We start from the raw sequence: 57,671 nt of genomic DNA on the forward strand, positions 1-57,671 counted from the left end.
CAGCCATTCGATCAGCGTCGGGTTCGACTTGGATACCAGCCGCATTGCCTTGCGCAAATCCCAGCCGCTGACGTCCAGCTCGTCGTCGATCGGCAGTTCGATCACATCGCGCTGCGCCTCGCCCGGCCCGGTGCTCTCGTTGACACTCAGGTACCAGGGCTGGCGGTGCACGTAGATGAAGCGTGCATCGTAGTCGCTGTCCGGCGACGAGAAACCCCAGCCGCGGCTGCCCGATTCGCAGGCCAGCAGCACGCGCACGTCGTGCGTGCGTTCGATGTCGGCCAGGGTGGCCAGGATGGCGGCGCGCTTGTCCGCCGCGATCGGATGGATGTCGTCCATGCAAGGAAGCTCCTGCTGTTGTTGCGTCGAGCCCATCGACTCTACAGGCAGCAGGCGGATACGTGTAGCGCCAGGCCATGCCCGGCGCACGCGATCATTGGGGCTATGCCACGCGTCCGCGCCGTGCGCGCTCCAGGTGCACCAGCAGCAGCGAGATCGCCGCCGGGGTCATGCCCGGAATGCGCTGGGCCTGGCCGATGGTCTGCGGACGCACGCGCTCGAGCTTCTGCAGCGCTTCGGCCGACAGCCCGCGCACGATGGCGTAGTCGAAATCGCCGGCAATCGGCGTTGCTTCATGGCGCTGCTGGCGCTCGATCTCCTCGCGCTGGCGATCCAGGTAACCGGCGTACTTCACCCCGATCTCCACCTGTTCGGCCACCTTGCCATCGGCCACGGCCGGGCCGAGCGAGGGCACCCGCATCAGCTGTGCGTAATCCAGTTCCGGGCGCTTGATCAGGTCCAGCACGTTGGTTTCGCGGCTGACCGCCACGCCCAGCGTTTCCTGCACTTCGCGGCCCAGCGCATTGGCCGGCGTGGCCCACAGCGCGCCCAGGCGCGTGCGCTCGGCGGCCACGGCAGCCTGCTTGGTTTCGAAGGCCCGCCAGCGACGATCATCGACCAGGTCCATGTCGCGGCCGGTCGGGGTCAGGCGCTGATCGGCGTTGTCTTCGCGCAGCTGCAGGCGGTACTCGGCGCGGCTGGTGAACATGCGGTACGGCTCGTTGGTGCCGTGGGTGATCAGGTCATCCACCAGCACGCCGAGGTAGGCTTCGTCGCGACGCGGGCACCAGCCCTCGAGGCCACGCACCTGGCGAGCGGCGTTGAGGCCGGCCAGCAGGCCCTGTGCGGCAGCTTCTTCATAACCGGTGGTGCCGTTGATCTGGCCGGCGAAGAACAGGCCGTTGACCAGCTTGGTTTCCAGCGAGGCCTTCAGCCCGCGTGGATCGAAGAAGTCGTACTCGATGGCATAGCCGGGGCGGGTGATGTGCGCGTTCTGGAAACCACGGATGCTGCGCACCATCTCCAGCTGCACGTCGAACGGCAGCGAGGTGGAAATGCCGTTGGGATAGATCTCGATGATGCCCAGGCCTTCGGGCTCGACGAAGATCTGGTGGCTGGCCTTCTCGGCAAAGCGCACCACCTTGTCCTCGATGGAGGGGCAGTAGCGCGGGCCGATGCCTTCGATCTGGCCGCTGTACAGCGGCGAACGGTGCAGGGCGTCGCGGATGATCTGGTGGGTCTGCTCGCTGGTGTGGGTGATCCAACAGCTGACCTGCTGCGGATGCTCATCCACCGAGCCGAGGAAGGACATCACCGGGCGCGGCGTGTCGCCGGGCTGTTCGTCCATCACGCCGTAGTCCAGCGAACGGCCGTCGATGCGCGGTGGCGTGCCGGTCTTCAGGCGGTCCACCTGGAACGGCCGCTCGCGCAGGCGTGCGGCCAGCGTGGTGGCGGGCGGATCGCCCATGCGGCCGGCTGCGTACTGGGTCGGGCCGACGTGGATCTTGCCGGCCAGGAAGGTGCCGGCGGTCAGCACCACGGCCTCGGCGTCGAAACGCAGGCCGGTCTGGGTGATGACCCCGCGCACGTGGTCGCCCTCGATGACCAGGTCATCCACCGCCGCCTGGAACACGGTCAGGTTGGCCTGGCCCTCGACGATGGCGCGGATCGCCATGCGGTACAGGTTGCGGTCGGCCTGGCAGCGGGTGGCGCGCACGGCCGGGCCCTTGGAGGCGTTGAGGGTGCGCCACTGGATGCCGGCGCGGTCGGCGGCATGCGCCATCGCACCGCCCAGGGCGTCGATTTCCTTGACCAGATGGCCCTTGCCGATGCCACCGATGGCCGGGTTGCAGCTCATCGCCCCCACCGTTTCGATGTTGTGGGTCAGCAACAGGGTGCGCACGCCGGTACGGGCCGCAGCCAGCGCGGCCTCGGTGCCGGCGTGGCCACCGCCGATGACGATGACGTCGTAACGATGGAAGGAATCGATCATGGGGGCTGTTCAGCAAGGGGCAGGCGCAGCCGGAGACGGCGCCGGGGTGGCGATTTTAGCGCCAATCGGGGCAGGGACGTCGGCGCCGGCGGGCCGGCGTCGAAATCAACCCTAAAGTTGGCAGGATTTTTGCAGATAACCCAATAGCACCCACCGTGGCTGGCGCCGCAGGCGCTGGTGACCGGAATTGGAACAGGGGCCGGTACAGGCGCACGGTGGGGAAGCAGAGGGGCCGGCAGTCGGGGGACTGTCCGGCCCTGTTTTTTGGGGCGGCTGGGAACGCGTCATCCACGCATGGCGTGGATCTACTGCCCGCGCGCCCTGGTGTCCCAAACAACAAACGGCCCCGCAGTGCGGGGCCGTTCGCCTTCAAAGGTGCCGACATCCGACAGGGCCGGAACAGGGGGGATCCAGATGTTCCTGTCGGATATCGACGTAGAGCTGTTTGGGACGGGCCCTTAACGCTTTTGTCACTTTGTGACGCTGGCCGTCACCACCTGCGTAGATTGAGGCTTGGACCGTGTGAAATGCAAGATGGAACAAGCGTCAACTGTGCGCTATCTCTCACGATCCATGGCACGCCAGGGGGAACTGTTCATCCTCGGCGCACGCGGAGCCGGAGCCGGACGCGCCTGCGGCGGCGGCGAGGGGCGCTCGAGCCGCTGTGCAGGCTGCGGCGGTCGACGCATCGAATCCATGTTGCGCCAGGGCGAGCCGCCATTGTTCTGGCGCGGCGGCGGTGGCGGGCGGTTTTCGCCGCCGTTGCCGGGACGCGGTGGCGGGCGGTGGTTGTGGTGCGGCGGGCGGTAGATCGGCCGCTGGTAGTACGGGCCGCCATAGCCGTAATAGCCACCGCCGCCGTAATACGGATAGCCGTAGTCGGACGGGTAGCCATAGGGGTAGCGGTACTCCACCGACGGCGCACCGTGGTAGTAACCGCCGCCGCGACCACCGACATAGTCATAGGTGGTGCAACCGGTCAGGGCCAGCAGCAGGCCACCGGCAAGCATCAGGCGCGTTTTCATGATGGGTCCCCCCAGAGGACGGGTATGCAGGCAGCTTCAGCCGCCGGCGTTGAATCAGCCCTTAATTCCGCCGGCCAGGATGAATGGCGGTGTAGGCATGCATGCTGGCATGACCGATGGCGCCCTCGCCAGCGCGGGGCCATACGTTAATCTTGCGTCATGAGCGATTCACTGTTGCCCCGCGCTGATGACGTCCTCGCCGCCGCCGCGCGGATCGCGCCCCATGCCAGCGTGACCCCGGTGCTGCGCTCGCGCACGCTGGATGCGTTGGCCGGTGCGCAACTGGCGTTCAAGGCCGAGCACCTGCAGCGCGGCGGCGCGTTCAAGTTCCGCGGTGCGTGCAATGCGGTGTGGTCGCTCGATGCCGACCACGCCGGTGCCGGTGTGGTGACCCATTCCTCCGGCAATCACGGTGCCGCCTTGGCACTGGCTGCCCGCACACGGGGCATTCCCTGCCATGTGGTGGTGCCGGAAGGGGCCGTGGCCGCCAAGCTGGCCAATATTGCCCGGCATGGCGCCACCCTCTGGCGCTGCCCGGCCACCATTGCCGACCGCGAGGCCACCTGCGCCAAGGTGCAGGCCGATACCGGCGCCACCCTGGTCCATCCGTACACCAACCCCGCGGTGATCACCGGGCAGGGCACGGCCGCGCTGGAGCTGCTGCACAGCGAGGGGCCGTTCGACGTGCTGGTGGTGCCGGTGGGCGGTGGTGGTTTGGCCAGTGGCACCGCGTTGGCCCTGCAGCACGCCAGCCCGGGCACGCGGCTGGTGCTGGCCGAGCCGGCCGGTGCCGACGACACCGCCCGTTCGCTGGCGACCGGCAAGCGCCAGGAGGCATTTACCCCGGACACGATCTGCGACGGACTGCGCACGCTGATCGGCGCACCCAACTTCGCGCTGCTGCAGGCCGCGGGCGCCGAGGTCATCGTGGTTGACGATGCCGCCACCGTGGCGGCGATGCGCCTGCTGTGGGACGTGCTCAAGCAGGTGGTCGAGCCGTCCTCGGCGATCGTGCTGGCGGCGGTGCTTGCCCAGCCCGCGCGCTTTGCCGGCCTGCGCGTTGGACTGGTGCTGTCCGGCGGCAATGTCGATCTGCCTGCCCTGCGTTGGGGAGCGCCATGAGCCGCGGCCGCCATCGCGAACGTACCGGCCTGCTCGGTTGGGTGTGGCGGTTGTTCGTACTGCTGGTGATCTGGCTGCTGGGCGTGACCGCCTGGATCGTCTGGGTCGGCGAGCGCGACCAGGCGGCCAAGGCGGACGCGATCATCGTGCTGGGTGCGGCGGCCTACGATGCCAAGCCCTCGCCGGTGTTTGAAGAGCGCATCCGCCACGGCCTGGATCTGTACGACGCCGGCTACGCGCCATTGCTGATCTTTACCGGAGGATACGGCGGCACCGGTGCGCGCTTCTCGGAATCGCAGGTGGCCCGGCGCTATGCGCTCAAGCACGGCATTCCCGATGAGGCGATCCTCATCGAGACCGCCTCGCGCAATACCGTGCAGAACCTGGTCGAGGCCAAGCGGCTTATGGACCAGCGCAAGCTGCATTCGGTGATCATCGTCAGCGACCCGCTGCACATGGCGCGCGCGCTGCGCCTGAGCAAGGCGCTGGGCATCCAGGCGTTGGGCTCGTCCACGCCCAGCACGCGCTTCCGCAGCTTCCATACCAGCTGGCGCTTCCTGGTGCAGGAGATCTACTTCTTCCACCGCGACCTGGTACGGCCGCCGTTGAGTTCACCGGCCAATACCTGAGCCGCTGCTGCTGCGCTCGCCGGGCATGGCCCGGCGCTACCCACACGCGCGCCTGGCAGCGCCGGGCCATGCCCGGCGGCGCCTTCGAATCAGGTCTGCTTGCGCCGGATCGGGATCGCCGACACCGGCACGGACGCAATGTCATGCCCACCTTCGCGGATCGGCGCGCCCGGATCCGGCGCCCAGGCATGGGCGTAGATCACTTCCCAGCTGCTGGGCAGCTTGCCATCGGCACGGCGCATCGGTTCGTACGCCGCCGCTGCCGCCGCGAACCGCCCCCGGCCGGTCAACGTATGGCGGCGATCGACCCGTGCGTTGGTCGCGCCCATCGCGCGCAGCTCGCGCATCAACGAGGGCAGGTCGTCGTAGGTCAGGGTGAACAGGTCGCGGTCCAGTACCGGATCGCGGAAGCCGGCCATCATCAGCGCATCGCCGAACTGGGCGATCTGCGCGAAGCGGCTCACGTGCGGGCGGTCGTCGGCGGCGGCGAAGGCCTCGCTGAGCTCGACCAGCGTTTCCGGCCCGAACGTCGAACACACCAGCAACCCACCGGGCTTGAGCACGCGGCGGAAACCGGCGAACACCGCCGGCAGGTCGTCCACCCACTGCAGGCACAGGTTGCTGAAGATCACATCGACGCTGTTGTCGGCCAACGGCAGCGCCGTGGCATCGGCGGCCAGGCGCTGGAACGGCTTCCACCAGCCGGCCTGGCGCTTGGCCTGGTCGAGCATCGGCAGTGCCACGTCCAGCGCGATCACCTGCGCCTTCGGCCAGCGCTTCTTCATCAGCGCACTGGCATGGCCGGTGCCGGCACCGATATCCAGCACCACCTCGGGCTTGCGTGCCTCCAGGTAGTCCAGCGATTCCAGCAGCCGCGACTGCACCTCGCGCTGCAGGGCGGCGGCAGCGTCGTAGCTGGTGGCGGCGCGGGCGAAGGCGCGGCGGACATGGCGGGCATCGAAGTGGGACGGCATTGCAGAAGTCTCTTAGAACGTACCGGGGTAGGCGCCGCCGTCGATCAGCAGGTTCTGCCCGGTGAGGTAACCGGCCTGTGCACTGCACAGGAAGGCGCAGGCGGCGCCGAATTCGTCCGGCGTGCCGAAGCGGCCGGCCGGGATCTGCTGGCGGCGGCGTTCGGCCACCGCCTGCACGTCCCCGTCCTGGCCGGCGGCGTGGGCGAAGTTGGCGCGCAGGCGGTCGGTATCGAACTGGCCGGGCAGCAGATTGTTGATCGTGACGTTGTGGACGACGGTGCGCCGCGCCAGCCCGGCGACGAAGCCGGTCAGACCGCTGCGCGCGCCGTTGGACAGCGCCAGCGCGTCGATGGGTGCCTTCACCGATGACGAGGTGATGTTGACGATGCGGCCGAAGCCGCGCTCGATCATCGCGTCCACGGTGGCGCGGATCAGCGCGATCGGTGCCAGCATGTTGGCGTCGAGCGCGGCGATCCAGTCGTCGCGCTCGAACGTGCGGAAGTCGCCCGGCGGCGGACCGCCGGCGTTGGTCACCAGGATGTCGACCTGCGGGCAGGCGGCCAGCGCCTGGGCGCGGCCCGCCTCGGTGGTGACGTCGGCGGCGATCGCATGCACTTCAGCGGCACCGCGCAGCGTACGCAGTTCTTCAGCCGCGGCCTGCAGCGCAGCGTCACCGCGGGCGACGATGACCACGTTCACGCCTTCGCGCACCAATGCGCGCGCGCAGCCCAGGCCAAGCCCCTTGCTGGCGCCGCAGACCAGTGCCCAGCGGCCGGAAATGCCCAGATCCATGCGTCAGTCCTGCACAAGCTTAGGAAGGCTCATTGTCCGCCATCGGCCGGTGACAGGCCGGCAACGAAGTGTTGCAGGGCGGCTGCAACGTGATCGGCATGGCCGAGGAAGGGGGCGTGGCCGCCCTGGCCGACGGTCAGCGACTGCCCGCCGGGCGCCAGCGCGGCAGCGGCCTGCATCGCCGCCGGCGAGACCAGACGGTCACGCTGGCCGGCAATCCACAGGCTGGGCTTGCCCAGTGCGGGCAGGGCGCCGCGCAGGTCGGTGCTCTCCAGCAGCTGCAGGCCCTCGTGCAGTGCGCGTTCGGTGGGCGCTCCGCGTTCGACCAGGCGCTGGCGCAGGGTGCGCAGTTCCTCGCGGGCATGCGCCGAACCCATCACGTCCAGTGCCAGGAAACGTTCCAGGGTTCCCCTGAAGTCCTGCGCGAGGTCACGACCGAACTGCTCGAACACCGATGGCTCCACCGCATGCGGCCAGTCATCACCGCGCACGAAGCGCGGCGTGGCGGCGATCATCGCCAGACCACGCACCTTCGGCAGCGTAGCCGCCGCGTGCAGCGCGAACAGGCCGCCCAGTGACCAGCCGCACCACACCGCCGGCGGCGTGGCCGCGGCAATGGCGTTGACCACGAACGGCAGGCGCAGCGGGGTGCTGTCGTCGCGGCTGTGGCCATGGCCGGGCAGGTCGACCAGATGCAGCGTGAATCGATCGGCCAGGCGCTGCACCAGCGGCGCAAACACGCCGCCCTGCAGGGCCCAGCCGTGGATCAGTATCAGGTCCGGCCCATGGCCGGTCACTTCAATATGCATGGGGAACTACACGATCACTCAGGCCAGCGCCGGCAACGACGGCGGCAGCACTTCGCGCGCGGCAAAGGCCACGCGGTCGCGTGCAACGGCGATGGCGTCGACCAGGCCGCGTACCTGCTCGGTGGTGTGCAGCGCGGACAAGGTGACGCGCAGGCGCGCCTTGCCTTCCGGCACGGTCGGTGGGCGGATCGCGCCGACCAGCCAGCCGGCCTGCTCCAGCGCCTGCGACATTGCCATGGCAGTGTGGTCGTCGCCACACAACAGAGGCTGGATCGGCGTTTCCGATGCCATCAGATCCAGCCCATGACGTCGCGCTTCGCTACGGAACAGGGCAATCAGATCGGCCAGCTTCGCGCGGCGCCAATGATCGCGGCGGGCCAGGCGCACCGCTTCCAGTGCGGATGCCGCCAGCGCCGGCGCCATGGCGGTGGTGTAGATGTAGGGGCGTGCGGTTTCGGCCAGGTGCTCGATCAGGTCTTCGCGGCCGAGCACCAGCGCGCCGGAACCGCCGAGCGCCTTGCCCAGGGTGACCAGCTGCAGCGGCACATCGTCCACGCCCAAGCCGGCGGTGGCGACCGCGCCACGGCCATCGCCGAGCACGCCCACGCCATGTGCATCGTCCACGTAGAACAGCGCCTGCTGCAGGCGCGCGACCAGCGACAGCGCACGCAGCGGCGCGATATCGCCATCCATGCTGAAGACACCGTCGGTAGCCAGCATCGCTGCGCCATCGGGCGCATGCTTGAGCTGGCGCATCGCACCTTCCGCGTCCAGGTGCGGGTAGCGGCGCAGGCGCGCGCCGGCCAGCCGGGTGGCATCGAGCAGACTGGCGTGGTTGAGCTTGTCCTGCACGCAGACATCGTTCTCTTCGCCCAGCAGCGCCTGCTGCACGGCCAGGTTGGCGGTGAAGCCACTGCCGAACAGCAAGGCACGCGGGTAACCGAGCCACTCGGCCACTTCGCGTTCCAATGCGTCGTGCAGCGCGTGGTGGCCGCAGACCAGGTGCGAAGCACCGGCACCGGCACCTTCGCGCGCGGCGGCGTCCTGCAGTGCATTGACCACGCTGAACTGCTGGGCCAGGCCCAGGTAATCGTTGCTGCAGAAGCCGGTCAGCCAGCGCCCATCGACTTCCAGGCGCACACCATCGCGACGGGTGACCGTGCGCCGCGGACGGCGACGGCCTTGTGCATCGCGCAACGCGCGCTGGGCTTGGAGGCGGGCGGTCAGGTCGGGGCGTGCCATGGCGGCTGGATGCGGCGACGGGGCGGCTAGGGTAGCGCGTTGCCGCGACGCCTGCTTGGCCGCCGGCTCAGGCCGCGTGGGCGCAGCCACAGCCGGGGCCATCGGTGCTGATATCGGCATGCACGGTGCCGCCATGGTCATGACCGTCGGCGTCCACCTGCACCGTCATCGGCTGCAGGCCCAGGCGTGCGAACAGGGCCATGTCGCGCTCGCTCTCCGGGTTGCCGGTGGTCAGCAGCTTGTCGCCATAAAAGATGGAGTTGGCGCCGGCGAGGAAGCACAGCGCCTGCAGCTCGTCACTCATCGACTCGCGGCCGGCCGACAGGCGCACCATCGAACGCGGCATGGCGATGCGGGCCACGGCGATCATGCGCACGAACTCGAACGGGTCCAGCTCGGCACTGCCATGCAGTGGCGTGCCGGCCACCTGCACCAGCTTGTTGATCGGCACCGAATCGGGATGCGCCGGCAAGGTGGCCAGCGCGAGCAGCAGGCCGACCCGCTGCGCGCGTGTTTCGCCCATGCCAACGATGCCGCCGCAGCAGGTCTTCAACCCCGCATCACGGACATGGCCCAGCGTATCCAGACGATCCTGGTACTGCCGGGTGTGGATGATCGACTCGTAGTAGTCCGGCGCGGTATCGAGGTTGTGGTTGTAGTAGTCCAGGCCGGCGTCCTTCAACGCGCGCGCCTGCTCGCCACTGAGCATGCCCAGCGTGGCGCAGGTTTCCAGGCCCAGCGCTTTCACCCCGGCGATCATTGCCGCCACCTTGGGGATGTCGCGGTCCTTCGGCGAACGCCACGCTGCACCCATGCAGAAACGCGAGGCACCGGCCGCCTTGGCCTGGCGTGCCTTGGCCAGCACCGCGTCGGTGTCCATCAGTTTCTGTGCGTTGACCCCGGTGCTGTAGCGCTGCGCCTGCGGGCAGTACGCGCAGTCTTCCGGGCAGCCACCAGTCTTCACCGACAACAGCGTGGATACCTGCACCTGGGCCGGATCGAAGTGCTCGCGGTGGACGGCGGCGGCGCGGAACAGCAGTTCCGGGAGGGGCAGGTCGAACAGCGCCTGCAGTTCGTCGTGGTGCCAGTCGTGGCGGATGGCGGTTGCCATGGCGGGACCTTGGAAGGGCTGGAGCGAGGGCGCAGTCTGGGTGGGGTTGGGAACACTGTCAACTATTAATATGAAATGTTGGTTTACAGGAAGTCGTCGCCCGGGTCAGTTGCAGCGGTGCTAAGTTCGCCGCTACGCATGGAACGTGAGAATCGGCATGGACACGCACAAGAACGCCGCAACCCTTCGCAACGCTGTGCTGTGCAGCCTGGCTGATCTGCCCGATGGAGGCTTGCGCGTGGTAATGGATGACCTGCGGAAATCGGACACCGCCGGTATGTGGCAGCACCGCACGTTCGTTACGTTCAAGGACTATCCACCAGGCATGCTTGCCGACCCGGTAGGCCTGTCCGAAGCGGAGTTGGCAGACTTTGGCTTCTTCGTGCTGGTCCGCCTGCTGGCTGTAAATGGCCGGCTGGCTGACACTGACGACGCGCCGGACTGCGATGCGCACCTCACCAACGAACAGCGGCACCGCATCGCAGCGCTGACCGAGGAGGACGTCGCGCGGATCGATCAGCAGCTGCTTTCCCACTGTGACGACCAGTTCCGCAAAGTCGCCTATATCGTGGGCACGGCGATGTCGTTGGATCCCGAACGTCCGCCGCGAATTCCAGATGTGTTCTACGCAGGGCGTGTGCGCAAGCTGGTCGAGCGTGGCGCGCTGCAGGCTGCCGGCGACCTGTCGCGCATGCGCTACAGCGAAGTGCGCCGGGTCAGCTCTGCTTGAAGACGGTTCTCTGCCCGATCGCGCCGGACTTTCGAACGTCGGACCGGCCCAGCCCGGGAATCAGGAAATCGGCAGGGCTGCGGCCATGCTTGGTCTTCTCGGCAAGCCAGCGCGGCATCCGGCCACGGCCCGACCACGTGTTGCGCTTGTTGTCCGGGTCGCGGTACTTGGCCGCTACCTTGCCCGCCTTGCGCCGTGTGGCGGGTTTGCGGACCGGTGCAGCGGCCTCGGCGGGCGCGGCCCCGATCAGCTCTTCAATCGTGTAGCCGCACTGCGCGGCGAAGGCGATCAGCTTGCGACGGACAACGGCCACGGGGCGGCGGCTGGCAACCAGCGCCCTCCGCTGCTCGGCAGCAGTCACAAGGGCGTTCAGTTCGCGCAGGCTCAGGTGTTCGACGTCGATTGTCATGCCGCGAAGGGTCCGGACATCCCGGCAGCCTGTCAAGCAGCGGACGGTTCACCCAACCCGCCACAACGAGGCCACTGCCGGCCGCAAATGGTCAGACGCGGAGCGCGCGCTTCACCTACTCGCATGTGCTGGCTTCGCCGATGGGCAGCATCCACCTGCGTGGCGATGCTGCGGCATGCGCCTCCCACTGCCTTCTGTCCTTGGTGAACCGTTGCAGGCTGCCTTTCGCCTGTTGCTGCCCCTGCGCTGCCTGGTCTGCAGCGAGCCCGGCCACGACACCCTCGACCTCTGCGTCGCCTGTCTCGCCGACCTGCCGTGGGCGGGTCGCGCCTGCCTTCGCTGCGCGCTGCCGCTACCGGATGCAGCCCTGCCCATCTGTGGAACCTGCCGCGACGAGCCGCCACCGCAGACCGCGACCCATGCGAGCCTGTTGTACCTGCCGCCGGTCGATCAGCTGCTGGTCCGCTACAAATTCCACCAGGACCTGGCTGCCGGACGCCTGCTTGCGCAGTTGATGCTGCGCAACCTGCCACCGTGGTCGTGCGCGCCGCTGGTACCCGTACCACTGCACCGCAAGCGACTGCGTCAGCGTGGCTATGACCAGGCCGCCGAACTGTGTCGCCTGCTGCAGTTGCCGACGTGGCGCGGGCTGTACCGCCGCCGCCACACCGCGCCGCAGTCCGAACGCAGCGCCGAGCAGCGCCGCGACAACCTGTTCGACGCCTTCGATGTGCGCGGTGCTGTACCGGCGCGGCTGACCATCGTCGACGACGTGATGACCACCGGCAGTACCGTGCTGGAAATTGCAGAGACGTTGCGGTTGGTGGGGTCTGAAGACGTGCGGGCGTGGGTCTGCGCTCGCGTTCCGTGATCGCCCCTTTCATCCGCAAGGGCTAGGATGGCCACGAACCCGGATCGAAGGAGTGGTCATGAATTCCCCCTTGTCTCCCCTGTTGTCGGCCGTTGGACGCAGCTGGTGGATCCTGCTGCTGTACGGTCTGGTCGCGCTGGGCTTCGGCATCATCGCGATCGGCTGGCCGATGTCGGCGGCCATCGCGCTGGCCTGGACGCTGGGTGTAATGGCCATCGTCGAGGGCGTCATCAGCCTGCTGGCGCTGATCACCGGTGCCAGCGGCGCCTCGCGTGGCTGGCTGCTGCTGTACGTGGTCGCCTCGCTGGGCTTCGGCATCCTGGCGGTGATCAATCCACTTGCCACCGCCAGCGTGCTGGTGCTGTTCCTGGCGGCATGGCTGCTGGTGGCAGGCATCTATCGCATCGTCTTCGCCATCCGCGTGCGCAGGCAGATCCAGGGTGAGTGGTTGCTGATTCTCAGCGGCGTGCTGGCCATCGTGCTGGGTCTGCTGTTCGCGGCCAACCCCTATGCAGGCGTGGCGGTGACCACCCTGTGGATCGGCATCGGCAGCCTGCTGTACGGCGTGCTGCAGGTGCTGGTGGCGTTCAAGCTGAGGAAGCTGCGCTGATGCGGGGCTGGAGCAGATGGGCGCTGCTCGGCGGTGGCCTGGCGGTGTTGCTGCTGGCGGGCTGCAACCGGGTGCTCCCGGCGGAGACCCGGCATCCGCCGCGGGAGGGGGTGCAGGTGCAGATGCGTGAGGTCGATCCCGATGGCCGCGCTACCCTGCAGTGGCAAGGGCGCAGCATCGCCGTGAAAGCGCCGCCGATGCTCACCAGTGCCGATATCCTCGACGTGCGAGCGGCGTTGGATGCTGCGCACCAGCCCGTACTGGAACTGACGTTCCGCAGGGAGTCCGCCGGCCGGTTGCTGCACGCGACCGAGGCCCTGGTGGGCAAGCAGGTGGCGCTTACCGTCGATGACCACGTGCTGTCCGTGGCCACCATAGCGGGCCCTTTTGGCGAGTCCATGCAGGTGGCCGGTACCAACATGAGCGTGGCCGAAGTGCACGACATGGCGCGCTACATCGTGCACGGCGGCCCTGCGCCGCCACAGCAGCGCTGAATCAGCGCTGCTTCCCCGCAAACCCGGCTTCGATCTCTTCCAGCGAGCGCCCCTTGGTCTCCGGCAGCCAGAAAGCGGCCACCAGGAAGAACACGAACGTGCAGCCCGCCCAGAACAGGAACATGCTGGCGTAGCCGTAGTGCCCCACCGTCGGCAGGAAGATGGCGGCAATGGTGGTGGATACGAACTGGTTGATCAGCAGCGCGATGCTCATGCCGTTGGAGCGGATGCGGTTGGGCATCAGTTCGGACAGCGCCAGCCACACGCACACGCCTGGGCCAACTGCGAAGAACGCCACGAATACCAGGATGCAGGCAGCGACGGCCCAGCCATGCGCGGGCGGCGGAATCGGGCCGATACGGGCTTGCTCGATGCGCAGCGGTGCCTGCGCGGCACTGGCCGGGTCGGCGAACGGATTGAGGTGCAATGTGCGGAAGAACGCGCCGATGACGCTGTCCGGTTGCACGGTGCCGGCGCGCTCGATGCGCAGCTCGCGGTCGGTCAGGTTGTCGCTGCGCAGCGCGCGCACGTTGGTGAAGTCGCCATAGGCGTAGGACACGGTCAGCTGCAGCGGCCGGCCTTCGCGGTCGATGCCACCGGCAAGCCGCTGCCACTGCGCCTCATCCAGTACCAGTTGCAGGCCATCGCCACTCACTGCGGCCTGCAGGTGCGGCTGCACGTCGGCGCGGCCCCGTTCGGCCTGGAAGAACAGCGTTGCTGCGGCCAGCAGGGCCACGCAGATGCCACCGCTGCCCAGCATCAGCAGGAACTTGCGACCCTTGCGGTCGACCAGCAGCAGCGCGGCGACGGTCATCACCGCGTTGAGCAGTTTGATCGCCACGTCGGCGCCGTTGGCCACCGAGCCGGACAGGCCTGCCTGGTTGAGGATGTTGACCGCATAGGCCAGCACCGAGTTGATGCCGGTGGCCTGGGTGCAGGCCAGCACCACGCAGGCCAACACGAACGGCACCACGTAGCGGCGGCTGAGCAGCGGGTCACGCTTGCCGCTGCTGCTGCTCGATTCCGGAGCCTGGATCTGCGCCAGGGTGGGCTCGACGTCGGCAGCGGGCAGCACGCGCTGCAGGCTGCGGCGCGCATCATCGATGCGGCCACGACGCACCAGCCAGCGCGGTGATTCGGACAGCCAGAAGATGCCGGCGCAGAACAGCAGGCCCGGTGCCAGGCAGGTCCAGAAGATGGTGCGCCAGGCGTGGTCCTTCACCGTGAACAGCGCCTGCGCCTGCTGCGCGACCGGCAGCGAGCGCACCGACTCTGTGGCGGCGTCCACGGCATGGGCGTGGTACAGGCCGATCAACGCGGCCAGCACCAGGCCGACGGTCAGCAGCAGCTGGAACATCGCCGCGCCGCGGCCGCGTCGTTCCGGGCTGAGCACTTCGGCAAGGTACAGGGGAATGACCACGCCGATCAGGCCGCCGCTGACACCCTGCAGCAGGCGCCCCAGCAGCAGCGGGGTGTAACCCGACGCCAGCGCCATGATCGGGATGCTGGCGGTGAACAGCACGCCGGCCAGCAGCATCGCGCCACGGCGGCCGATGAGGTCGGCGATCATGCCGGCGAACAGCGAGGACAGCACGCTGCCCAGCAGCACCGCAGCGACGACAAAACCGAGCTGCTGGCTGCTGAGCTGCCAGGCGTGGCTGGCGGTAGCTTCAAGATAGGGCAGGGCGCCAGCGATGATGCCGATGTCGATGCCGTACAGCAGGCCACCGAGGCCGCCGATGAAGAGCAGGTAACGTACGGGCCAGCGCGGGGCGGTGGAAGCGGGTACGGCAGGTGCAGTGGCTGCGGTCATCGGCTCGTTCCTGGACTAACGGGAGGGTGCGTGGCTGATGCAATGCGCTTGCGCGCCTTGAGTGCGGCATCCGGGCCGCATGGCGTGTGTCAGTCCAGATCGATCAATCGACCGCCCACCACGACCTGCTGCAGGCGAAGTTCCGCACCCAGCACCACCAGGTCGGCACGGGCGTCGGGCGCAATGCGGCCGCGATCGCTCAAGCCCAGGTAATCGGCCGGGAAGGTGGACACGCGCTGCGATGCGTCAGCCAGATCCAGACCCACCTGCACCAGGTTGCGCAGCGCCTGGTCCATGGTCAGCGCGCTGCCGGCCAGCGAGCCGGTGGCCAGGCGCACGCAGCCGCCGCACTTGTGCACGCGCTGCTCGCCCAGCGCGTACTCGCCATCGGGCATGCCGGTGGCGGCCGTCGCGTCGGTTACCGCATACAGGCGCGGAATCGCGCGTGCGGCCAGACGGATCACGCCGGGATGGATGTGCTGCAGGTCGGGAATGATCTCGGCGTACTGCGCATGCGCCAGGGCAGCGGCGGCGATGCCCGGCCGGTAGTGGTCGACGCCGGTCATGCCGTTGAACAGATGGGTGAAACCGGAAGCGCCGGCCTGCAATGCGGCCACGCCTTCCTCGTAGGTGCCGGCACTGTGGCCGAGCTGCACGCGGATGCCGAGTGCGGACAGCGCGGGGATCAGTGCGGTGTGCTCGCCGATCTCAGGCGCCAGCGTCATCACCCGGATCGGTGCCAGCGCGTGCAGCCGCCGCACCAGCGCCATCGTCGCCTCGATCGTACGATTGGGTTGTGCGCCCAGCCGCTGCGGGCTGATGAAGGGGCCTTCCAGGTGCACACCGGCGATGCAGGCGGCATCGGCATCGGGCGCTGCCATCGTTGCCGCAACACCCCGCAGCGCGTATTCGATCTCGTCCAGGCCGGCAGTCATGGTGGTCGCCAGCAGCGTGGTGGTACCAAAGCGCGCATGGGTGCGGGCGATGGTGCGGGCCACGTCGCCGCCCTGCATCAGGTCGACGCCGGCCGCGCCATGCACGTGCAGGTCGATGAAGCCGGGCAGGATCACCGGCAGCTGCGGGTCATCGCCGCCGCTGTGGTCATCTACCTGCAGCTGGCGCACGTGTGAATCGAACTGCACCTGGCCGCGACGCCAGCCCAACGGGGTGAGGATGCGGCCGTGCAGGGAGCGGATATCGGTCATGCGGGAGGCTCGGCGATGATCACTTCGATGCCCAGCCGCTGCAGCCCCTCGCGGGTCGCGTCGTCGATGCCGGCGTCGGTGATGATGGCGTGGATCTGATCGAGGCGGGCGATGCGGTGCAGGCTGACGCGTCCGAATTTGGAGGCGTCGGTGAGCACCACGATGCGCCGCGCGCGTTCGACCATGCGGTGGTTGAGGCGGGCTTCGGCTTCGTCGTGGGTGGTCAGGCCGAACTGCAGGTCCAGGCCATCCACGCCCAGGAACAGCGTGTCGAAACTGTAGGAGTTGAGGCTGGCTTCGGCCTGGCTGCCCTGCAGCGACAGCGATTGCTGGCGCAGCAGTCCGCCGGTCAGCAGCACGGTGATGCCGGCGGCGTTGGCCAGTTCCCAGGCGATGTTCAGGCCGTTGGTCATCACCGTCACATCGCGGTGTCCGCGCAGATGGCGGGCCAGGGTCATCGTGGTGGAGCCGGAGTCGATGATGATGTTGTCACCGGCTTGCACCAGGCGCGCGGCCGCCGTGCCGATGGAGTCCTTCAGCGGCAGGTTCAGCGCATCCTTTTCGTGGATGTCCTGTTCCTGCGGCGGTGTACGCACCAGGGTGGCACCGCCGTGGGTACGCGTGGCCAGCCCCTGCGATTCGAAGTGGGTCAGGTCGGCACGGATGGTCACCGCCGACACGCCGAAGCGCTCGACCAGATCGGCCACCTGCACCGAGCCGTGCTCGATCAGCAGCTGCAGGATCTGTTGCCGGCGGGAGCGGGTGTTGCGCATGGCCATTCTCGGTTTCGCAGGGAAAGGTAGAGATTAGCCGTTCGCAAGATCGGCGGCAGCCGGACTTGCGTTGTGCTTGCGGGTTCCAGCCTGGTTGGCGCTGCAGGCGCGGGCGTATTCGCCCAGGCACAGGCCGATGCGATGCTGCACCAGGGCGGTAGGCGTATTGGCCAGGGTGCCCTCGCGCACGGCGCGGTACTGCTCCGGCAGGTACTGGCTGAGCAGCACCAGCGGCGGCGCGTGCTGTTCCAGGTTGGCGAACAGGGTCTGCACGGCCTGCACCAGCGCCGGCTCGCCCCAGTAGTAGCGGCAGCGGTCGCTGAAGGAATAGCTGCGCAGCAGGCGCAGGGTCGCTTCGTCGCCCTGGTAGTAGGACTGCCAGGACTTCGGCTGCGCCACCATCACCTCGTCCAGCACCTGCGGCAGGCGCGAGCACTGCGCGGCCGGCAGCAGCTCGGCCTCGATGGCAGCGAGTGCGAACAGCGCTTCGCGGTAGGCGAAGGTGGCCGCGGGGCCGACCTTGAGGATGGCGAAATGGTCGCGCACCAGGGCATGCAGGCCGCTTTCGCGCTGGTAGTCGGTCGAATGCGCTTCGAACACGATGCGCGGCTGCTGTTCGAGGAAGTCGGCCAGCTTGCTGGCGGCGGCCGCGTCGTACTCGTGCACGCTGCTGTGGTCGAAGTCCACGCCCGGCTGCACCACCATGGCCAGCACACGCTGCCATGCATCGCGCAGCAGCGGGGTGTCGAAGGCCTGCCGGTGGATGGCCAGGGTCTGCGCAGCGGCAGCCGGGGTGGTCACCTGCAGGCCACCGGCCAGCGAGGCTTCGCCACCGGGAATCGGCACTTCGGTACCGATGACATAGACCGGCGGCGGCAGGCCGTGCTCGGTGGCGGTGCGCTCGGCGATCTCGGCCAGCTCGGCCGAACGTGCAGCAACGATGGCATCGGGCAGCGGCACCGGGTCATCGGCGCAGGACATGCTGCAGTCCAGGTGGATCTTGTGGAAACCCGCGGCGACGTAGGCCTCGATCAGCACGCGCGCATGGGTCATCGCTTCGGCGGCCGGGCGCTTCTGCCAGGCGTTCGGGCCAAGGTGGTCACCGCCGAGGATCAAGCGCTCGCGCGCGAAGCCTTCCTCATCGGCCAGGCTGCCGACGTAGTCGCGGTACTGCGGCGGGGTCATGCCGGTGTAGCCGCCGAACTGGTCGACCTGGTTGGAGGTGGCTTCGATCAGCAGCACGGTATCGTGTGCCAACGCCACGTGCATGGCCGCGCGCAGCACCTGTTCGTTGCTGCAGCAGACGCTGTACAGGCCGACGTTGTGGCCGGCGCGGTGGGAGGCAAGCAGGGTCTGCAACGGGGACATGGTCAAGCTCCGGACATCAGGAAAACGAGGGTTGGCAGGCCAGCAGGGCGGCACCGCGTGCACCACCGGCATCGCCGAAGCGCGGCGGCACGATGGGCGGCACCTGCACGCCGTTGAACAGATGCGCGGCGATGGCCGCCGGCAACAGCTGGTACAGCGGTGCGTACTGGGACAGGCCGCCACCGAGCACGATCACGTGCGGGTCCAGCGCCAGCACCAGGGCGGCCAGGCTGTGGCCGAGCAGGTCGCGATGGATGTCCAGCGCCTGCCGTGCACGCGCATCGCCGGCTTCGGCCAGGGTGACCACCACGCTGGCATCGGCAGCGCTGCCACCGAGGTGGCGCTCGATCATCGCCAGGCCACTGCCGGACACGTAGCGCTCCACGCAGCCTTGCAGGCCACAGGCGCAATCAATGAGCGGCAGGCCATGACGCTGCAGCAGGTGACCCGGCACGCTCCAGTGGCCCCATTCGCCGGCCAGGCCGTTGAAGCCGGACAGCAGGCGCCCCTGCAGGCAGAAGCCGCCACCGGCACCGGTGCCGAGGATGGCGCCGAACATGCTGGGGTAGCCATCGGCGGCGCCACCGTGCGCTTCAGAGAGCGCAAAACACTGCAGGTCGTTGCCGAAATGCAGCGGACGCTGCAGGCGTGCCTGCAGATCAGCCGCCACGCATTGACCGGTCAGCGCAGGCACATTGGCGCTGAGCTGGCGGCCGTTGCGACGATCACGCACGCCGGGCAGGGCGATGCCGATGGCCGCATCGCTGCGACCCAGCGCAGCATCGGCTTCAGCAACCAATGTCACCACCGCCTGCAGGAAGCCGTCGTAGTCACCCTGCGGGGTAGCCACGCGGCGGCGCCAGGTGACCTGCATCGCCGCATCGCACACCACCAGTTCGATCTTGGTGCCGCCGATGTCGATGCCGTAGCAGGCGTTGGCGATCAGCTCAGCCATGGTGGATGGTGACACCCTTGACCACGCGGTTGACGGTGCCGTCCGGGAACGGATTGTCGGGGGTGAGGCCGAGTGCGGCCGAACGCTGCAGCGCGTACAGCTGCGCAAAGCCCAGCCACACCGGCGCCAGCCACGGGTCATCCAGGGCAGGCACGGTGAGGGTGTAGTCATCGTCGGCGCCGATATCCGAATGCGGGCCGATCGACAGCACCTGGCCGGCCACGCCGTCGCGGCGCAGTTCTTCCAGCAGGTCCTGCTCATAGCGGCGTGCCAGCGGCTGCACGCTGCGCAGCACGACCACCAGGGTGCTGCCGTCCAGCGTGGACTTCGGCCCATGGCGGAAGCCGAGCGGGGTGTTGGCCAGCGCCAGCACGCGGCCGGCGGTCAGCTCCAGCACCTTCAGCGCAGCCTCGCGCGCCAGTGCTTCCAGCGGGCCGCTGCCAAGGTAGATGACCCGGTTGAACGGGCGCTGCGCCAGCGCGGCCACAGCTGCATCCCACTGCGCCTGGCCTTCGCGGGCCAGACCGGCAATCTGCTGCAGGCGCGCGATGCGCGCATCCCACGGCGAACGGTCGAACACGGTCAATGCCGCCAGCAGCATGCAGGTCAGGCTGCTGGTCATGGCGAAGGCGCGGTCGCAGCTGGCCGACGGCATCAGCAGGGTGCAGGTGTCGGCACGGCCGGCGCCACGGCGGGCCAGTTCGCCCTCGGCATTGCAGGTGATGTCCAGGAAGCGCGCATCGTCCACGTCACTGCGCACGCGGTCGACGACGGCAACGCTTTCGGGGCTGGAGCCGCTGCGGCCGAACGACACCAGCAGGGTCGGACGATCGCGCTGCAGGTACAGCGCAGGATGGGTGAGCAGGCTGGTGGTATGCACCACGCGCACCTCGGCCGGCCACTGCGCGTTGATGGCATCGGCCACCATTTCAGCGATGAAGCCGGAACTGCCGGCGCCGGTGAACAGCACGCACTGGTTCGGGTCGTTGAGGCTGTCGCCGAGGAAGGCCTGCAGGCGGTCGCGGGCACGCGACAGATCCTGTGCAAGGGCTTCCCACAGCGCCGGCTGCTGGGCGATTTCGGTAGCGGTATCGGCTCCGCCGCGGCGCTGCCAGGCGGACACATCGGAAAGCAGGGTGACGTCCATTCGGAGGTTCCAGTTGGGCCAGCGCACCATCTGCGTTTTCTTTCGAAATGTCAAATACCGAAAGTAAAAAGAAAGATATCGCAGTGATGGCTTTCCCCGCGCGGCATGACTCTGGAAACGAAAGAAACCGCCGAATGCCGTATCGCACAATGCTTAACAGACACCTGCAAGCGGTTACACAAAGTATTGCGCCGCAACAACTTTCGTTTCATCTAAATATATCTTCCTTTTTCCTTTCAATTTGTTGACATCTTTCGAATCGCTGCCCTAGAGTCGGCCCAACCGCTTTCGAAACGCCCGGTGAACGGGTTGGGAGTCCGTGTGGAAATCTGCGTTCCTCGTTCGCCACTGCTGCTGGCCCTGTTGCCGGCACTGCTGTCGGCGTCCCTGTCGGCCCAGGCCGCACCGGTCGGCAACCTGCGCTCGGTCAGCGCCAGTGCCAGCACCGACGGTGTAAATGGCTGGGACCTGCAGACCGACAACGGCACGCGCATCCGCATTGAGCTGCCGGCCACCGACATCATCCGCGTACAGGCCGGCCGCAACGGCAAGCTGACCGGTGCCGGCGACAAGGCCGCGCCGATCGTGCTGCCGCAGCCCAAGGCCAACGTGCAGGCACAGCTGGAAGAAGACGCGCAGGAGATCCGCGTGCGTACCGCTGCACTGGTGCTGCATGTGCAGCGGCAGCCGTTGCGCCTGCGCCTGGAGCGCCTGGACAACGGCCAGCCCACCGCGCTGTGGCAGGAACTGCAGCCGCTGGACCTGGATGCCGCGCAGAGCGTGCAGGTGCTGTCCTCGCAGGCCGATGAAGGCTATTACGGCGGTGGCCAGCAGAACGGCCGCTACCAGTTCAAGGGCCGCGAACTGGAGGTCTCGTACTCCGGCGGCTGGGAAGAGGGGGATCGCCCGAGCCCGGCACCGATGCTGCTGAGCAGCCGTGGCTGGGGCATGCTGCGCAATACGTGGAGCGATGGCAGCTACGACCTGCGGCAGAGCGACCAGGCCACCCTGCTGCATCGCGAAGACCGCTTCGATGCGTACTACTTCGTTGGCGCTGACCTGCCGAAGCTGATCGAGCGCTACACCCAGCTGACCGGCCGCCCGAACATGGTCGCGCGCTGGGCGCTGTCCTACGGCGATGCCGATTGCTACAACGACGGCGACAACAGCAAGAAGCCCGGCACCGTGCCCGAGGGCTGGAGCGACGGCCCGACCGGCACCACCCCCGATGTGATCAACAGCGTGGCCAAGCAGTACCGGGCCAACGACATGCCCGGCGGCTGGATCCTGCCCAACGATGGCTATGGCTGCGGCTACAAGCAGTTGCCTGAGACGGTGAAGGGCCTGGCCGGGTACGGCTTCCGCACCGGCCTGTGGACCGAGAACGGCGTCGACAAGATCGCCTGGGAAGTGGGCAAGGCCGGCAGCCGCGTGCAGAAACTGGACGTGGCCTGGACCGGCAAGGGCTACCAGTTCGCGATGGATGCCAACCGCCAGGCGTTCAACGGCATCCTCGACAATTCCGATTCCCGCCCGTTCCTGTGGACGGTGATGGGCTGGGCCGGCATCCAGCGCTATGCCGTGGCCTGGACCGGCGACCAGAGCAGCAGCTGGGACTACATCCGCTGGCATGTGCCGACCCTGGTGGGTTCGGGCCTGTCCGGCATGGCCTACGCCAGTGGCGATGTGGACGCGATCTTCGGCGGCAGCGCCGAGACCTTCACCCGCGACCTGCAGTGGAAGGCGTTCACCCCGGTGCTGATGGGCATGAGTGGCTGGTCGTCGAATGCGCGCAAGCACCCGTGGTGGTACGACGAGCCCTACCGCAGCATCAACCGCGATTACCTGAAGTTGAAGATGCGCCTGACCCCGTACATGTATGGGCTGGTGCATGAGGCTGCGCAGACCGGTGCACCGCCGGTGCGTGGCCTGATGTGGGACAACCCGCGCGATCCGCACGCGCAGGATGAAACCTACAAGTACCAGTTCCTGCTCGGCCGCGACCTGCTGGTTGCACCGGTGTACCGCAGCCAGGCCGCCAGCCGTGGTTGGCGCCGCGACATCCACCTGCCCGCCGGCGGCTGGATCGACTACTGGGATGGCCGCCGCGTGCAGGCCGCCGCCGATGGCCGCCAGCTGGACCGCCAGGTGGACCTGGCCACGCTGCCGGTGTTCGTGCGTGCCGGTGCGATCCTGCCGATGTACCCGTCGATGCTGTTCGACGGCGAGAAACCGCTCGATGAAGTGACCTTCGACCTGTACCCGCAGGGTGATTCGCAGTACACGCTGTACGAAGATGACGGCAACACCCGCCGCTACCAGCAGGGCGAATCGAGCACGCAGCGGATCAGTGTGCAGGCGCCGGCACAGGGCAGTGGCCCGGTGCAGGTGCAGATCGATGCGGTACAGGGCCAGTACAACGGCCAGCTGGCACAGCGCCGCTATGGCCTGCGCGTGCTCAGCCGGCAGGCGCCGCGTGCGGTGCAGGCCGCTGGCCGCGCGCTGCCGGCGCTGGCCGACGCGACCGCATTCAACAGCGCCAGCGAGGGTTGGTACTTCGATGCCAAGGAGCGTCGCGGCACCCTGCATGTACGCACCGCGGCGCAGGACATCCGCCAGCCGCTGCAGCTGCAGCTGGACTTCGCCGTCGCCGCCGCGGCCGCCGACGATGCCTATCCGGCTGCACCGGTGCTGGGCCGCGAACTGCCGGCCGACAGCCTGCTGGTGGTCAACCGCCCGGCCGAAGAACCCGGCCATGCGCTGGAAAATGCCTTCGATGATGATCCGGCCACCTGGTTCCGCAGCGTGCGCAACCAGGCCGTGCGCACCGGTGCCCATGAGTGGGTGATCGGTTTCGGCGAACGGAAGATGATCGATGGCATCGACATCGCGCCGCGCAACGACAAGAACTGGAAGCACGGCCAGGTGCGCGACTACGAGGTGTACCTGGGCGACAGCAATGGCGAGTGGGGTGAACCGATTGCCCGCGGCCACCTGCAGCTGAAGGAAGGCACGCAGCGCATCGACTTCCCGGCCCACGCCGGCCGCCTGCTGCGCTTCCGCGTGCTGAGCGTGCAGAACCCCGAAGGTGACGGTGCCTCCAGCACCGATCCGATGGTGACCGCTGCACAGGGCAGTGCGCGTGCCTTCGACGCGCTGCAACCGCGCGACGTCGGCCCGATTGCGCTGTCCACCTTCCACATCCTCGAACACCAGGAACCGGAGCGACCGGCCCGGCAGCGCTATCTCTCCGAGCTGCCGGTGCCGGCCGCGCTGGCCAGCCATGTGCACGCCGACAAGGCGTTCACCGGCGACGCCGGCATGCGCATGAACGGCCTGCAGTTCCGCCGCGGCCTGGGCGTGTCCGCCAACAGCCGCATCGACCTGCGCCTGCAGGGGGGATGGCGCCTGCTGCGTGCCGACCTCGGCATTGACGACGCCTGCCGCACGGCCGGTGGCCTGCAGTTCCAGGTCTGGGGCGACAACCGCCTGCTGTATGACAGCGGCCTGGTGAAGGCGCCCGGCGTGGTCAAGCCGGAGCTGGACATCCGTGGCCTTTCCACCCTGAGCCTGCGCACGCTGGGTGCGCAGGGCAGCCAACCCGCCCAGGTCTGTGCCAACTGGGCCAACGCCGTGCTGATCGGCCAGGAGGGCGACTCCGCCAGCATCGTCGCCCCATGACCGCCACGTAACACCGCTCCTCCCCCGCCCATTCCGACTACGGCTTCACCACGACGGTGGGGGCCGTGGCCCGGGAGCGTTTTGCCCGCCGATCCACCATTCGCGCCGCACCCCTGCCAGGAGAGAACCCCGATGTTGCCCGCCCGCCACCACCGCCCCCCCTGTCGTTCGATCGCACCGTTGTCGCTGGCCATCGCCGGCGTGCTGTTGTCGGTCGCCGTTCCTGCCTTCGCCCAGGAGAGCAAGGACAAGGCCACCGACCTGGCCCGCATCGAGGTCACCGGCTCCAACATCCGCCGCACCGACGTTGAAACCGCCTCGCCGGTGCAGGTGATCAGCAAGCAGGACATCCAGAACATGGGTGCGCGCACGCTGCTGCAGGTGCTCGACAACCTGCCGGCCGCCCGGCCAGCGCAGCAGGATTCGCGCTCGCTGTTCACCGGCTCCGACGGCGCTTCGCAGGCCAACCTGCGCGGCCTCGGCGCACAGGGCACGCTGGTGCTGTTGAATGGCCGTCGCCTGTCGTACTACGGTGCGCCGGCGGGCTTCCAGACCCAGTTCGTCAACATCGATGCGATTCCCGCCGCCGCCATCGAACGCATGGAAGTGCTGACCGACGGCGCCTCGGCCGTGTACGGCACCGACGCGGTGGCCGGCGTGATCAACGTGATCACCAAGCGCAACTTCCAGGGCGCGGAGATCAGCTTCACCAACGACACCTCCTCGCGCATCGATTCCTACGGCGAGCGCCAGGCCAGCATCACCGCCGGCTTCGGTGACCTCACCGAGAACCGCTTCAACATCTACGGCGCGGTGAACATGTACCGCCGCGACGCGATTCCGCTGGCCGACTTCTATGACAAGCGCCCGGACCAGTACTACGTCAACAACCCCAACTACCTGAACAACCTGCGCCTGGGCGTGGGCAGCAAGCCGGGCGAGTTCAACCCGGGCAGCTATTTCGCGTTCGATCCGGTGACCGGCCGCCGCGTGCAGGAAGCCGCGCCGGGCTGCAAGAACGTGCTGACCAGTGAAGCGGCCGGCCCGCGTTGCGTCTGGGAAACCTGGATGAACAACGAGATCGATGCCGGCGCCAAATCCGAGCGCAACACCGCCTACCTCAACGGCACCTTCCTGGTGGGCGACAGCACCGAGATCTTCGCCGAGGCCACCTATACCGATATCGACCTGCGTGCCAACGGCGGTACCCCGCGCAGCTACGGCACCACCACCGGCAACCCGACCAGCTGGTTCTCGCGCGATACCGGCAACAACGTCAACCAGTTCCTGTATCCGTTCCTGGGCCCGAACAACGAGTACAACCACGCCAGCCCCGAGCTGAAGGCCATGATGGGTGGCGTGGTCGGCCTGCAGTACCTGCTGCAGGATGCCGGCGCCAACTACTTCGGCCAGCGCAACACCGACAAGAGCTACCGCGTGCTGACCGGCGCGCGTGGCAACGTCGGTGACTGGAACTGGGAAACCGCGTTCGCCACCGCCGGCACGCACTCGACCACCTACCAGACGATCAACGTCAACGTGAAGGGCTTCGAGAAGGCCTTCGGTCCTTACAGCATCGACCCGGGCACGGGCCGCGTGATCATCTCCGATCATCCGGCGTACAAGTTCGGCGAGATCAGCGAGGCCAACGCCGCACTGATCCGCGGCGCCTTCCCGACCTTCGACATCCAGTCGTGGACGCGCCTGCACACCCTGGACGGCAAGATCGAAGGGCCGCTGTTCCAGCTGCCGGCCGGTGACATGCGCGCCGCGTTCGGTTTCAACGCCAGCCGCGAAACCTTCTACACCCCCGGCAACGCCGACGCGGCCGCCGGCCTGATCACCCAGCAGGGTGGCTCGTGGTTCGATGGCGCGCGCAACACCTATGCGCTGTTTGCTGAAACGGTGGCGCCGATCACCGAGAAGCTGGAGCTGGACGCGGCCGTGCGCGTGGACAAGTACCCGAACTTCAGCGCCAACGTCGCGCCGAAGATCGGCTTCAAGTACCAGGCGTTCGACCAGCTGATGCTGCGCGGTACCTATTCCACCGGCTTCCGCGCCCCCAGCCTGGCCGAGTCCGGCAACGGCGGCGTGTACGCGCAGCTGGGCGGCTACCGTGATGAACTGCGCTGCGCCGAGACCAACGCCATCGCCAACCTGCTGCTGAAATCGCAGCGCGGCGGTGATGTTGACCTGGGCAAGAGCCTGCTCAACGTGGACTGCAGCCGTACCGTGGCCCGCATGACCCAGCCGAACCAGAACCTGAAGCCGGAGAAGGCGAAGATCGCCACGCTGGGCTTCGTCTACGAGCCGGCCAGCTGGCTGTCGGTGTCGGCCGATTACTGGTTCATCTACCGCGACAACGAAATCGTTGCCCCGGACTACCGCCGCGCCGAAGACATCATCTCCTCGTCGCGCTCGCCGATCACCGACAGCGACCGCGCCAACCTGGCGCAGCTGGCGGCGATGTGCGCCGACCCGGCAAGCGGTGTGAGCTGCCCGGGAACGCTGCCGGGCTACTCGGCCGGCAACGTGGCCAGCGTGGTGGGCCAGTACAAGAACCGCGGCAAGACCCTGATCGATGGCTTCGACATCGATGCGCGCAGCCGCTTCTCGCTGGGTGAGTGGGGCGGGCTGAACATCGGCCTGGCCGCCACCATCGCCAACCGCAACCGCTTCTACATGGATGAACAGAACGGCTGGTACTACGGCGACGTGGTGGGCTACTACAACAACCCGCGCCTGCGTGCGACGCTCAATGCCGACTGGACCTACAAGCAGGTCACCACCAGCATGTTCGTCAACTACGTGGGCGGCACCAAGTGGGCCACCGACCAGATCGACGAAGAAAGCAACAACAAGGAAACCTGCACCGGCGGTTACCTGGCCCTGGAAAAGAGCAAGTGCGATGGGGCACCGTCGTGGTGGACCGCCAACATGAGCGTCACCTGGCGCCCGGATGACGCGTGGAACCTGAGCTTCACCGTCAAGAACCTGTTCAACCGCCTGCCGTTCTACGATCCCAACAGCTTCCTGGGTGACTCCAGTGACTACGCCACCATCTTCGGTCGTGGTTACAGTGTGACCATCGGCTACCGGTTCAAGTAATCCCGTTTGCGTGACCAGGCGCGCCGGCCCAGGCTGGCGCGCCTTCAAGAGGAGAGTGTTTGCCATGAAGCGTAGGGAATTCATCGCGGCCAGCGCCGCTGTCGCCGCCAGCAGCCTGCTGCCGCAGACCCCGGCATGGGCGCGTGGCCGCAAGGTACGCCTGGCCGTGATCGGTACCGGCATGCGTGGCCTGGTGCTGCTGAAGGAACTGGTGCGCCGCGACGACGTGGAGGTCGTTGCCCTGTGTGATATCGAGCCGATCATGCTCGGCCGCGCCGTGGAGATGGTCAGCAAGGCGGGCAAGCCCGCGCCGAAGACCTACGGCCAGGACCGCGACATCAACGCGTGGAAGCGCCTGCTGGAGCAGAAGGGCATCGATGGCGTGATCATCGCCACGCCGTGGGAGTACCACGCACCGATGGCGATTGCCGCGATGCAGGCTGGCGTGGCCGTGGGCTGCGAAGTGGTGGCCGGCATCACCCTGCAGGACCACTGGGATGTGCTGAAGACCCAGCTGAGCACCGGCACCCCGTACATGCTGCTGGAAAACGTCTGTTACCGCCGTGACGTGATGGCGGCCCTGCAGATGGTGCGGCAGGGTCTGTTCGGCGAACTGGTGCACCTGCAGGCCGGTTACCAGCACGACCTGCGTGGGGTGAAGTTCAACTCCGGCGACCCGAACCAGCCCTACGACAGTGGCGTGGAATTCGGCCCCAAGGGCTGGAGCGAAGCACGCTGGCGCACCGAACACTCGGTGGAGCGCAATGGTGAGCTCTACCCCAGCCACGGCATCGGCCCGTGCGCGATGTATACCGGCATCAACCGCGGCAACCGTTTCACCCACATCAACGCATTCGCCACCAAGGCGCGTGGCCTGCACGAATACACCGTAGCCAAGAGCGGCGGCACCACCCACCCCAGCACCAGGGTGAAGTTCAAGCTCGGCGACATCGTCACCACCACGCTGGCCTGCGAGAACGGCGAGACCATCCTGCTGCAGCACGACACCTCGCTGCCGCGACCGTATTCAATGGGCTTCCGCGTGCAGGGTACCAAGGGCCTGTGGATGGACGTGAACCATTCGATCCACATCGAAGGCCGCAGCCCGCCGCACCAGTGGGAAGAGTTCAAGAAGTACCAGGATCAGTACGAACATCCGCTGTGGAAGCAGAATGCCGACACCGCTGCCAGCGCCGGCCATGGCGGCATGGACTGGTTCGTGATCCATGCGTTCGTGGAAGCGCTGAAGGCCAAGGCGCCGATGCCGATCGACATCTACGACGCAGTGACGTGGAGTGCGATTACCCCGTTGAGCGAGCAGTCGATCGCCAACAGTTTCCAGACGTTGGAGTTCCCGGATTTCACCGCGGGCCTGTGGCAGAAGCGCAAGCCGATTTTTGCGTTTGACGGAAAGTACTGAGGTCTGCACCCTTCCACGCTGTGACGGAAACGCCGGGCACTGCCCGGCGTTTTTGTATCTTCGGGCCACTATCGATGGTTGGCGGTTATCAGAAAACTCTGAAATTCGACCCGCTCCACACTTTCTGACTTGAATGCGTAACCCACATCGGAGATAACGTCCCCATGCGGCCACGCCGCAATCCGGAACAGGGACGATCCGAAGCAGGGCGGGAAAGGGCAATGGCTGCCCGAGCGCCTTCGTTCCTCCCGGTGCGGTAACCGCCCAGGAAGGAGAACAGGGATGTTGAAGCGATTGAAGGATCTGTCGTGCGCAGTGCTGGCGATGGCCGCGCTGGGGTGCATGGGTACCACTGCGGTGCAGGCGCAGGAGGTGAAAAAGGAATGGCTTGCATTGGCGCCGGGGAGTCAAAAGCGCGCGACCGAGAAGCTGGCACAGCGTGATGTGGAGGCTCAATATGAGCGTTATCAGCAGTATGGTGCGTTCAGTTGGGAGGTGCGCGGTGTTGCATCGCTCCCCGGTAAGGTGATCTATGACTATGCGATCAAGCCTGCCAAGCTGATCAAGACCGACTGGGTGTACCGGTATCGATCCAGCGAATACAACTCCCCTGAAGAGCTGGTCGCAGCTCTGAAAGCGGAAGTTCCTCAGGATCCTTCCTGCCCTGTCACCCAGGTGGCAATAGGTGAACACTGGGAGGGAATTCCCGGTGGCGGCGCGGGTGCAGGTGCGGACGGCAGCAACACCGGCGAGCAAGGTGGAGCTACCGTTGACTTCTACTATCTCGACCCGAGTACTTCAACCTGTATGCCGATAGGCGGAACCCGCTATCTTCAGCGCCAGCGTGAAGTCAAATGCCCGAACACCAATAGCACCATCATGACTTGGCAGGCGGCCAAGGGTATGTGTGCGATGCCGCCATCGCTGGATACCGGCACGTTGTCCATGATGCGCAAGTACGTGAGTTCTCCTGTCCCCAAGCAGTGCGACAAACCGGGTAATCCTTGCGATCCAACCACGGGCGACAAAACCCAACCCGAACCGGATTTTGATCTGGGCTGGATCAGCTTCCGTCGGCACTACCATTCGTTGACCAGTACGCCGGGTGGAGCGTTGGGTACAGGTTGGACGCATTCTCACAATCTGCGCCTTACACTAGGTGTTGACAGCAGTACTTTCCCGCCTGGAACGGAGCTGAAGGTCGGGTTGCTGAGCGAAGATGGCACTCAAGCTGCTTTTGCCAAGTACGGCGCGTACTACGAATCCAATGATGGCAGCGGCGAACGCGTAGTCCAGCAGGGAAGTGGCTGGCTGCTCTCACGCTCGCAGGAACGCATCACGTTCAGTGCCTCTGGGCTGATGGAGCGCCGCGACTTCGAGGACGGTACTTGGCTATCCTACACCTATGACGCGCAGCAGCGATTGCTCGCGATCTCTCATTCCAACGGTCGTCAACTGCAGGTCGAGTACTCCGCTCCTGGCAATGATTCCCTGATTTCGGCGCTCCGACTGTCAGGGCAGGTTGTGGTCGCGTATGCATATACGCTCGCAGGTGAGCTGTCGAAGGCAACGTATGCCGACGGCGCGTCCCGAAGCTATCACTATGAGGATGCTCGCTTCCCTGCGTATCTCACGGGAATCACCGCTGAGGACAATCGCCGCTACAGCTGGTATGCCTATGACGGTAAGGGACGCGTCGTCTGCAGCCGGCATTCCGGTGACTGCACTAGGATGGATGTCGGTGTTGATGGAATTCGTCTGGACTATACGGCCGCCGGCCCGGTTGTTGTGACCGATGCATTGGGTGAGGCGAGTACCTATGGGCTGACGTCGAGTGGAAGCAGCGTGCTGCCGCGTAAAGTCAACGGCATCACCGACAGCAGGGGCACGGCCGGTCGTAGCTATCTGCCCGAGGGAACGGATTTCCGCCGTCGTCTGCAGTCCTCGACCGACCGACGCGGCGTGGTTACCCAGTACGCCTATACCGAGGCCAGCGACCCGACCGCCGGTGCAGTAGCCGTGACAACGACGACGGAAGCGGCGGGTACCCCCGAGCAACGCATCAGCGAGACGCGTGTCGCGCTCGACAGTAATCGCCTCGTGCAGCAGATGGTCGGCAACCAGGAAACCCGCATTGTCCGCAACGCGCGCCTGCAGCCGACCAGCGTCACCGTGCGCGATATCACGACCAACCAGACCCGCGTGACCACGCAGAACTATTGTGAAGCCGAAGGTCCGGACTGTCCGCAGGTGGGCCTGCTGAAAAGCATCGACGGTCCACGCACAGACGTGGTCGATACCGTGACCTATGCCTGGTACACCGCCGACGATGCGGGGTGTGCGACCAACGGCGCCTGTGCGTTCCGCAAGGGCGATCTGCGCAGCGTCACCAGTGCGTTGGGCCATACCGTCGAGACCCTCGCCTACGATGCCTTCGGGCGCCCTTCGTCTGTGCGTGATGCCAATGGCGTGGTGACCGACTACACCTATCATCCACGTGGCTGGCCGACGTCGGTCACCGTGCGTGGCGCCACCACTGCCGAAGATCGCAGTACCCAGCTGAGCTACTGGCCCACCGGCCAGGTGCAGCAGGTCACCGAGCCCGACGGCAGCAGCGTCACCTATGTCTACGACGCCGCCCAGCGGCTCACGGACATTGCCGACAGTGCGGGCAACACCATTCACTACACCTTGGACAACGCCGGCAACCGTCTGCAGGAAAACACGGTCGATGCAGGGGGTACGCTGCGCCGCACGCTGGCCCGTGTCTACAACACCCTCGGGCAGCTGACCGCGCTGAAGGATGCCGGCAACAACGCCACCGGCTTTGCCTACGACGCCAATGGCAATCCGCAGTCGGTCACCGATGCCCTGCAGCGGGTGACGAACCAGCAGTACGATCCGTTGAACCGGCTGGCGCAGTCCCTGCAGGACGTGGGCGGTGTTGCTGCGGAAATCCGCAGCCAGTACAACGCGCTGGATCAGGTCACCCAGGTAATCGATCCCAAGGGCCTGCACACCACCTACGCCTATAACGGCTTTGGTGATCTGACCGGACAGGTCAGCCCGGACAGCGGGAACACTACTTTCACTGTTGACGCCGCTGGCAACCGCAAGACTCGCACTGATGCGCGCGGCGTGACGGCCACCTACAGCTACGACGCGCTCAATCGACTGGTCGGCATTGCCTATCCGGATCCCAACCTGGACGTGGGCTATCACTACGACACCGCACCAGCGGTATGTGCCAGCGACGAGCATTTCGCCAAGGGTCGCCTGGGCCAGGTGCTGCACGCCAATGGCAGCACCGTGTACTGCCATGACCGCTTCGGCCAGGTCACCCGCAAGGTGCAGACGATCAATGGTGTAGCCAGCACGCTGCGCTATGCCTACAGCAAGTCCGGTCGCCTGACCGCGTTGACCTACCCGGACGGCAGCGTGGCCGACTATGCGCGGGACACCCAGGGGCGGATCAGCCAGATTGGCCTGACTCGCCCGGGACAGACCCGGCAGGTGGTGGTCAACAACGTGACCTACGCCGCCTTCGGGCCGGCGACCGGCTGGACCTATGGCAATGGACGCCAGCTGCAGCGCCCGCTGGATCTGGACTACCGGCCGCAGGCGGTGCATGACCCTGCGGCAGGCGGCCTTTCACTGGGCTACGGCTACGATCCCGTCGGCTCGATCACCGAGCTGAAGAGCGGTGCAGGTTCCGAGGTGCTGGCCAAATACGCCTACGACACGCTCGGCCGTCTGACCCAGACCCAAGACGGTGCGACGGGCACGCCGATTGAAACCTATGGCTACGACGCGACCGGCAACCGCACCTCGCTGACCACGTCGGCGGGGACCGCAAGCTACACCTATCCAGCGGACAGCCATCGCCTGATTGCCGTGGATGGTCAGGCGCGCAACCAGGATGCCGCAGGCAACACCACCAGCATTGGCAGCAAGACGTTCGCCTACAACGATGCCAATCGCATGAGTGCGGTGAAGCAGGATGCTGCTGTCGTGGAGAGTTACGGCTACAACCACCGCGGTGAGCGCGTGTTGCGTGCGCCAGCCAGTGACGATGCGCAGGTCACTGTCTATGACGAAGCCGGGCAGTGGGTCGGCAACTACTCGGCGACCGGGCAAGCGCAGCAACAGGCGATCTGGCTGGACAACTACCCGGTGGCGCTGATCCAGACACCAACTGCAGGCGTGCCGGAGTTGGCCTACATCCAGCCCGATCACCTGGGTACGCCGCGTGTGGTGATCGACCCTGTGCGCGATGTCGCGATCTGGGAGTGGAGCAACAAGAGTGAGGTGTTTGGCGAACAGGCACCGGCCAATGACCCCGACGGGGATGGCGTGCTGTTTGAGCTGGCACTGCGCTTCCCGGGCCAGCAGGCGACGAACGCGAGTGGGTTGTTCTACAACTACCAGCGGGAGTACGAGCCGGCGGTGGGGCGGTACTCGCAGAGTGATCCGATTGGGTTGACGGGAGGAATCAGTACATTTGCATACGCTTTAGCGCGTCCCGTCAGCGATCTTGACGCACTTGGCCTTCAATCCGCTGCAGCCCGCCAAGCAGCAATGCAAGGCGCGCAGTCACCCGTCTACTTTCCTTCTAACGAAGGTTATTACCATCCTGACCTTGGGTACATCGCTCAGGATCAGGGGCCGATGCTCTATCCAGGCGAATTCTTGGCGTCAGGGCTCATTGCGATTGAAACATTGTTCCCAGCTATTCCAATTGGAATTAATATTGTCGCAAGCAAGGAGCCTAAGGATGCCCGCGATCCGGTCGGCGCGAAAGCTCCGGGTCTGCCCGGTGATACTGAAGGATACTGCCCCGGAAAAAGAGGGCCAAAATGGGTCAAGGCACCGAACGGCAGAGGATACGGGTGGCAGGATGGTTCTGGAAATGTTTGGATTCCGACGGGGCCAAGGACAGAGGCGCCCAATGATGCCCATGGTGGGCCACATTGGGACGTACAGCTGAAAGGTGGTGGATATATAAATGTTTATCCGGGAGGGTTGCGTCGATGATTAAGCGCGAAGTTGTTCTTAATGCGGAGCGAGTTGTTTTTTACTCGATGGTTGATGAGAGATTTTTTTTTGAATGGCTTGAAAAAATGCCATTTGTAATTGATGTTACGGGTAGAGGGATGGTTATTGAAATCACGGTAGACTCATCAAAGGTTGATTCTGATGCCTTGCGGGAACTGCTCGCGCTGTTCCAGCGATATCGTGTGTCAATGCGGCAATTGCGAGTTTTTGACTGTGAAGAATTCGCCAGTTGGTTCAGGCGTCGAAGTGCATTCTGGTATAGAAAGGTCTTTCAGCCTTCATCGAATTTGAGTAGTGATAAAAAATAATAGCGGTTGGGGTGTTTGCTAAAATCCGGAGAGATGCCTGTGCCGTTCATGTGGCGGTCTCCTCTGGTTATACCGCTATTGGCAACTGTGCCTCGCTGACCACCTCGGCCGGGACCGCCAGCTTTCCTATCCGGCTGACAGCCATCGACTGATTGCCGTGGATGGTCAGGCGCGCAACCAGGATGCCGCAGGCAATACCACCAGCATTGGCGGCAAGACGTTTGCCTACAACGATGCCAACCGCATGAGTGCGGTGAAGCAGGGCGATGCTGTGGTGGAGAGTTACGGTTACAACCACCGCGGTGAGCGCGTGCTGCGTGCGCCAGCCAGTGGCGATGCGCAGGTCACGGTCTATGACGAAGCCGGGCAGTGGGTTGGCAACTACTCGGCGACCGCGCAAGCGCAGCAGCAGGCGATCTGGCTGGACAACTACCCGGTGGCGTTGATCCAGACACCAGCCTCGGGCGTGCCGGAGCTGGCGTACATCCAGCCCGATCACCTGGGTACGCCGCGTGTGGTGATCGACCCCGTGCGCGATGTCGCGATCTGGGAGTGGAGTAACAAGAGCGAGGTGTTTGGCGATCAGGCACCGGCCAATGACCCCGATGGTGATGGCGTGGTGTTTGATCTGGCACTGCGCTTCCCGGGGCAGCAGGCGACCGATGCTAGTGGGTTGTTCTACAACTACCAACGGGAGTATGACCCGGCGGTGGGTCGGTACTCGCAGAGTGATCCGATTAGTCTTGATGGTGGGATCAGTACCTTTGCATATGTAACAGGTAGACCTACCTCCCTGTCGGACACCTTCGGCCTCCAATCAAGCATCACGCGAGCAATTCCAATTCCTCCCCCCGGATTCAGTGATGGGAACGCTGATTCCCAGAATTGGAATCCGGATATGCCAAACTATGGTGGATCGTCAGGTGGTAGTAGCTTGTATCCGCACGCCGACTACTCCCCTATCGGGATCTTTACAAGCTCAGCTATGTTACTCAGTGGGCTGATCAATCAGCCGCTTCTTCAGTTCAGCAAGAAAAAAAGTGATAGAGGCGGAAAGCCGGATGGGTGCCCTTCCAATACGAGAGGTATCGACGAAGTCAAGGGTAAGTATGGGCTTTCGAGTGATGATGTTCACAAGATAAAGAAGAGTGTTGGAGCAGGCCCGCCGGATTGGACTGGAATCGATTCCGATGGAAATATCTGGACTCATGGAGAGGGTGGAATGGCGGAAGATCACGGGAGGTACGATGAGCATCTGCCCAGTGGCAGAGGGAGGGGGCGATGAGTGATCGATTTTCGATCTCGCTTAGGTTGCTTCATCCAAGCGCGCCGCATGAAGAAATTATCAATAGGATTGGCCTCAATGCGTGCGTTGGTCATACCGTCGGCGAACCTCGTCGCAGTCCGCTCGGAAATGAACTGGGCGGTAAGTATCGTGAGACGATGGTAGTGATCGATATTGCGGAAAAAGAAGGATATTTCGTTGATGAAATTGCACAAGTGCTTGCCGATTTAAAGAAGAATGCTGATTTTTTTGTGGGTCTGGTTGAAACTGGAGGGTCAGTGACGCTGTATGTCGGTGTCTTTTTCAAGGGGCGGTCAGGCTTTGAGCTGGATTTGGACTGTATTTCAACAATGAAAGAGATGTGCATCGATCTTTCAGTGGAGTATTACGCGGAGTAGGAGGTGCCAATTTGGTGGCAGTTTTATAATCAGTGTGTCAATACAGAGTCGTTCCTTGAAAGGCGCGAAGGATAAATTGAGTGCCAAGTCGGCCCGCCACATTCAGTGTAGGTGTACAAGCCTCGCCGGAGAGGGGATCATCCCACATGGGTAATTTGCCTACAGCACTTTCGGAAGACTTCTCAGTTCTTCTGGATTCCGGAGACATGGCTGGTGCTGCATCACTGATTCGTAGTGCCGCTGAGGTGGGCTCCGCAGAAGCAATATTTCTTTCTTCGACCTTTAGTCGCCCTCAGGAAAGCATCGATGAGTTCGAGTTAAGAAGCTTGGCTGAGGTTGAACTCTCAGCAGCGAAAGGGTATGCCCCCGCGCAATATAGGCTCGGCTGCTATCTGCAATTCGGAGACTTTGTGAATGTAGATGCCGTGGAAGCGGCCCAGTACTTTAAGCTGGCGGCGAATGCTGGATATCCTCCCGCAATGTATGAGTATGGGTTGGCGCTTTTCCATGGAATAGGTGTGGATAGCAAGCATGACGAAGCGATCTCGTGGATCATGCTCTCAGCTGAGAAGGGAGATGAGACTGCTGCTGAGTTCTTGAAGAAGATGCGAGGCAGCTAGCGTCCTATGATGTTCAGCGATATCCGTGGTGCACCGCGGCAACTGACCAAGCCCCAGGACTGTACTACCGGCACACCGATCGAAACCTATGGCTACCCACCTCACTGACCACCTCGGCCTGGACGGCAAGCTACACCTATCCGGCTGACAGCCATCGCCTGATTGCCGTGGATGGAGCTGCGCGCAACCAGGATGCCGCAGGCAACACCACCAGCATTGGCAGCAAGACGTTCGCCTACAACGATGCCAATCGCATGAGTGCGGTGAAGCAGGATGCTGCTGTCGTGGAGAGTTACGGCTACAACCACCGCGGTGAGCGCGTGCTGCGTGCGCCAGCCAGTGGCGATGCGCAGATCACTGTCTATGACGAAGCCGGGCAGTGGGTCGGCAACTACTCGACGACCGGGCAAGCGCAGCAACAGGCGATCTGGCTGGACAACTACCCGGTGGCGTTGATCCAGACACCAGCCTCGGGCGTGCCGGAGCTGGCGTACATCCAACCCGATCACCTGGGGACACCGCGCGTAGTGATCGACCCGTTGCGTGATGTTGCGATCTGGGAGTGGAGCAACAAGAGTGAGGTGTTTGGCGATCAAGTACCGGCCAATGATCCCGATGGGGATGGCGTGGTGTTTGACCTAGCGCTGCGCTTCCCGGGACAGCAGGCGACGAACGCGAGTGGGTTGTTCTACAACTACCAGCGGGAGTACGAGCCGGCGGTGGGGCGGTATTCGCAGACTGATCCGATTGGTCTTGATGGTGGGATCAGTACGTTTACCTACGTGAGCTCCAATCCACTGGGTGCCAATGATCCATTGGGATTGTTCAATGCAGCTGACCTGCCCAATCTGCCAGATTGGCTGGTTGACGGCGCTGCCGGGCTGGGAGACGGTATAAGTGGAGGTCTGACTTCTGACTTCAGAGACTGGGCCAATATCGGTAGTGTGGACAAATGCTCGACCATCTATCAGGCGGCAGAGTGGACAGGGATAGCTGCCGGATTGGCGGTGCCCGTGGGAAGGGTCAGTTATGTATACAAAGTTGGACAGCTCCCTAAAGCCGGGCTGTCTTTGGAACAGACAGTGGCAGCGAGGAATGCCTTGAAATCGTACTATCGGGGGCGGCCAATGGACACGCTGCTGCCAGCGGTCAGTGGCAGGTTTGGTTATCCGGGAGCCCAGGAAATATTGGTGAAGAATGGTGGCGATGCCGCACGTGCCATTGCTCGATCCGGGAATACGAGTCTTCCTTGGACTGCTGGATTGGTCGGCGGCGGAGCGGCTAAAGCGGCAAACAGCACTGCAAATGCGGCAGGGAGGGACTGTGGCTGCAACTAATTGTTTGACGATGGCATCTGGTGGAAGCATATGCCTTCTAGACTATTGGCATGTTGGCAGGGTGAGAACTGCAAAAATCACCCCAGACGGCACCCTACTTGTCTCCCGAGTTAGCGCTGATGCCAACGTGAATCCTGTGCGAGGAGTCGTTGGTCAAGGGCGGTTTAATGCTGCCTTTGTTCCAATGGCTTACTTGTCATGTGAATTCGATGAGGCGCATGGTGCGCCAGACTATTATCGAAATCTCATCTTGATGATAGATGGGAAGTTGATGGGGGATGGCTTCTCAGTTCCGACGATCTCTTGGTCGCGGGGTTTTTTCCATGGAATTTTCAAAGTTGTCCTCGAAGATGGTTGGAGTTTCGAGTCGAGGTACCGGCGGCCATTCCTTCGTGAGTTATGGTGGCGGCTCAATGTCGGTGGCACGCTGGACGAACAGCCGGTGGACTTCATCGAGAAGGTGGTGTCGATTGTTTCTGAAGCGAGGCCTCAATGGCTTGTGTTGAGTCCATAGGATTTTTGCTCGCACAAAGGCGATGCGTCTGCCCTTTGGGCCAGGTTCAGACGCAGTGAAATCCATTGGTACCGCCGTGTGTTAGGCGCGCGCAAAGTGGGGGCACGGCATAACCTTCTTTTTCAGTTGACGAGGGCCGTCTGTTGATCATTCGGCATCTTGGCCTTGAACTGGCGGGCCGGCCCACAGTGACGTCCGATGTGGAGAATTGGGAGTGGCGCGGCAGGAGTAGGAAGATTCCAGGTGCCCCAGCAAGGGACATCATCAAAGGGCCGGTGGCTGGCATCTTGCGCGCAGCGCTGCTGGTCTTGCCAATGCTGGGCGGGTGCAGCATCAACAAATTTCAACACACGGAATGGAGGTCGGACTGGGTAGATGTTTCATCCGATGCGATCTTGCCTGGCAATTCAACGAATCTGCCGCTTGACCGCATTTCCACGCTTGATGCGGATAGCGAAGCCGCTATTGCGGAGTGGATGTTGAAGAACTCACTGGTCGCAGTATCGGCATCAGAGGTTGAAGGAAAGATTGGTTCAATGCCGTTGAGTGGCCTGAAGCCAGCCCCCGGGGAGAGCGTCTATCTCGTCAGGACCGCTTCAGATGAAGGTAATGGCAGGTTCATCGGCTACGTCAACGACAAGGGACTTCTCATCATGTATGGGGTCATGGGGGGCTGCGGCGAGCAGAAGCACCGGGTGGTTGCAGTGAGCCTGCGGGAGAAGCCCGCCAACGTGTTCGGCAGATGCTCGGCGGCGCTGTAGTGCGCTGAAGAGTCGAGCAGCGGCAGTGTGCAGGTGCCTCGCCGCCGCTGCCGGGTCATCCAGCAAGCGGCACGCGGAACATCAATGGAGGATCTGCAGCATGATCAAGCAGGACGTGCATCGTGCCCGGCGAACCGGTGACGGTGCTGTTCGACCGCGACGGCGCGTTTCTGCCCGGCGCGACCAGCGCTGGGGAGGAATTCTCGATCATCGTCCGCGACGCGCAGGGCTGCGCCTACCGCTCGGTTCCCTTCCAGCTCAGCGCAACGGAGCCGCAGCGGGGGATCGGGAAGCCGAATGAACCCACGACCAGCGCGCCATGCCGTGGTGGCAGGCGAGGACGGAAGACTGAGGGAAGATGGCGCGCCCGGAGGGATTCGAACCCCCGACCAATGGCTTCGGAAGCCACTACTCTATCCGGCTGAGCTACGAGCGCGTGGTGGAACCGCCGCGCCGTCGGCCAGGGCCGGGGCGGGCATCGCAACGCAATGAGGCGGTGCGGGATGGGCATTCTATCCAGTTTCGCCGCACAAATCTCCCCCCGCCGGCAAAGTCGGTCCGAAGGCACAGGAGTATCCTAGTGTCATGGCTGATACCCCCCTTTCCGCGCCGCATCCGGCGCCGACGCCGCGTTGGCGGCATTACTGGTCCCTGATGCGCGCCGATCGCCCGATCGGCACGCTGCTGCTGCTGTGGCCCACCTGGTGGGCGTTGTGGCTGGCCGCTGGCGGCCTGCCGCCGCTGTGGACCCTGTTCGTGTTCACCGCTGGCGTCTGGCTGACCCGCTCGGCCGGTTGCGTCATCAACGACTACGCCGACCGCTGGCTCGACCCGCACGTAGAGCGCACCAAGGCGCGACCGCTGGCGACCGGCGCAATCAGCGGCCGGGCGGCGCTGGTGCTGTTCGCGGTGCTGATGCTGGTGGCCTTCGGCCTGGTGCTGACCCTGAACGGCCTGACCATCGCCCTGAGCTTCATCGGCGTGTTCCTGGCGGCCAGCTATCCCTACCTGAAGCGCTACACCCATCTGCCGCAGGTCTACCTGGGCATGTCCTTCGGCTGGGGCATCCCGATGGCCTTCGCCGCCGTGCAGGGCGAGGTGCCGATGCTGGGCTGGCTGCTGTATGCCGGCAACATCCTGTGGTCCACCGCCTACGACACCTGGTACGCCATGGTCGACCGCGAAGACGACCTGAAGATGGGTTCGCATTCCACTGCGATCCTGTTCGGCGACCTGGACCTGGTCATCCAGGGCGTGCTGTACGCGCTGTTCCTGGCCACGATGGCGCTGGTGGGCGTGCGCGGCGGGCTGGGTGGGTACTACCTGGCCGGCGTAGCGGTGGCGACGCTGCTGGTGGTGTACGAGTTCTGGATCTGCCGCAACCGCGAGCGTGGGCCGTGCTTCAAGGCCTTCCTGCACAACAACTGGGTGGGTGCCGCGCTGTTTGCCGGTATCGCCGTGGATCTGGCGCTGCGTTGAGAAGGCGGCCGGGCATGGCCCGGCGCTACCCCGCGCCATGTGCACGGGTCGGAATCCTCGGCCGAACTGGTAGCGCCGGGCCATGCCCGGCGGGCGGCCACCTACGACCAATAGGTGGCTGACAGCTCGTACCCCACCGCCCAGAATCAGGCCATCGAACCTGGGAGGGTAGGTGATGGCCTCGACGGCAGCAGTACAGGACGGCTGGATGGCGCGCGCCGCGCTGCGCTCGGCCGCCTGGGCGGAAAAGTGGTTCCCCGATGCGTATGTATTCGCGGTGCTCGGCGTGGTCATCGTCGCGCTGGCGGCGATGGGCTTCGGCGCCACTCCGCAGGCCACCGCCAGCGCCTTCGGCGACGGCTTCTGGAGCCTGATTCCCTTCACCATGCAGATGGCCTTCGTGGTTATCGGTGGTTATGCGGTAGCCACCGCACCGGTGGTCGCGCGCTTCATCGACTACCTGGCCCGGGTACCACGCACCGGTCGTGGTGCCGTGGTGTACGTCGGCCTGGTCAGCATGCTGGCCTCGCTGCTCAGCTGGGGCTTCTCGCTGGTGTTCGGCGGCCTGCTGGTGCGCGCGCTGGCCAGCCGCACCGAGCTGCGCATGGACTATCGGGCTGCCGGTGCCTCGGCCTACCTGGGCCTGGGCGCGGTGTGGGCGATGGGCCTGAGTTCGTCGGCGGCACAGCTGCAGGCCAACCCGGCCAGCATGCCGCCGGGGCTGGTGGAGATCACCGGCGTGCTGCCGTTCACCGAAACCATCTTCCTGTGGCAGTCGATCGCGCTGACCTCGGTGTTGATCGTGGTCTCGCTGCTGATCGCCTGGCTGACCGCGCCGGCCGCCGGCAGTGCGCGTACCGCCGAAGATTTCCCCGGCGCGGCGCAGGCCGAACCGGAGCCGCTGCAGCGCCGCACCCGCCCGGGCGAATGGCTGGAGTACAGCCCGTTGTTGACCGTGCTGCTTTCGCTGCTGGCCTTCGGCTGGCTGTTCAACGAGTTCGCCAACAAGCCGCTGGTCAGCGCGATCGCCAACCTCAACACCTACAACTTCATGTTCATCTCGCTGGGCCTGCTGCTGCACTGGCGCCCGCGCAGCTTCCTCAACGCGGTGGCCAAGGCGGTACCGAGCACCACCGGTGTGCTGATCCAGTTCCCGCTGTACGGCGGCATCGCGATGATCCTCACCCACGCTGCCGGTGGCGACGGTGAGACGCTGGCGCACCGTCTGTCGAGCCTGTTCGTGCACGTGGCCAGCACCGATACGTTCGCGCTGGTGATGGGCGTGTACTCGGCGGTGCTGGGCTTCTTCGTACCGTCCGGTGGCGGCAAGTGGATCATCGAAGCGCCCTACGTGATGCAGGCCGCGAACGAGCTGAAGGCGCACCTGGGCTGGGCGGTGCAGGTCTACAACGCGGCCGAAGCGCTGCCGAACCTGATCAATCCGTTCTGGATGCTGCCACTGCTGGGCGTGCTCGGCCTGAAGGCCCGAGACATCGTCGGCTTCACGTTCATCCAGCTGCTGGTGCACATCCCGCTGGTGCTGGGGTTGCTGTGGCTGCTGGGCATGACCCTGGCCTACGTGCCGCCGGTGATGCCGTAGCGCAAGCACGGGGTCATGTGGGGCCAGAGCCTCTCCGCTGGAGAGGATCCGACCCCGGAGACCGTCAGCCAGCCGCCGCCTGCTTCTCGATCTCGGCCTTGCGCAGCAGGAAGCGCTGCAGCTTGCCGCTGGGCGTCTTCGGCAGTTCCGCCACGAACGCCACCTGGCGCGGGTACGCATGGGCGGACAGCCGTCGCCGCACATGCTGCTGCAGTTCCTGCGCCAGCGTGTCGCTGCCGCTGAACCCAGCGCGCAGGACCACGAACGCTTTGACGATCTCGGTGCGCTCTGGATCGGGTACGCCGATCACCGCCGTTTCCGCCACCGCAGGGTGTTCCATCAGCACGCTCTCCACATCGAATGGACCGATGCGATAGCCCGACGAGGTGATCAGGTCGTCCGAGCGGCCGATGAAACTGATCGAGCCGTCGTCCTCGCATTCCACCGAATCTCCGGTGAGGTAGTAGCGATCGCCCAGCGCCGGTGTGTCGGCACCGTAGTAGCCGGTGAACCACATGATCGGCGACTGCTGCAGGTCCACGGCGAGGATGCCGGGCGTGCGCGGCGGCAGTTCGTTGCCGGCATCATCCAGTACCGCCACGCGGTAACCGGGCATCGCAAAGCCCGATGATCCCGATCGCACGGCGTGGTCCAGTGCGTGGTGGTTGTTGACCACCATGCCGGTCTCGGTCTGGCCGTAGTGGTCGAGCACCGTGGTGCCCAGATGGGCGGCGAACCAACGGGCGATCTCCGGGTTCAGCGGTTCGCCGGCGCTGCTCACCACCCGCAGCTTGCCGTTGATGGTCGCACTGGCCTCGGGCCCGGCGGCGATGATCTGCCGGTACGCTGTGGGCGAGCCGGCAAGATTGGTGACACCCAGCCGCGCGACGATGGAGTTCAGCCCCTGCACGCTGAAACCGGCTTCGCTGAAGGTGGTGGCCTGGCCCAGCAGCAGCGGGCCGATCACGGCGTAATACAGCCCATAGGCCCAGCCGGGATCGGCGATGTTCCAGAACACGTCCTCTGGGCGCAGGTCCACGGCCAACTGCATGTAACTGGCAAAAGCCAGCAATGCGCGCAGCGGCACCGGCACGCCCTTGGGGCTGCCGGTGGTGCCGGAGGTGGACAGCAGTGCCATCAGCGCATCGCCGCGCAGCATCACCGGCGCGAAATCAGGTGTGGCATCGGCGGTGCGTGCGGTCCAGTCGATGTCGCCGGCACGTAGTGTCTGCTCCGGTGCCAGGAGGGTGGCGACCGGCGGGCAGCCATCGACCTCGTCCAGCTTGCTGCGGTTTGCGCTGTCGGTCACCACCAATGCGGTGCGCCCGGTTTTCAACCGTGTTTCGATGGCCTTGGGGCCGAACGCAGTGAACAGCGGCTGGTAGATCGCACCCACCCGCCAGGTGCCGAGGATGGTCGCCAGCAGGTCCGGTGTACGCGGCAGCAGGCCGGCCACCACATCGCCCTTGCCGATGCCCTGCGCGGCCAGCACCCGGGCAACACGCGCAGAGGCATCGCGCAGGTCCTCGAAGGTGTACCGATGCAGGGCACCGTGGGCGTCCACCCAGCGCAGCGCCAGCGCATTGCGGCCGCAGTGGCGGTCGCAGCACTCCACGCAGGCGTTGATGCCGGTCTGCAGGTCACCGTGCAACTGTCGCTGTCCGCGCTCGATGCTGAAATCGGCCAGTGCCTGTTCGTAGGTGGGGCGTGCTGCAGTGTCGCGGGCCATGCGCATCTCCGGGGTGACGTCATTCCGACGATAGGCGGCGGCCCTGCATGCTGCAAATGGGACCATGGGCGTAGGCCGCCGCTGCGCGCGCCGCGCCGGGCAAGAACGCTGAATGCGTTCGTTTCCGACTGCAGCATGACGACATGCCAAACCCGCATGAATCCTTCAGTCGCTTGTGCCGCAAGGGCTGGCGCCGGTTCATTCACGCACGTACACATGGGTGTAGCCCGCTCACAACGCATGGTTAACTCATCGCTGCCGACGATTGCCCCGTCCACCGCATTCCGCGCGTGGCATTTGGAGATCGGACATGGCACAGCAGAACCAGAACCCGAACCAGAAGCAGCAGGGCCAGCAGAACCAGCAGGATCAGCAGCAGGGGCGCGGCCGCGACCAGCAGCAGCAACAGCAGCAGGAACAGCAGAAGCGCAACCAGAACCAGCAGCAGGGCGGGCAGGACGAGGAAGAGTGATCCTGGCAGCCGCCATCCATCACCTACGAAGCCCCGCCCCGCGCGGGGCTTCGCTTATTCCAGTACGCCGATCCGCTGCAGCGCCGGTGCTGCAGACATGTCGTTGGGGTTGGTACCGGGCAGGCCCTGCGGCACCTCCATGCCCATGCCGCGATACAGATCAACCCAGTGCCGGGAGATCTCACCGGTCTGCGGGTTGCGGAAGTTCATCGGCTGCAGTGCGAACACATGGTGCGCACGGAACGCGCGCTCGATGAAATCCGAGCAGTAGTAACTGTCGTCGTTCAACACGTAGGCCGTGTTGTACGGTTTGCCCAGCATCGTGCGCGCGGTGGCCACGGCATCGGCGATGGCATTGTCCGGCGGCGCACGCAGGCGATAGACCACGATCTGCCGCTGCTTGCCTCTCGCGTCCTCGCGGAACTGTTCCAGCGTCTGCCGGCGCGAGCCCTTCTCATCGGCGTGCAGCACCTCCCAGCCCTGCGGTGCCGAGGCCACCAGCGCGACATGGTCGAAGCTGGGCGCGCCTTGTTTTCCGGTCGCATCGTCGATGGCCGCACTCAGGCCGCCATGGCCGGCGGTGACGAACAGCAGGTCGCCTTCCTGGACCTCCAACGCGGCCACCGAGCAGGGCCACAGCGCAGGTACCAGCAGGGAGAGGACAAGCAGGAATACGCGCATCGGGCCAGGGTCAAAGCGGGGGGCGGGGTAGTCTAGCGGCAGCCGCGACGACGATGGCTTCAATAATAATGTGATATCCATCTCATTTCTGAGTGTCGGGATATTCCTGACAGCGTGTGTTGAAACTGAATTGACAAAGGCATGGCTATCCTTGCCTCCCTACCGCGCCGGAACCGCGCGCGACCGCCCGGAATCAGGAGGATCCCGTGAACCAGCTTCGCCCCGTTGCCCTGCTTGCCCTTGCGTTGGGGCTTGCGCTGTCGGGCTGCAAGCCCGCCCCGCAGGCTGCCCCCGCTGATGCCGCCGCACCCGCTCCGACCAGCACGGCTGCGGCCACGACGCCCGTCGCACCGGCCGCCACGACCGCGGCAGAGGCCGCTGGCAACTGCCCGCATCCGGTCTTCGACGAGTTCCTCAAGCACTTCGGCAACGAGATCGCGTTGCAGGAAACGTCCACGGCTGATCCGCTGCTGGACAGCCACATCGACGCCGAAGCCGAGCCGGAGCCGCGCAAGGTGGAGGAGAAAGTGCCACTGGCCAAGGTCGAATGGCCGGTGATGCCGGATCCGGCCACGCTGCAGCGGCAGGGTCGCCAGATGCAGGTCACCCGTCTGCCTGACGGACAGGTGCAGGTGCAGATGCGCACTCCCGATACCAGCGACCAGCAGACCTACACCTTTGCCCAGAAGCCGTGCTGGCAGCTGGTCAAGCGTGAGGACGAATCGATCTGATCCTCCGCGCGACCGCCTGCGGGGGTCGCGTGGTTCACCAAGGAGCATCGCATGCGCCTGTTTCCCGTCGCCCCCGTGCTGGCCCTGATGCTCGCTGCCTGCAGCGGCCCGGAGGCATCCGCGCCGGCGGCGACCCCTGCTTCTTCGAACCCGGCAACGACGCCGGCCGCACCTGCTGCCGCGGCCGCTGCCCTTCCCACCTCCCCTACGCGCGATGAGACCGGCATGCATATCGATTGCCAAGGCACCCGCCTGCACCTGGCGGCCCTGCCCACCCAAGACACGGACGCTTCCCGGCTGACCACGCTGGAAATCGAAAAGGACGGCACACGCCAGGCCATTGCCGTACCCAAGGAAATGGACGGCTACACCGCCGTCGGCCTGGCCTGCGTGCAGGACCGGAGCGGCACGCCGTATTTCGTCGTGCAGTACGGTGAACTGCCGTTCGGCTGCAGCTTCTGCGAGTGGTACTACCTGTACGACGCCAGTGGCCGCCAGCTGACCCACAGCACGCCGCCGCTGCGTGGCACGGAAGGCGATGAGCAGGAGCCCAACAACGACGAGTACGAGAAGCTGATCGACACGCTCGGCATCAAGCACCCGGAGGTGAACTACATCGAAGACTGAGCGCAGCGGCAGGACGTCGCATGTGCGCTGCGAGCGCAGTACCGCAACACCGGAAGTACCAGGAGCAGTACCCCTTAAGGAAATTCCCTTTTTCATAGAATGGATAGCACAGACATGGCAGACATCTACCAGGACATGGTCCAGCCCCGCGGGGCGGCCTACAGCAGTGACCGCATCAAATCGTGGAGCCACTACCGCGAGCCGATCGACCAGAGCGACGGGCGCCTGCACGGGAACTCCCGCCGCTGGGGCGATGCGACCCCGGAGGTGCAGTCACGGGTGATCGACACGCTCATCGAGTCGGCGCGCGAGAAGGGACTGACCCCGCGCGAAACCGCACATGTACTGGCCATCGCCCGCGTGGAATCGGGATTCAACCCCGATGCTGCCGCAGGCACCACCTCGGCCTCGGGCCTGGGCCAGTTCATCGACAAGACCGGCAATCACTACCACCTCAACAACCGCAACCGCTTCGACGTCGGCGCCCAGTCCGATGCATTGGTTGACCACTACATCGACAACCGCAACCTGGCACACAAGCGCGGCCAGGGCGAGGAATACATCTACAAGTACCATCACGATGGCCCGACCCGCGACTACGGCGGCCTCAACCTTTCCGAAAAGAAGGTGATGCCATACGTGGACAGGTACGAGCAGTTCGTGGAGCAGCGCCTGGCGCAGACCCACGGCCAGTCCCAGGGTGGCCAGACCGCAGCCGCCGTGGGCGCCGCTGCACAGGCGCAGGCCAAGCCGGCAGCGGCACATGCTGAAGGCCAGACCCGCACCTTCGAGCAGACCATGCAGGTGATGCTGCCCCCGCAGAACGGGGTCAAGCCGCACGTTACCGGTGAGTTCGGCGAACACCGTGCGCACAAGCCGCACGGCGGCACCGACTTCAACTACGTCGGTGGCCAGCACGGCCGCAACCTGCAGCATCCGACCGTCAACGCGCCGATTTCCGGCACGGTGACCTTTGTCGGTGGCGACTACGGCACGGTGAAGATCAGAGATGCGCAGGGCAACTCGCACGAGATCCTGCACCTGCAGTCGACCCAGGTGAAGGAGGGCCAGCCGATCAAGGCCGGCGAACCGATCGGCACCATGGGTGGGCGTGGCCCCGGTGGTGCAGGGCAGTATGCCCAGCACGTGCATTACCAGTTGAAGGATCCGCACGGCAAGCTGGTCAGCCCGCAGGATTTCTGGGACCAGGGCAAGCTGAAGGAAACCGGCAAGGGTGGCCATGCGCACGATGGCGACCACGGCGGTGTACTGCGCCAGGGCGCCAAGGGCGAGGAAGTGACTGCCATGCAGAAGGAGCTCAACCGCTTGGGCGTGCGCGACAGCCACGGCAACCGGCTGAGCGAGGATGGCAACTTTGGTGCCAATACCCGCGATGCGCTGACTGCCTACCAGAAGCAGCACGGGCTCTCCGCCGACGGCGTGGCCGGTCCGGCCACGCTGGGCAAGCTGGCCGAAGGCCGCAGCCATGCCGAGGCGGCGCCGAAAGGGCCGCAACTGGGCGACAAGGCGCATCCGGATACGCCGCTGCACAACGCGATCCGCGGCCACATGCCGGGCATGATCTGCAACGAGATGGCCGCCCATGTGACTGCCCAGGCCAAGGCCGCTGGCATTGATTCGCCGGAGAAGCTGCAGGGCGTGACCTTGCAGGATGGCAAGGCATTCGTGATGGGCACCGTTCCCGGCTTCCGCACTGCGGTGGACATGACCCAGACGGCGCCAAGCGTGCAGGAGACCAGTGCTGCACTGCTGGCCAAGCATGAGCCCTCGCAGCAGCACGTGCAGGACGAGCAGCAGCGAGTGGCCATGGGCCGTTGAGCGCTGCCTGACAAGAGGTGTGTGGTAAAGGAGGCCGGCCGGGGCGACCCGGCCGGCTTTTCCCTTTCCGGGGTGAGGAAATACACCGATGCCGTTCCGAAGCATGTGTACCACCGTCATTGCCGAGCAACGGGTCGGCCCCACGTCGTGCGCTGCACGTGCAGAGCGCGGCAGCCCCATGAGGCGGCTGCGGCAGTGGCGCAACGCAGGGCACTGGGCATGGCTTGCACTGCTGCTCTGCCTGCTGCCGCTGCTGGCGCTGGCGGCAGCCCCGGTCCCCGCGTTGAATGACCCGGTGATGGACACCGCCAATGCGCTGTCCGCCAGCACCCGCGCCGCGCTGCGCGAGCAGGCATTGCAGCTGCAGGCACGCAAGGGCGCGCAACTGCAGGTGCTGGTGGTGCCCAGCGTTGGCGAGGAAGGCATCGAAGCCTATGCACAGCGGGTCTTCGACCAATGGCAGCTGGGCCGCGCCGGTGTCGATGACGGCGTGCTGCTGCTGGTGGCGGTGCAGGATCGGCGCGTACGCATCCAGACCGGCTATGGCCTGGAAGGCACCATTCCCGATGCCTATGCCGCGCGGATCATCGACAAGGCGATCGTGCCGCGGCTGCGCGAGGGAGACATGGACCAGGGCGTGCTGGACGGCACCCACGTGCTGGTTGCGCTGGTCGACGGCGAGCAACTGCCGCCCTGGGACGATCCGTCGGCACGCAACGTGTTGCCCGCGGACTGGCGCACGGGGGATTCAGTCGTCGCGCTGACGTTGCTGGCGGGCTTCCTGGCCGGTCTGTGGCGATCGCCACCGCCTCTGCTGGCGACCAGGACCGAAGCCGATTTCATCGGTAACCGCCGCGAGCGGCGGCGCAAAGCACTGGCAGCCAATGCGGCGATGCCCAGGTCAACGTGGCCGACATTGCCTGCGTGGGGCAGACCGCTGCTGGTGACGGCGGTGATTGCCGCGGGGGGGCTTTCTGCGTCGCTGCTGCTGCCGCGCCACGTGCTGCCGGCGTTGTTGTTCGTGCTGCTGCCCGCCGTACCGGTGGCAACCCTGCTGGGCTGGTGCTGGCGTCGCAGCGGCGGCGTACGCATCGTGCTGTACGGCATGCTGGCCGTCAGCATCGGCTTCTACGCGGTGATGCTGGTGCGCGGCCAGTTGCCGCCCAGCCTTGCGCTGCACACGCTGCTGAACCTGGCGGTCGGCATCGCCGCCATGCTGGTGTTCTTCCTGGTGCAGGCCGGTCGCGCGCGTTGGCGGAAGAACCGCAACAGCTTCGCCATCCGCTTGGTGGTGCTGGCGCTGCTGACCGGTGGCTATGCGCTGGGCGCGCTGCTGGCGATCGACCGTGCCGGCGACGAGAATGCCCGCGTGCTGGCGACGATCGTGTCCAGCATGGGCACGCTGTTCCTGTACTTCATCTGGGTGTTCACTCTGCTGCCCGGCGAAAAAGCCCGCGGCGGCCGGGGTTCGTCCAGAGGCTACCGCTCCTCCTCCAGCACCTCCTCGTCCAGTTCGTCCTCAAGCAGTTCCAGCGACTGGTCCGGTGGTGGCGGCCGCAGCGGAGGCGGTGGCGCCTCGGGCAGCTGGTAGCTCAGGCCGCCTGCACCCGCCAGCCCAGCGCGCCATCGTGCAGTTCGCCGCTGCCGCTCACATCGGCCACCTGCAGCTGCAGGCCCTGCGCGTTGGGCAGGTCCTTCTGCTCGGGGAACCAACGGCGATCGGCAGCGACTACGATCAACAGGCCCTCGTCATCGCCCATCGGCGCGAACTGGGGCGACGGCGGGCTGATCGGCCGCAGGCCGAAGCGTTGGTTGGATTGTTCGCGCACCGCATCGACATCATGGCTGGGCAGGCCGACCTCGCTCAGGCAGGTCAGTTCGCTGCCATGGAAGGCGCCACTGCGGTCGCTGGCCGGCAAGCGCCTGCGGCCGATCAGTTCCAGGATCAGGCCATCGGGTCCGGTGAAATACACCGACTGCGACTGCCAGCTGCTTTCCAGTGCGAAGTAGTCCAGCCCTTCCGGACTGCATTGCAACGGCGTGCGCGCACGCAGCCAGCTCATGGCGTCGGCGAAGCGGTTGTCCGGCACATTGAAGGCCAGGTGCACGCCGCCTACCGGACGGCCATTGGCCGGTTGCAGCTGGATCGTGCTCCAGCCGATGCGGACCTGGTCGCCGGCCACCTCCAGCTGCAGCACGTCGCGGAAGTACGCGGCGACGCTGGCAACATCGGATACCGGCAGGGAGAGATGCAACAGGCGCATGATCGATCCTCCGTGGAGCGCTGGGGGCAGTGTAGTCCCGCGCACCTTTGCGCCGCGTCATCACCTGCGCAACGAATCGTTGTTGCCAGCCCTGGCATCGAGCCGTGCTCGACTGTCTTCAGCGCAAGGCTTCCCCGAAGAAGCGCACCGCGTCTTCCACCGCCACGGCATGCGTCCGCTCCTTCGGTACCGCAGTCATGCACAGCGCCTGCAGCCGCTCATCTGCCAGCGGCGTGCAGGCAGACAGGAAATCGTAGTGGCCGACACCGGGCAGCGCGTGCAGCGTTGCTTTCGGAATCAGTGCCGCCGCCACATCACCGTTGGTCGCTGGCGGCGCCACTTCATCCGCTGAACCCAGCACGATCATCACCGGCTGCCGCAACGCCTTCAGCTGCTCCGGTGCAAACGCCTGCACGATGGCGGGCGCCAGCACGAACACCGCGCGCACGCCGGCAATCGAACGATCATCCTGTGCATGCTGCACATACGGTTGCAGTTGCGGTGACGCCGCCGCAGCAAGACGCTCCGCCATCGTATGCGCGGCCGCTTCCTGCTGCGGCCTGCACACGCCGTCGTCCGCGTGCGCCTGGCAGAACGCCAGCAGCCGCGTCATGTCCGGCCGTGCGCCGGCGCTGAGCAGTGCGGTGAAGCCACCGGCGGAATAGCCCACCACGCCCAGCCGCGATGCATCAACATGTGGCCCAAGCTGCGGGTCGGCCTGCACGGCCGCCAGCGCCGCCTTCAGGTCGTCGGCGCGCAGCCAGGTCAGCACGCTGCCGGCCAGCGTCATCTCATCGGCGCCGTTGTTGCCGGGGTGGTCCACGGCGATCACCAGGTAGCCGGCCCGCGCCAGCGCGGTGCCCAGCCACCCCATCATGCGCGCGGTGCCGCCATTGCCATGCGACAGCAACAGGGTTGGCAGGCGCCCGCCGGCAATGGGGGCATCCTTCGCCGCGCGCCCCACCTCGAACAGCGGCGCATCCGGTGGCCCGATGGTCAGCGGCGTTTCTTCGCCGCCTGGCATTGCCGGGTACCACACGGTGAAGCGCAGCACCTCGCGCCGAGCACCGTCGCGGATCGCCGCGCTGTTCAGCGTTGTCGCGCCATGACGTTCACCGGCAATGGTGGGAGCGGCCGCCATCGCCATCGGCGCCAGAGCAGCCAGCAGCAGTGTCAACATCCATCGTGTCGCGCGCATCATCGGTTTCTCCGGGTCAGTCAGGACGGTGATCGACCGGCAGCCAGATCTCCACGCCGCCATGGCCGGTATGCTCGTCGAAGCGGGTGTCGTAGCGTTCAAGATCCGGCGCGTCGGTCAGGTGGAGGTCGCTGGCCGGCAGGTACTGGTCCAGCAGCCAGAACCAGGTCGAGCGGATGGTGGAGATATGGCCGCCATGCCAGGCCACCAGGTAACGGCGCGCAGGCACATCCACCCGCTGCCAGTGTGCAGGCACCGATGGCAGTGCATTCACCGGCAAGGCTGCGATGTAGTCGAAGCCACCCTCGTCGTCGCTGTTGCAGCACACACCGAAACTGACCGGCGCCGGTGTTGGCCATTCGCGGTTGAGCTGTGCCCACTGCCCGGGAATCGCACCGCCGCTGTCGCGGCTGTGGCGCATGCCGATGCCGGCCACCTGGAAGGGCGTGCAGTCGATCAGCCTGGGCGCCTCGGTGCAGGCCTGTGGCGCGTCGTCGAGGCGGATCGCGTGCACCAGTGCCAGTTCCTGCAGGCCCTGCTCGCGCACGCGCTCCGGGGTCTGCCCGAACTGCTCGCAGAAGGCACGGGTGAACGCGGCATGCGTGCTGTAGCCGGCTGCCAACGCCACCTGCAGGATGTCGCCGGCACCGTTGGCCAGCTGTTGCGCGGCGGCGGTCAGGCGGCGTCCGCGCAGGTAGCGCACCACCGACGTGCCGGTGCGGGCCTGGAACAGGCGTGACAGGTGGAAGGGCGACAGTCCGGCGGCTGCCGCGATGTCGGCCAGCGCCAGCGGCTTGTCGGCATGGCTTTCGATGTACCACAACGCTTTGCCGGCCGCGCTCATCGCGCTGTCCCTCATTCGAATGCCGGGCAGCGTACCGGATCGACGGGGTGGGGCGCTTAGCAGTTCTTGCGCCGGCAGGGCTTTGCGTTTGCCGTTGCACCGGCAACAATGCGGTCTTCATGGACACGATCGAGGCCAGGGACATGCCGGACGTCACCGCTATCAGCCAGACCGCGCAGATCGCCGCATGGTGATGATCATTGCGATTGCCCTGCTGCCGGCGCTGCTGCCACTGGCGCTGCTGGTGCTCATGTGGCGGCGGGCACCGCGCTGGCGCGGGGACCCCTGGCTGTACCGGGTGATGTTTTCATTGCTGGCAGCACTGCTGGCGCCCACGTTGTTGATGGCAGGCCATGGCGGCCTGCCGTGCCCCACCATCGGTGGCCTTGTGCTGGTGCTCATGGACCTTGAGTGGATCGGCCAACTGCAGGTGAACCTGATTGCCTTCGGAACCGAGGACACTGCCATCCTCTCCGCGCCTTTCCTGTTCGTTTTCGTGATCGCGCTGATCATTCCGCTGCGCACGGTGCGGCCCGCCGTCTTCGGCTTCGACGACGACACTGCATAGCGCAGAGCCAGGCATGGGCGGCGGCTGCACCTCCAGCGGTCGCAACTGTCGTCTCCACGTCATCGCTGCTTCACATCCCGCCCCGAGACTGCGCGCCTTGTCCAGGTCCTACCTGGCCCTGTCGTGCCTTCCCGGAGTCCTGCCGTGCATCGTTCGAAGCTGTCGCGTTCCATCCTCCTCGCCCTTGGTCTGGTCAGCGCAGGAGGCGCGATCGCTGCAGATGCCGGAACGGCAGGCACCAGCAGCAGTGGCAACGCCGCTGCGCCCACCCAGCTCGATGCGATGCTGGTCACCGGTACCCGTGCCTCCAACCGCACCCAGTTTGAAACCCTGGCGCCGGTGGACGTGTTCACCAAGCAGGACATCCAGTCGGTCGACTCCACCGACCTGAAGGACGTGCTGGCGCAGCTGGTGCCTTCGTTCGTGGTGCAGCGCCTGCCGATGGCCGATGGCCAGGTATTCGTGCGCCCGGCCACGCTGCGTGGCCTGTCGCCGGACCAGACGCTGGTGCTGGTCAACGGCCGCCGCTTCCATCGCAGTGCGTTGCTTGGCAACCGCGGCGCACAGGCCGCCGACCTGGCGCAGATTCCAACCAGCGCCATCAAGCGCATCGAAGTGCTGCGCGATGGGGCGTCGGCGCAGTACGGCTCGGATGCCATCGCCGGTGTCATCAACATCATCCTGGAGGACAGCCCGGGCACCGAGATCACTGCGGGCTATTCGCAGTACGCGCAGGGCGATGGCGCCTCGCGCGACTTCAGTGCGCGCACCGGCTGGGCGCTGGGCGACTACGGCGGCCTCGCCCTGTTCGCCGAATCGTCCAACTCCGACGCGACCTCACGCACGCGCCAGCGTCCCGACGCCATCGCCTTCCAGGCCGCGCATCCCGAACTGGACGTGCCCAACCCGGTGCAGCGCTGGGGCCAGCCGGAGCTGGAAAGCCGCCGCGTGGGCTTCAACCTGAAGGCCAATGCCAGCGACACCCTGGAGTTGTATGCCTTCGGCCTGTACAGCCACAGCGACGGCGTCAGCGATTTCAACTGGCGCAACCCCGATACCACCACCGGCGCGTACCGTACGACCAGCATCTTCCCGGGCTGGAACCTGCGCTCGCTGTATCCGGTGGGCTTCAGCCCGCAGTACGGCAACACCCAGAACGACCTGCAGCTGGTCGCGGGCCTGCGGGGTGAGATCACCCCCAGGCTGCGCTGGGACCTGAGCGCCTCGTATGGCCGCAATGCCATCGACTACAGCCTGGACAACTCCATCAACGCCTCGCTGGGGCCGGACAGCCCGACCTCCTTCGACCTCGGCCGGCTGACCCAGACCGAGAAGAACGCCAATGCGGACTTCAACTACGAATGGGACGTGGCTGCGCTGTCGAAGCCGGTCAACGTCGCCTTCGGTGCCGAATTCCGCCAGGAGACCTACCAGGTGCGCGCCGGCGACCCGGCCTCGTATGCGGTGGGCCGTGGCGCTGCGGCGGGCCTGGAAGCCAATTCCAACGGCGCGCCGGGCTTCTCGGCCAGCCAGGCCGGGCAGTGGAGCCAGCGCAGCAAGGCCGCCTACGTGGACATGGAAGTGCCGCTGGGCGAGCGCTGGAGCATCGGCGCGGCCGGTCGCTATGAAGACTTCTCCAGCTTCGGCAGCACGGTGGATGGCAAGCTGTCGGCACGTTTTGCGATCACCCCGGACGTGGCGTTGCGCGGCACGCTCTCCACCGGCTTCCGCGCGCCCACGCCGGCCCAGCTCAACACCACCAGCACCACCCAGGGCCTGGACACGCGCACGCTGCAGATCTTCACCAGCGGCCGCCTGTCGCCCAGCGATCCGTTGGCGCAGCTGCTGGGTGCCAAGCCGCTGACCCCGGAAGAATCGCGCACGGCCTCGCTGGGCCTGACCTGGCGCACCGACCTGGGCCTGTCCGGGTCGGTCGATGTCTACCGGATCACGCTCAGCGACCGCTTCAGCCAGTCGGCCAGCTTCGCCATTCCGGCCGGCACGCCGAACCCGCTGGGCTATACCTCGGTGAACTACTTCACCAACGATTTCGACACCACCACCACCGGCGTGGATGTGGTCGGCAACTACCTGCGCGACCTCGGCGCAGGGCGGATGACGCTGACCCTGGCATACAACTACAACCAGACCCGCGTCGACAACGGCAGCACCTCGGTGGCCACCAACGAAACCCAGCGCGTGCTGTTCGAAGACCGCCTGCCCGAGCACAAGGGCAGCTTCACCGGCAGTTGGGACGTCGGCGCGTGGTCGTTGATGGCACGCGTGCGCTATTACGGCAAGTGGACCGACTCTACCGGCAACGCCACCGGCGATATCTACCAGCAGTTCGGTGCGATGACCTTCCTCGACCTGGCCGTGGGCTATCGCATCAACGAACACCACAGTCTGCGCGTGGGTGCCGACAACGTGTTCGACCGCTACCCGGATGAAGCCACCTTCCAGGCCAGCCGTGGCCTGGTCTATTCGCGCAACGCGCCGTACGACACCGACGGCGCCAACGTGTACGCGCAGTACCGGCTGACCTTCTGATGGACAGCCGCCGCCGTTCCCTGCTGCGTGCCGGCGCGCTGCTGCCGGCCAGTGCGGCGCTTGCCGCGCTGGCTGCTCCGACGGCCGCGCGCTACGCTGTGCCGATGGACATTCCTGCACCTTCCACGACGCCGGATGTGCTGGCCCGTGACGAGTCGTACTGGGCCGCCGTCGCCAGCCACTTCGACATCACCGATGAAGTGAACCACCTGGAGAACGGCTACTGGGGCGCGATGGGCAAGCAGACCCTGGCCAGCTACCAGCGGCATACCGCCGAAGTGAACCGGGGCAATGCCTGGTACGGTCGCCACGCGTTCCCGGCGCAGTACGTGGCCGTGCATCGGCAGGTGGCCGACATGCTTGGCGTCGGCGCCGACGAGATCGCGCTGACCCGTGGCGCCACCGAAGCGATGCTCGCGCTGATCGGCGGCTACAACCGGTTGGCCGCGGGCGACCAGGTGCTGTACGCCGACATCGACTACGACAGCATGATCAACGCGATGCGCTGGTTGCAGCAGCGTCGTGGCGTGCAGGTCGAGCGCATCGCACTGCCGGTGGTGCCCACCCATGAGCAGATCCTGCAGGCCTACGATGAGGCGTTCGCGCGCCTGCCGCGCCTGAAACTGGTACTGCTGACCCAGGTCAGCCACCGCCATGGGCTGGTGCTGCCGGTGGCCGAGCTCGCCGAGCGTGCGCGGGCGCGCGGCATCGACGTGATTGTCGATGCCGCACATGGCTTTGGCCAGATCGACTACGCGGTGCCGGACCTGAAGGCCGATTTCGTTGGCATCAACCTGCACAAGTGGATCGGCGCACCGGTGGGCGTGGGCGCGATGTACGTGCGCAAAGGACGCGTGGCCGACCTGGATCCGTACATGGGCGAGACCGACGACGGCCGCGTGGGCAGTCGCGTGCACACCGGCACGGTCAACTTCGCCGCCTATCTGGCGCTGCCGGAGGCCATCGCGCTGCATCAGCGCATCGGCGCAGCGAACAAGCAGGCGCGGCTGCGCTACCTGCGTGAGCGTTGGACGGTGGCGGCGCGGCAGATGGCGCATATCGAGGTGCTGTCGTCGCCGGATCCGGCGCTGGCCAGTGCACTGGCCAGCTTCCGCCTGCGTGGCCATGCCTCGGTGGAAGACAACCTGGCGCTGCAGAAACGGCTGCTGGATGAACATCGGATATTCACCACCCATCGCGATGGCCTGGACTCCGGCGCCTGCGTGCGGGTGACACCATCGGTATTCACCGGCCCCGCGCAGATGGATGCGCTGGTGCAGGCGTTGGCCGCGCTGGGGTAGGCGCAACACCCGTCCACGCATGGCGTGGATCTACTGAAATGGGGTGGCAACGATTGCAGATGTACCCACGCATGGCGTGAACGGGCATTGCCAACCAAGGTTGGCATCTACCGGAACAGGCCCAGTAGATCCACGCCATGCGTGGATGTCCTTCCACTAGCGGTCAATCGCCGGCAACGCATCGGACAACAACAACCGATCGATCCGCCGCAGCGCGTTTTCCAGTTGCCGCCGGTCCGCAGCCAATCCCAACGACAGCCGCACCCCGCTCGCGAACGGCGGGCCCGGCGGACAGAACGCCGATGAAGGCGCAATCGCCAGGCCCTGCAGCTGCGCCGTACGCACCAGCGTGGCGTCGGTCCATGGCGCTGGCACCCGGCACCACGCATGCAGCCCATCGGCGTGCTCCAGCAACGAGGGTGCCAGCAGATACCGCGCCATCCGCGTGCGCTCGCGCGCTTCCTCGCGTACCTGCGCCAGCAGCGCCTGCGCCGAGCCATCCAGCAGCAGTTGGCTGGCCAGCGCGGATACCAGCGGATGGCCCATCAACCGCGTGGCACGCAGTGCGGTGGCCATCGCCTCGGCATGGGCGGCGCCCGGGCATTGCACGAACGCGGTACGCAGGCCGGGGCTGATCACCTTTGAAAGCGTGGCCACATGGAACACGTGTCGCGGTGCCAGCGTCGCCAGCGGAATGGGCGCAGTGACGGCCAGGTGCCAGTACGGATCGTCCTCGATCGCCAGCAGGCCTTCGCGCTCCAGCACCCGCGCCAGCGCTTCGCGCCGCGTGGTGGGCACGGTCAGCGCCGTCGGGTTCTGGCAGGTGGGGTTGAGGTAGACCAGGCGCGCGCCACATTCCCGCGCCCGGCGGGCCAGCGCCTCCGGGCACA

45 protein-coding genes, 1 tRNA gene and 2 pseudogenes (2 of these 48 only partly in view) are annotated in these 57,671 nt (G+C 65.8%); 26 read left to right on the forward strand and 22 right to left on the reverse strand.

Annotated elements, in window-relative coordinates:
- From ACUXVE_RS02315 to ACUXVE_RS02325, 3 genes are all read right to left on the reverse strand, one after another.
- On the reverse strand, positions 1–339 hold the 5' portion of the coding sequence (locus tag ACUXVE_RS02315; RefSeq protein ID WP_445513730.1) for a nucleotidyltransferase domain-containing protein. The gene continues 480 nt to the left of window position 1, outside the view; 339 of the gene's 819 nt are visible here — the first part of the coding sequence; the start codon lies at positions 337–339; the stop codon falls past the left edge of the window.
- Positions 340–442: 103 nt separating this feature from the next.
- Complete coding sequence (mnmG, locus tag ACUXVE_RS02320) at positions 443–2,332, reverse strand: tRNA uridine-5-carboxymethylaminomethyl(34) synthesis enzyme MnmG (protein WP_445513731.1); 1,890 nt, start codon at positions 2,330–2,332, stop codon at positions 443–445.
- Positions 2,333–2,889: 557 nt separating this feature from the next.
- Positions 2,890–3,357 carry a hypothetical protein gene (locus ACUXVE_RS02325; protein WP_445513732.1) on the reverse strand — a complete coding sequence of 156 codons (468 nt, stop codon included), beginning with the start codon at positions 3,355–3,357 and terminating at the stop codon, positions 2,890–2,892.
- A gap of 159 nt (positions 3,358–3,516) precedes the next feature.
- Between ACUXVE_RS02325 and ACUXVE_RS02330 the strand changes: the two genes are divergently transcribed.
- Both ACUXVE_RS02330 and ACUXVE_RS02335 read left to right on the forward strand, forming a co-directional pair.
- Positions 3,517–4,479 (forward strand): pyridoxal-phosphate dependent enzyme, encoded by a 963-nt coding sequence (locus ACUXVE_RS02330; protein WP_445513733.1) that lies wholly within the window; start codon positions 3,517–3,519, stop codon positions 4,477–4,479.
- A complete protein-coding gene (locus ACUXVE_RS02335) occupies positions 4,476–5,108 on the forward strand; it encodes a YdcF family protein (protein WP_093819415.1) in 633 nt (210 codons plus the stop codon). Before ACUXVE_RS02330 ends, ACUXVE_RS02335 begins: the two co-directional genes overlap by 4 nt.
- Before the next feature lie 89 nt (positions 5,109–5,197).
- Here ACUXVE_RS02335 and bioC read toward each other — a convergent pair whose 3' ends face one another.
- The 5 genes from bioC to bioB form a co-directional block, all read right to left on the reverse strand.
- Positions 5,198–6,082 (reverse strand): malonyl-ACP O-methyltransferase BioC, encoded by an 885-nt coding sequence (gene bioC, locus ACUXVE_RS02340; protein ID WP_445513734.1) that lies wholly within the window; start codon positions 6,080–6,082, stop codon positions 5,198–5,200.
- 12 nt (positions 6,083–6,094) lie between these two features.
- A complete protein-coding gene (locus tag ACUXVE_RS02345) occupies positions 6,095–6,874 on the reverse strand; it encodes an SDR family oxidoreductase (protein WP_132823731.1) in 780 nt (259 codons plus the stop codon).
- A gap of 29 nt (positions 6,875–6,903) precedes the next feature.
- Positions 6,904–7,683 carry a pimeloyl-ACP methyl ester esterase BioH gene (gene bioH, locus ACUXVE_RS02350; protein WP_445513735.1) on the reverse strand — a complete coding sequence of 260 codons (780 nt, stop codon included), beginning with the start codon at positions 7,681–7,683 and terminating at the stop codon, positions 6,904–6,906.
- A gap of 18 nt (positions 7,684–7,701) precedes the next feature.
- Positions 7,702–8,925 carry an 8-amino-7-oxononanoate synthase gene (gene bioF, locus ACUXVE_RS02355; protein WP_025877495.1) on the reverse strand — a complete coding sequence of 408 codons (1,224 nt, stop codon included), beginning with the start codon at positions 8,923–8,925 and terminating at the stop codon, positions 7,702–7,704.
- 67 nt (positions 8,926–8,992) lie between these two features.
- Positions 8,993–10,036, reverse strand: a complete 1,044-nt coding sequence (bioB, locus tag ACUXVE_RS02360) for a biotin synthase BioB (RefSeq protein ID WP_222388179.1) — start codon at positions 10,034–10,036, stop codon at positions 8,993–8,995.
- A gap of 157 nt (positions 10,037–10,193) precedes the next feature.
- Here bioB and ACUXVE_RS02365 point away from each other — a divergent pair, with 157 nt between their 5' ends.
- Positions 10,194–10,766: a DUF3658 domain-containing protein gene (locus ACUXVE_RS02365; RefSeq protein WP_445513736.1), complete on the forward strand. Its 573-nt coding sequence runs from the start codon at positions 10,194–10,196 to the stop codon at positions 10,764–10,766.
- Here the strand turns inward: ACUXVE_RS02365 and ACUXVE_RS02370 are convergent.
- A complete protein-coding gene (locus tag ACUXVE_RS02370; protein WP_445513737.1) occupies positions 10,753–11,175 on the reverse strand; it encodes an H-NS histone family protein in 423 nt (140 codons plus the stop codon). The genes ACUXVE_RS02365 and ACUXVE_RS02370 overlap by 14 nt on opposite strands.
- A gap of 175 nt (positions 11,176–11,350) precedes the next feature.
- On the opposite strand from ACUXVE_RS02370, the gene ACUXVE_RS02375 reads away from it, so the two are divergent.
- From ACUXVE_RS02375 to ACUXVE_RS02385, 3 genes are read left to right on the forward strand one after another with little or no spacing between them, the layout of a single operon-like run.
- Entirely contained in the window at positions 11,351–12,046 is a 696-nt protein-coding gene (locus ACUXVE_RS02375; RefSeq protein WP_445513738.1) for a ComF family protein, read from the forward strand.
- 58 nt (positions 12,047–12,104) lie between these two features.
- The gene (locus ACUXVE_RS02380; protein ID WP_089237595.1) at positions 12,105–12,656 is read left to right on the forward strand and encodes an HdeD family acid-resistance protein; all 552 of its coding nucleotides are present in this window, start codon (positions 12,105–12,107) and stop codon (positions 12,654–12,656) included.
- Positions 12,656–13,150, forward strand: a complete 495-nt coding sequence (locus ACUXVE_RS02385) for a SecDF P1 head subdomain-containing protein (RefSeq protein ID WP_445513739.1) — start codon at positions 12,656–12,658, stop codon at positions 13,148–13,150. The genes ACUXVE_RS02380 and ACUXVE_RS02385 overlap by 1 nt, the downstream gene beginning before the upstream one ends.
- 1 nt (position 13,151) lies before the next feature.
- On the opposite strand, the gene ACUXVE_RS02390 is transcribed toward ACUXVE_RS02385, so the two are convergent.
- From ACUXVE_RS02390 to ACUXVE_RS02415, 6 genes are all read right to left on the reverse strand, one after another.
- On the reverse strand, positions 13,152–14,963 hold the full coding sequence (locus tag ACUXVE_RS02390) for an MFS transporter (RefSeq protein ID WP_222388182.1): 1,812 nt from the start codon (positions 14,961–14,963) through the stop codon (positions 13,152–13,154).
- Positions 14,964–15,052: 89 nt separating this feature from the next.
- Entirely contained in the window at positions 15,053–16,168 is a 1,116-nt protein-coding gene (locus tag ACUXVE_RS02395; protein ID WP_445513740.1) for an N-acetylglucosamine-6-phosphate deacetylase, read from the reverse strand.
- Entirely contained in the window at positions 16,165–16,941 is a 777-nt protein-coding gene (locus ACUXVE_RS02400; RefSeq protein WP_049465791.1) for a DeoR family transcriptional regulator, read from the reverse strand. Before ACUXVE_RS02400 ends, ACUXVE_RS02395 begins: the two co-directional genes overlap by 4 nt.
- A gap of 33 nt (positions 16,942–16,974) precedes the next feature.
- Complete coding sequence (locus ACUXVE_RS02405) at positions 16,975–18,309, reverse strand: D-tagatose-bisphosphate aldolase, class II, non-catalytic subunit (RefSeq protein ID WP_445513741.1); 1,335 nt, start codon at positions 18,307–18,309, stop codon at positions 16,975–16,977.
- A gap of 16 nt (positions 18,310–18,325) precedes the next feature.
- Complete coding sequence (locus ACUXVE_RS02410) at positions 18,326–19,264, reverse strand: ROK family protein (RefSeq protein WP_025877472.1); 939 nt, start codon at positions 19,262–19,264, stop codon at positions 18,326–18,328.
- Positions 19,257–20,411 (reverse strand): SIS domain-containing protein, encoded by a 1,155-nt coding sequence (locus tag ACUXVE_RS02415; RefSeq protein ID WP_445513742.1) that lies wholly within the window; start codon positions 20,409–20,411, stop codon positions 19,257–19,259. The genes ACUXVE_RS02410 and ACUXVE_RS02415 overlap by 8 nt, the downstream gene beginning before the upstream one ends.
- A gap of 321 nt (positions 20,412–20,732) precedes the next feature.
- On the opposite strand from ACUXVE_RS02415, the gene ACUXVE_RS02420 reads away from it, so the two are divergent.
- The 10 genes and pseudogenes from ACUXVE_RS02420 to ACUXVE_RS02465 all read left to right on the forward strand — a co-directional run bounded on the left by ACUXVE_RS02420 (position 20,733) and on the right by ACUXVE_RS02465 (position 38,898).
- A complete protein-coding gene (locus ACUXVE_RS02420) occupies positions 20,733–24,092 on the forward strand; it encodes a TIM-barrel domain-containing protein (protein ID WP_445513794.1) in 3,360 nt (1,119 codons plus the stop codon).
- A 132-nt stretch (positions 24,093–24,224) separates the two neighbouring features.
- The gene (locus ACUXVE_RS02425) at positions 24,225–27,200 is read left to right on the forward strand and encodes a TonB-dependent receptor domain-containing protein (protein WP_032976876.1); all 2,976 of its coding nucleotides are present in this window, start codon (positions 24,225–24,227) and stop codon (positions 27,198–27,200) included.
- 64 nt (positions 27,201–27,264) lie between these two features.
- Positions 27,265–28,620, forward strand: a complete 1,356-nt coding sequence (locus ACUXVE_RS02430; protein WP_117311663.1) for a Gfo/Idh/MocA family protein — start codon at positions 27,265–27,267, stop codon at positions 28,618–28,620.
- A 282-nt stretch (positions 28,621–28,902) separates the two neighbouring features.
- Positions 28,903–33,654 (forward strand): polymorphic toxin type 37 domain-containing protein, encoded by a 4,752-nt coding sequence (locus tag ACUXVE_RS02435; protein ID WP_445513743.1) that lies wholly within the window; start codon positions 28,903–28,905, stop codon positions 33,652–33,654.
- Positions 33,651–33,983 (forward strand): hypothetical protein, encoded by a 333-nt coding sequence (locus ACUXVE_RS02440; RefSeq protein ID WP_222388189.1) that lies wholly within the window; start codon positions 33,651–33,653, stop codon positions 33,981–33,983. The genes ACUXVE_RS02435 and ACUXVE_RS02440 overlap by 4 nt, the downstream gene beginning before the upstream one ends.
- A gap of 68 nt (positions 33,984–34,051) precedes the next feature.
- Positions 34,052–34,809, forward strand: a pseudogene (locus tag ACUXVE_RS02445) (RHS repeat-associated core domain-containing protein); the annotation flags it as partial.
- 455 nt (positions 34,810–35,264) lie between these two features.
- On the forward strand, positions 35,265–35,666 hold the full coding sequence (locus ACUXVE_RS02450; RefSeq protein ID WP_279208227.1) for a hypothetical protein: 402 nt from the start codon (positions 35,265–35,267) through the stop codon (positions 35,664–35,666).
- Between the two features lie 146 nt (positions 35,667–35,812).
- A complete protein-coding gene (locus ACUXVE_RS02455) occupies positions 35,813–36,286 on the forward strand; it encodes a tetratricopeptide repeat protein (RefSeq protein WP_089237573.1) in 474 nt (157 codons plus the stop codon).
- A 39-nt stretch (positions 36,287–36,325) separates the two neighbouring features.
- Positions 36,326–37,110: pseudogene (locus tag ACUXVE_RS02460) on the forward strand (RHS repeat-associated core domain-containing protein); the annotation flags it as partial.
- A 1,314-nt stretch (positions 37,111–38,424) separates the two neighbouring features.
- Positions 38,425–38,898, forward strand: a complete 474-nt coding sequence (locus ACUXVE_RS02465; protein ID WP_445513744.1) for a hypothetical protein — start codon at positions 38,425–38,427, stop codon at positions 38,896–38,898.
- 359 nt (positions 38,899–39,257) lie between these two features.
- Here the strand turns inward: ACUXVE_RS02465 and ACUXVE_RS02470 are convergent.
- A tRNA-Arg gene (locus tag ACUXVE_RS02470) sits at positions 39,258–39,334 on the reverse strand.
- Between the two features lie 149 nt (positions 39,335–39,483).
- Between ACUXVE_RS02470 and ubiA the strand changes: the two genes are divergently transcribed.
- Together ubiA and ACUXVE_RS02480 are read left to right on the forward strand one after the other, a co-directional pair.
- On the forward strand, positions 39,484–40,377 hold the full coding sequence (gene ubiA, locus ACUXVE_RS02475) for a 4-hydroxybenzoate octaprenyltransferase (RefSeq protein WP_025877458.1): 894 nt from the start codon (positions 39,484–39,486) through the stop codon (positions 40,375–40,377).
- 175 nt (positions 40,378–40,552) lie between these two features.
- Positions 40,553–41,977 carry a short-chain fatty acid transporter gene (locus ACUXVE_RS02480; protein ID WP_445513745.1) on the forward strand — a complete coding sequence of 475 codons (1,425 nt, stop codon included), beginning with the start codon at positions 40,553–40,555 and terminating at the stop codon, positions 41,975–41,977.
- A gap of 64 nt (positions 41,978–42,041) precedes the next feature.
- On the opposite strand, the gene ACUXVE_RS02485 is transcribed toward ACUXVE_RS02480, so the two are convergent.
- Positions 42,042–43,706 (reverse strand): AMP-binding protein, encoded by a 1,665-nt coding sequence (locus tag ACUXVE_RS02485; RefSeq protein ID WP_445513746.1) that lies wholly within the window; start codon positions 43,704–43,706, stop codon positions 42,042–42,044.
- 310 nt (positions 43,707–44,016) lie between these two features.
- Between ACUXVE_RS02485 and ACUXVE_RS02490 the strand changes: the two genes are divergently transcribed.
- The gene (locus ACUXVE_RS02490; RefSeq protein ID WP_164745118.1) at positions 44,017–44,178 is read left to right on the forward strand and encodes a hypothetical protein; all 162 of its coding nucleotides are present in this window, start codon (positions 44,017–44,019) and stop codon (positions 44,176–44,178) included.
- Between the two features lie 54 nt (positions 44,179–44,232).
- Here the strand turns inward: ACUXVE_RS02490 and ACUXVE_RS02495 are convergent, their stop codons facing one another.
- Complete coding sequence (locus ACUXVE_RS02495) at positions 44,233–44,859, reverse strand: YiiX/YebB-like N1pC/P60 family cysteine hydrolase (RefSeq protein WP_222388195.1); 627 nt, start codon at positions 44,857–44,859, stop codon at positions 44,233–44,235.
- A gap of 206 nt (positions 44,860–45,065) precedes the next feature.
- On the opposite strand from ACUXVE_RS02495, the gene ACUXVE_RS02500 reads away from it, so the two are divergent.
- The 4 genes from ACUXVE_RS02500 (at position 45,066) to ACUXVE_RS02515 (ending at position 49,647) form a co-directional block, all read left to right on the forward strand.
- A complete protein-coding gene (locus tag ACUXVE_RS02500) occupies positions 45,066–45,590 on the forward strand; it encodes a hypothetical protein (protein WP_222388196.1) in 525 nt (174 codons plus the stop codon).
- 51 nt (positions 45,591–45,641) lie between these two features.
- Positions 45,642–46,217: a hypothetical protein gene (locus ACUXVE_RS02505; protein WP_445513747.1), complete on the forward strand. Its 576-nt coding sequence runs from the start codon at positions 45,642–45,644 to the stop codon at positions 46,215–46,217.
- Between the two features lie 114 nt (positions 46,218–46,331).
- Positions 46,332–48,056, forward strand: coding sequence for a peptidoglycan-binding protein (locus ACUXVE_RS02510; RefSeq protein WP_222388197.1), 1,725 nt, complete (start codon positions 46,332–46,334; stop codon positions 48,054–48,056).
- 178 nt (positions 48,057–48,234) lie between these two features.
- Positions 48,235–49,647, forward strand: a complete 1,413-nt coding sequence (locus ACUXVE_RS02515; protein WP_445513795.1) for a TPM domain-containing protein — start codon at positions 48,235–48,237, stop codon at positions 49,645–49,647.
- 1 nt (position 49,648) lies between these two features.
- Here ACUXVE_RS02515 and ACUXVE_RS02520 read toward each other — a convergent pair whose 3' ends face one another.
- The 3 genes from ACUXVE_RS02520 to ACUXVE_RS02530 all read right to left on the reverse strand — a co-directional run bounded on the left by ACUXVE_RS02520 (position 49,649) and on the right by ACUXVE_RS02530 (position 52,362).
- The gene (locus ACUXVE_RS02520; protein ID WP_445513748.1) at positions 49,649–50,320 is read right to left on the reverse strand and encodes a VOC family protein; all 672 of its coding nucleotides are present in this window, start codon (positions 50,318–50,320) and stop codon (positions 49,649–49,651) included.
- Positions 50,321–50,438: 118 nt separating this feature from the next.
- Positions 50,439–51,500 carry an alpha/beta hydrolase family protein gene (locus ACUXVE_RS02525; protein WP_445513749.1) on the reverse strand — a complete coding sequence of 354 codons (1,062 nt, stop codon included), beginning with the start codon at positions 51,498–51,500 and terminating at the stop codon, positions 50,439–50,441.
- A 34-nt stretch (positions 51,501–51,534) separates the two neighbouring features.
- Positions 51,535–52,362, reverse strand: a complete 828-nt coding sequence (locus tag ACUXVE_RS02530; RefSeq protein WP_222388201.1) for an AraC family transcriptional regulator — start codon at positions 52,360–52,362, stop codon at positions 51,535–51,537.
- Here ACUXVE_RS02530 and ACUXVE_RS02535 point away from each other — a divergent pair.
- The 3 genes from ACUXVE_RS02535 (at position 52,331) to ACUXVE_RS02545 (ending at position 56,781) form a co-directional block, all read left to right on the forward strand.
- Positions 52,331–52,930 carry a hypothetical protein gene (locus tag ACUXVE_RS02535; RefSeq protein ID WP_445513750.1) on the forward strand — a complete coding sequence of 200 codons (600 nt, stop codon included), beginning with the start codon at positions 52,331–52,333 and terminating at the stop codon, positions 52,928–52,930. The genes ACUXVE_RS02530 and ACUXVE_RS02535 overlap by 32 nt on opposite strands.
- A gap of 144 nt (positions 52,931–53,074) precedes the next feature.
- Entirely contained in the window at positions 53,075–55,480 is a 2,406-nt protein-coding gene (locus tag ACUXVE_RS02540; RefSeq protein WP_445513751.1) for a TonB-dependent receptor plug domain-containing protein, read from the forward strand.
- Positions 55,480–56,781, forward strand: coding sequence for an aminotransferase class V-fold PLP-dependent enzyme (locus ACUXVE_RS02545; RefSeq protein WP_445513752.1), 1,302 nt, complete (start codon positions 55,480–55,482; stop codon positions 56,779–56,781). Before ACUXVE_RS02540 ends, ACUXVE_RS02545 begins: the two co-directional genes overlap by 1 nt.
- Positions 56,782–56,937: 156 nt before the next feature.
- On the opposite strand, the gene ACUXVE_RS02550 is transcribed toward ACUXVE_RS02545, so the two are convergent.
- Positions 56,938–57,671, reverse strand: partial view of an aminotransferase-like domain-containing protein gene (locus tag ACUXVE_RS02550; RefSeq protein WP_445513753.1) — the end only. Its footprint extends 796 nt past the window's final position; the window shows 734 of its 1,530 coding nt (coding positions 797–1,530); its start codon lies off the right edge, out of view; its stop codon occupies positions 56,938–56,940.

This window comes from Stenotrophomonas sp. 3(2025), assembly GCF_052665395.1.

Coding starts and splice junctions, on each gene's coding strand:
- mnmG (WP_445513731.1), bottom strand. CDS start 2,332: ATGATCGATTCCTTCCATCGTTACGACGTCATCGTCATCGGCGGTGGC.
- ACUXVE_RS02325 (WP_445513732.1), bottom strand. CDS start 3,357: ATGAAAACGCGCCTGATGCTTGCCGGTGGCCTGCTGCTGGCCCTGACC.
- ACUXVE_RS02330 (WP_445513733.1), top strand. CDS start 3,517: ATGAGCGATTCACTGTTGCCCCGCGCTGATGACGTCCTCGCCGCCGCC.
- ACUXVE_RS02335 (WP_093819415.1), top strand. CDS start 4,476: ATGAGCCGCGGCCGCCATCGCGAACGTACCGGCCTGCTCGGTTGGGTG.
- bioC (WP_445513734.1), bottom strand. CDS start 6,082: ATGCCGTCCCACTTCGATGCCCGCCATGTCCGCCGCGCCTTCGCCCGC.
- ACUXVE_RS02345 (WP_132823731.1), bottom strand. CDS start 6,874: ATGGATCTGGGCATTTCCGGCCGCTGGGCACTGGTCTGCGGCGCCAGC.
- bioH (WP_445513735.1), bottom strand. CDS start 7,683: ATGCATATTGAAGTGACCGGCCATGGGCCGGACCTGATACTGATCCAC.
- bioF (WP_025877495.1), bottom strand. CDS start 8,925: ATGGCACGCCCCGACCTGACCGCCCGCCTCCAAGCCCAGCGCGCGTTG.
- bioB (WP_222388179.1), bottom strand. CDS start 10,036: ATGGCAACCGCCATCCGCCACGACTGGCACCACGACGAACTGCAGGCG.
- ACUXVE_RS02365 (WP_445513736.1), top strand. CDS start 10,194: ATGGACACGCACAAGAACGCCGCAACCCTTCGCAACGCTGTGCTGTGC.
- ACUXVE_RS02370 (WP_445513737.1), bottom strand. CDS start 11,175: ATGACAATCGACGTCGAACACCTGAGCCTGCGCGAACTGAACGCCCTT.
- ACUXVE_RS02375 (WP_445513738.1), top strand. CDS start 11,351: ATGCGCCTCCCACTGCCTTCTGTCCTTGGTGAACCGTTGCAGGCTGCC.
- ACUXVE_RS02380 (WP_089237595.1), top strand. CDS start 12,105: ATGAATTCCCCCTTGTCTCCCCTGTTGTCGGCCGTTGGACGCAGCTGG.
- ACUXVE_RS02385 (WP_445513739.1), top strand. CDS start 12,656: ATGCGGGGCTGGAGCAGATGGGCGCTGCTCGGCGGTGGCCTGGCGGTG.
- ACUXVE_RS02390 (WP_222388182.1), bottom strand. CDS start 14,963: ATGACCGCAGCCACTGCACCTGCCGTACCCGCTTCCACCGCCCCGCGC.
- ACUXVE_RS02395 (WP_445513740.1), bottom strand. CDS start 16,168: ATGACCGATATCCGCTCCCTGCACGGCCGCATCCTCACCCCGTTGGGC.
- ACUXVE_RS02400 (WP_049465791.1), bottom strand. CDS start 16,941: ATGCGCAACACCCGCTCCCGCCGGCAACAGATCCTGCAGCTGCTGATC.
- ACUXVE_RS02405 (WP_445513741.1), bottom strand. CDS start 18,309: ATGTCCCCGTTGCAGACCCTGCTTGCCTCCCACCGCGCCGGCCACAAC.
- ACUXVE_RS02410 (WP_025877472.1), bottom strand. CDS start 19,264: ATGGCTGAGCTGATCGCCAACGCCTGCTACGGCATCGACATCGGCGGC.
- ACUXVE_RS02415 (WP_445513742.1), bottom strand. CDS start 20,411: ATGGACGTCACCCTGCTTTCCGATGTGTCCGCCTGGCAGCGCCGCGGC.
- ACUXVE_RS02425 (WP_032976876.1), top strand. CDS start 24,225: ATGTTGCCCGCCCGCCACCACCGCCCCCCCTGTCGTTCGATCGCACCG.
- ACUXVE_RS02430 (WP_117311663.1), top strand. CDS start 27,265: ATGAAGCGTAGGGAATTCATCGCGGCCAGCGCCGCTGTCGCCGCCAGC.
- ACUXVE_RS02435 (WP_445513743.1), top strand. CDS start 28,903: ATGTTGAAGCGATTGAAGGATCTGTCGTGCGCAGTGCTGGCGATGGCC.
- ACUXVE_RS02440 (WP_222388189.1), top strand. CDS start 33,651: ATGATTAAGCGCGAAGTTGTTCTTAATGCGGAGCGAGTTGTTTTTTAC.
- ACUXVE_RS02450 (WP_279208227.1), top strand. CDS start 35,265: ATGAGTGATCGATTTTCGATCTCGCTTAGGTTGCTTCATCCAAGCGCG.
- ACUXVE_RS02455 (WP_089237573.1), top strand. CDS start 35,813: ATGGGTAATTTGCCTACAGCACTTTCGGAAGACTTCTCAGTTCTTCTG.
- ubiA (WP_025877458.1), top strand. CDS start 39,484: ATGGCTGATACCCCCCTTTCCGCGCCGCATCCGGCGCCGACGCCGCGT.
- ACUXVE_RS02480 (WP_445513745.1), top strand. CDS start 40,553: ATGGCCTCGACGGCAGCAGTACAGGACGGCTGGATGGCGCGCGCCGCG.
- ACUXVE_RS02485 (WP_445513746.1), bottom strand. CDS start 43,706: ATGGCCCGCGACACTGCAGCACGCCCCACCTACGAACAGGCACTGGCC.
- ACUXVE_RS02490 (WP_164745118.1), top strand. CDS start 44,017: ATGGCACAGCAGAACCAGAACCCGAACCAGAAGCAGCAGGGCCAGCAG.
- ACUXVE_RS02495 (WP_222388195.1), bottom strand. CDS start 44,859: ATGCGCGTATTCCTGCTTGTCCTCTCCCTGCTGGTACCTGCGCTGTGG.
- ACUXVE_RS02505 (WP_445513747.1), top strand. CDS start 45,642: ATGCGCCTGTTTCCCGTCGCCCCCGTGCTGGCCCTGATGCTCGCTGCC.
- ACUXVE_RS02510 (WP_222388197.1), top strand. CDS start 46,332: ATGGCAGACATCTACCAGGACATGGTCCAGCCCCGCGGGGCGGCCTAC.
- ACUXVE_RS02515 (WP_445513795.1), top strand. CDS start 48,235: ATGAGGCGGCTGCGGCAGTGGCGCAACGCAGGGCACTGGGCATGGCTT.
- ACUXVE_RS02520 (WP_445513748.1), bottom strand. CDS start 50,320: ATGCGCCTGTTGCATCTCTCCCTGCCGGTATCCGATGTTGCCAGCGTC.
- ACUXVE_RS02525 (WP_445513749.1), bottom strand. CDS start 51,500: ATGTTGACACTGCTGCTGGCTGCTCTGGCGCCGATGGCGATGGCGGCC.
- ACUXVE_RS02535 (WP_445513750.1), top strand. CDS start 52,331: ATGTACCACAACGCTTTGCCGGCCGCGCTCATCGCGCTGTCCCTCATT.
- ACUXVE_RS02530 (WP_222388201.1), bottom strand. CDS start 52,362: ATGAGCGCGGCCGGCAAAGCGTTGTGGTACATCGAAAGCCATGCCGAC.
- ACUXVE_RS02545 (WP_445513752.1), top strand. CDS start 55,480: ATGGACAGCCGCCGCCGTTCCCTGCTGCGTGCCGGCGCGCTGCTGCCG.